The 57,034-nt window shown below is 41.4% G+C and carries 58 protein-coding genes and 2 tRNA genes; 57 read left to right on the top strand and 3 right to left on the bottom strand.

What is annotated here, in order from left to right; all coding sequences use genetic code 11:
- The first annotated feature begins 249 nt into the window (after positions 1-249).
- The 11 genes from ACFX4H_RS25835 to rsmI all read left to right on the top strand — a co-directional run bounded on the left by ACFX4H_RS25835 (position 250) and on the right by rsmI (position 8,007).
- Positions 250-468, top strand: coding sequence for a sigma factor G inhibitor Gin (locus ACFX4H_RS25835; protein ID WP_081088802.1), 219 nt, complete (start codon positions 250-252; stop codon positions 466-468).
- A 239-nt stretch (positions 469-707) separates the two neighbouring features.
- A complete protein-coding gene (locus ACFX4H_RS25830; RefSeq protein ID WP_377436484.1) occupies positions 708-2,162 on the top strand; it encodes an aminotransferase class I/II-fold pyridoxal phosphate-dependent enzyme in 1,455 nt (484 codons plus the stop codon).
- 39 nt (positions 2,163-2,201) lie between these two features.
- Positions 2,202-2,843, top strand: coding sequence for a dTMP kinase (gene tmk, locus ACFX4H_RS25825; protein WP_034316371.1), 642 nt, complete (start codon positions 2,202-2,204; stop codon positions 2,841-2,843).
- 85 nt (positions 2,844-2,928) lie between these two features.
- Positions 2,929-3,258: a cyclic-di-AMP receptor gene (locus ACFX4H_RS25820; protein WP_034316369.1), complete on the top strand. Its 330-nt coding sequence runs from the start codon at positions 2,929-2,931 to the stop codon at positions 3,256-3,258.
- A 41-nt stretch (positions 3,259-3,299) separates the two neighbouring features.
- The gene (locus ACFX4H_RS25815) at positions 3,300-3,722 is read left to right on the top strand and encodes a YaaR family protein (protein WP_377436485.1); all 423 of its coding nucleotides are present in this window, start codon (positions 3,300-3,302) and stop codon (positions 3,720-3,722) included.
- 8 nt (positions 3,723-3,730) lie between these two features.
- Complete coding sequence (gene holB / locus ACFX4H_RS25810) at positions 3,731-4,735, top strand: DNA polymerase III subunit delta' (protein ID WP_152608007.1); 1,005 nt, start codon at positions 3,731-3,733, stop codon at positions 4,733-4,735.
- A gap of 1 nt (position 4,736) precedes the next feature.
- Complete coding sequence (locus tag ACFX4H_RS25805; RefSeq protein ID WP_034316366.1) at positions 4,737-5,567, top strand: PSP1 domain-containing protein; 831 nt, start codon at positions 4,737-4,739, stop codon at positions 5,565-5,567.
- A 14-nt stretch (positions 5,568-5,581) separates the two neighbouring features.
- A complete protein-coding gene (gene yabA, locus ACFX4H_RS25800; protein ID WP_034316364.1) occupies positions 5,582-5,956 on the top strand; it encodes a DNA replication initiation control protein YabA in 375 nt (124 codons plus the stop codon).
- Between the two features lie 177 nt (positions 5,957-6,133).
- Positions 6,134-6,877 (top strand): tRNA1(Val) (adenine(37)-N6)-methyltransferase, encoded by a 744-nt coding sequence (locus ACFX4H_RS25795; RefSeq protein ID WP_063589577.1) that lies wholly within the window; start codon positions 6,134-6,136, stop codon positions 6,875-6,877.
- Positions 6,864-7,124, top strand: coding sequence for a GIY-YIG nuclease family protein (locus ACFX4H_RS25790; RefSeq protein ID WP_034316360.1), 261 nt, complete (start codon positions 6,864-6,866; stop codon positions 7,122-7,124). The genes ACFX4H_RS25795 and ACFX4H_RS25790 overlap by 14 nt, the downstream gene beginning before the upstream one ends.
- 1 nt (position 7,125) lies before the next feature.
- Entirely contained in the window at positions 7,126-8,007 is an 882-nt protein-coding gene (gene rsmI, locus ACFX4H_RS25785; RefSeq protein WP_377436483.1) for a 16S rRNA (cytidine(1402)-2'-O)-methyltransferase, read from the top strand.
- Positions 8,008-8,053: 46 nt separating this feature from the next.
- Here rsmI and ACFX4H_RS25780 read toward each other — a convergent pair whose 3' ends face one another.
- Complete coding sequence (locus ACFX4H_RS25780) at positions 8,054-8,338, bottom strand: transition state genes transcriptional regulator AbrB (protein ID WP_034316356.1); 285 nt, start codon at positions 8,336-8,338, stop codon at positions 8,054-8,056.
- A gap of 617 nt (positions 8,339-8,955) precedes the next feature.
- Here ACFX4H_RS25780 and metG point away from each other — a divergent pair.
- The 30 genes from metG (at position 8,956) to ACFX4H_RS25630 (ending at position 38,771) form a co-directional block, all read left to right on the top strand.
- A complete protein-coding gene (gene metG / locus ACFX4H_RS25775; protein ID WP_095679967.1) occupies positions 8,956-10,917 on the top strand; it encodes a methionine--tRNA ligase in 1,962 nt (653 codons plus the stop codon).
- 209 nt (positions 10,918-11,126) lie between these two features.
- Positions 11,127-11,894, top strand: a complete 768-nt coding sequence (locus ACFX4H_RS25770) for a TatD family hydrolase (protein WP_034316352.1) — start codon at positions 11,127-11,129, stop codon at positions 11,892-11,894.
- Positions 11,895-12,172: 278 nt separating this feature from the next.
- Positions 12,173-13,327, top strand: coding sequence for a G5 and 3D domain-containing protein (locus ACFX4H_RS25765; RefSeq protein WP_241637883.1), 1,155 nt, complete (start codon positions 12,173-12,175; stop codon positions 13,325-13,327).
- Positions 13,328-13,572: 245 nt separating this feature from the next.
- Complete coding sequence (gene rnmV, locus ACFX4H_RS25760) at positions 13,573-14,136, top strand: ribonuclease M5 (RefSeq protein ID WP_034316348.1); 564 nt, start codon at positions 13,573-13,575, stop codon at positions 14,134-14,136.
- The gene (gene rsmA, locus ACFX4H_RS25755; protein ID WP_034316346.1) at positions 14,129-15,007 is read left to right on the top strand and encodes a 16S rRNA (adenine(1518)-N(6)/adenine(1519)-N(6))-dimethyltransferase RsmA; all 879 of its coding nucleotides are present in this window, start codon (positions 14,129-14,131) and stop codon (positions 15,005-15,007) included. The genes rnmV and rsmA overlap by 8 nt, the downstream gene beginning before the upstream one ends.
- Positions 15,008-15,208: 201 nt before the next feature.
- Complete coding sequence (gene yabG, locus ACFX4H_RS25750) at positions 15,209-16,087, top strand: sporulation peptidase YabG (RefSeq protein WP_034316344.1); 879 nt, start codon at positions 15,209-15,211, stop codon at positions 16,085-16,087.
- 314 nt (positions 16,088-16,401) lie between these two features.
- Positions 16,402-16,653, top strand: coding sequence for a biofilm formation stimulator Veg (gene veg / locus ACFX4H_RS25745; protein ID WP_034316343.1), 252 nt, complete (start codon positions 16,402-16,404; stop codon positions 16,651-16,653).
- A gap of 151 nt (positions 16,654-16,804) precedes the next feature.
- Positions 16,805-16,981, top strand: a complete 177-nt coding sequence (locus tag ACFX4H_RS25740; RefSeq protein WP_034316340.1) for a small, acid-soluble spore protein, alpha/beta type — start codon at positions 16,805-16,807, stop codon at positions 16,979-16,981.
- Between the two features lie 323 nt (positions 16,982-17,304).
- Positions 17,305-18,174 carry a 4-(cytidine 5'-diphospho)-2-C-methyl-D-erythritol kinase gene (gene ispE, locus ACFX4H_RS25735; RefSeq protein WP_034316338.1) on the top strand — a complete coding sequence of 290 codons (870 nt, stop codon included), beginning with the start codon at positions 17,305-17,307 and terminating at the stop codon, positions 18,172-18,174.
- Positions 18,175-18,235: 61 nt separating this feature from the next.
- The gene (purR, locus tag ACFX4H_RS25730) at positions 18,236-19,060 is read left to right on the top strand and encodes a pur operon repressor (RefSeq protein WP_048690004.1); all 825 of its coding nucleotides are present in this window, start codon (positions 18,236-18,238) and stop codon (positions 19,058-19,060) included.
- A gap of 13 nt (positions 19,061-19,073) precedes the next feature.
- A complete protein-coding gene (locus tag ACFX4H_RS25725; RefSeq protein WP_034316334.1) occupies positions 19,074-19,448 on the top strand; it encodes a RidA family protein in 375 nt (124 codons plus the stop codon).
- Positions 19,449-19,638: 190 nt separating this feature from the next.
- On the top strand, positions 19,639-19,935 hold the full coding sequence (gene spoVG, locus ACFX4H_RS25720) for a septation regulator SpoVG (RefSeq protein ID WP_034316332.1): 297 nt from the start codon (positions 19,639-19,641) through the stop codon (positions 19,933-19,935).
- Positions 19,936-20,514: 579 nt separating this feature from the next.
- The gene (gene glmU, locus ACFX4H_RS25715; RefSeq protein ID WP_034316331.1) at positions 20,515-21,888 is read left to right on the top strand and encodes a bifunctional UDP-N-acetylglucosamine diphosphorylase/glucosamine-1-phosphate N-acetyltransferase GlmU; all 1,374 of its coding nucleotides are present in this window, start codon (positions 20,515-20,517) and stop codon (positions 21,886-21,888) included.
- Positions 21,889-21,903: 15 nt separating this feature from the next.
- Positions 21,904-22,857: a ribose-phosphate diphosphokinase gene (locus ACFX4H_RS25710; RefSeq protein WP_034316329.1), complete on the top strand. Its 954-nt coding sequence runs from the start codon at positions 21,904-21,906 to the stop codon at positions 22,855-22,857.
- Positions 22,858-23,163: 306 nt separating this feature from the next.
- Entirely contained in the window at positions 23,164-24,144 is a 981-nt protein-coding gene (locus tag ACFX4H_RS25705) for a sulfonate ABC transporter substrate-binding protein (RefSeq protein ID WP_377436482.1), read from the top strand.
- A 12-nt stretch (positions 24,145-24,156) separates the two neighbouring features.
- Positions 24,157-25,323, top strand: a complete 1,167-nt coding sequence (gene ssuD, locus ACFX4H_RS25700) for an FMNH2-dependent alkanesulfonate monooxygenase (protein WP_377436481.1) — start codon at positions 24,157-24,159, stop codon at positions 25,321-25,323.
- Complete coding sequence (gene ssuC, locus ACFX4H_RS25695; protein WP_202808332.1) at positions 25,298-26,071, top strand: aliphatic sulfonate ABC transporter permease SsuC; 774 nt, start codon at positions 25,298-25,300, stop codon at positions 26,069-26,071. Before ssuD ends, ssuC begins: the two co-directional genes overlap by 26 nt.
- A 13-nt stretch (positions 26,072-26,084) precedes the next feature.
- The gene (locus ACFX4H_RS25690) at positions 26,085-26,837 is read left to right on the top strand and encodes an ATP-binding cassette domain-containing protein (RefSeq protein WP_377436480.1); all 753 of its coding nucleotides are present in this window, start codon (positions 26,085-26,087) and stop codon (positions 26,835-26,837) included.
- 173 nt (positions 26,838-27,010) lie between these two features.
- Entirely contained in the window at positions 27,011-27,649 is a 639-nt protein-coding gene (locus ACFX4H_RS25685; RefSeq protein WP_034316323.1) for a 50S ribosomal protein L25/general stress protein Ctc, read from the top strand.
- A gap of 262 nt (positions 27,650-27,911) precedes the next feature.
- Positions 27,912-28,472 carry an aminoacyl-tRNA hydrolase gene (gene pth, locus ACFX4H_RS25680; RefSeq protein WP_034316321.1) on the top strand — a complete coding sequence of 187 codons (561 nt, stop codon included), beginning with the start codon at positions 27,912-27,914 and terminating at the stop codon, positions 28,470-28,472.
- A 105-nt stretch (positions 28,473-28,577) separates the two neighbouring features.
- Positions 28,578-28,808, top strand: a complete 231-nt coding sequence (gene fin, locus ACFX4H_RS25675; protein ID WP_034316319.1) for an anti-sigma-F factor Fin — start codon at positions 28,578-28,580, stop codon at positions 28,806-28,808.
- Between the two features lie 154 nt (positions 28,809-28,962).
- Positions 28,963-32,499, top strand: a complete 3,537-nt coding sequence (gene mfd, locus ACFX4H_RS25670; protein ID WP_241637878.1) for a transcription-repair coupling factor — start codon at positions 28,963-28,965, stop codon at positions 32,497-32,499.
- Between the two features lie 187 nt (positions 32,500-32,686).
- Entirely contained in the window at positions 32,687-33,223 is a 537-nt protein-coding gene (gene spoVT, locus ACFX4H_RS25665) for a stage V sporulation protein T (RefSeq protein ID WP_034316314.1), read from the top strand.
- Positions 33,224-33,445: 222 nt separating this feature from the next.
- The gene (locus ACFX4H_RS25660; protein WP_377436477.1) at positions 33,446-35,068 is read left to right on the top strand and encodes a putative polysaccharide biosynthesis protein; all 1,623 of its coding nucleotides are present in this window, start codon (positions 33,446-33,448) and stop codon (positions 35,066-35,068) included.
- Positions 35,061-36,533 carry a bifunctional methyltransferase/pyrophosphohydrolase YabN gene (gene yabN, locus ACFX4H_RS25655; RefSeq protein ID WP_249599088.1) on the top strand — a complete coding sequence of 491 codons (1,473 nt, stop codon included), beginning with the start codon at positions 35,061-35,063 and terminating at the stop codon, positions 36,531-36,533. The genes ACFX4H_RS25660 and yabN overlap by 8 nt, the downstream gene beginning before the upstream one ends.
- Positions 36,534-36,556: 23 nt before the next feature.
- Positions 36,557-36,820: an RNA-binding S4 domain-containing protein gene (locus ACFX4H_RS25650; protein ID WP_034316386.1), complete on the top strand. Its 264-nt coding sequence runs from the start codon at positions 36,557-36,559 to the stop codon at positions 36,818-36,820.
- A gap of 76 nt (positions 36,821-36,896) precedes the next feature.
- Positions 36,897-37,205: a sporulation protein YabP gene (gene yabP / locus ACFX4H_RS25645; protein WP_034316308.1), complete on the top strand. Its 309-nt coding sequence runs from the start codon at positions 36,897-36,899 to the stop codon at positions 37,203-37,205.
- Entirely contained in the window at positions 37,202-37,834 is a 633-nt protein-coding gene (gene yabQ / locus ACFX4H_RS25640; RefSeq protein WP_034316307.1) for a spore cortex biosynthesis protein YabQ, read from the top strand. The genes yabP and yabQ overlap by 4 nt, the downstream gene beginning before the upstream one ends.
- Positions 37,835-37,847: 13 nt before the next feature.
- Complete coding sequence (locus ACFX4H_RS25635; protein ID WP_377436476.1) at positions 37,848-38,234, top strand: FtsB family cell division protein; 387 nt, start codon at positions 37,848-37,850, stop codon at positions 38,232-38,234.
- 81 nt (positions 38,235-38,315) lie between these two features.
- On the top strand, positions 38,316-38,771 hold the full coding sequence (locus ACFX4H_RS25630; protein ID WP_034316303.1) for a S1 domain-containing RNA-binding protein: 456 nt from the start codon (positions 38,316-38,318) through the stop codon (positions 38,769-38,771).
- A 166-nt stretch (positions 38,772-38,937) separates the two neighbouring features.
- On the opposite strand, the gene ACFX4H_RS25625 is transcribed toward ACFX4H_RS25630, so the two are convergent.
- Positions 38,938-39,009 (bottom strand) — tRNA-Glu (locus ACFX4H_RS25625).
- A gap of 20 nt (positions 39,010-39,029) precedes the next feature.
- Positions 39,030-39,103: transfer RNA gene (locus ACFX4H_RS25620), tRNA-Met, on the bottom strand.
- A gap of 327 nt (positions 39,104-39,430) precedes the next feature.
- On the opposite strand from ACFX4H_RS25620, the gene spoIIE reads away from it, so the two are divergent.
- The 16 genes from spoIIE to lysS all read left to right on the top strand — a co-directional run bounded on the left by spoIIE (position 39,431) and on the right by lysS (position 56,628).
- On the top strand, positions 39,431-41,905 hold the full coding sequence (gene spoIIE, locus ACFX4H_RS25615; RefSeq protein WP_377436475.1) for a stage II sporulation protein E: 2,475 nt from the start codon (positions 39,431-39,433) through the stop codon (positions 41,903-41,905).
- Between the two features lie 191 nt (positions 41,906-42,096).
- Positions 42,097-42,834, top strand: coding sequence for a VWA domain-containing protein (locus tag ACFX4H_RS25610; protein ID WP_034316300.1), 738 nt, complete (start codon positions 42,097-42,099; stop codon positions 42,832-42,834).
- On the top strand, positions 42,800-43,798 hold the full coding sequence (locus ACFX4H_RS25605; RefSeq protein WP_371748477.1) for a protein kinase domain-containing protein: 999 nt from the start codon (positions 42,800-42,802) through the stop codon (positions 43,796-43,798). Before ACFX4H_RS25610 ends, ACFX4H_RS25605 begins: the two co-directional genes overlap by 35 nt.
- A gap of 93 nt (positions 43,799-43,891) precedes the next feature.
- Positions 43,892-45,286 (top strand): tRNA lysidine(34) synthetase TilS, encoded by a 1,395-nt coding sequence (tilS, locus tag ACFX4H_RS25600; RefSeq protein WP_034316299.1) that lies wholly within the window; start codon positions 43,892-43,894, stop codon positions 45,284-45,286.
- Between the two features lie 32 nt (positions 45,287-45,318).
- The gene (hpt, locus tag ACFX4H_RS25595; protein ID WP_034316382.1) at positions 45,319-45,858 is read left to right on the top strand and encodes a hypoxanthine phosphoribosyltransferase; all 540 of its coding nucleotides are present in this window, start codon (positions 45,319-45,321) and stop codon (positions 45,856-45,858) included.
- A gap of 117 nt (positions 45,859-45,975) precedes the next feature.
- Positions 45,976-48,036, top strand: coding sequence for an ATP-dependent zinc metalloprotease FtsH (gene ftsH / locus ACFX4H_RS25590; protein WP_081088801.1), 2,061 nt, complete (start codon positions 45,976-45,978; stop codon positions 48,034-48,036).
- A 166-nt stretch (positions 48,037-48,202) separates the two neighbouring features.
- The gene (locus ACFX4H_RS25585) at positions 48,203-48,982 is read left to right on the top strand and encodes a type III pantothenate kinase (RefSeq protein ID WP_034316297.1); all 780 of its coding nucleotides are present in this window, start codon (positions 48,203-48,205) and stop codon (positions 48,980-48,982) included.
- 26 nt (positions 48,983-49,008) lie between these two features.
- Positions 49,009-49,890, top strand: a complete 882-nt coding sequence (gene hslO / locus ACFX4H_RS25580; protein ID WP_377436474.1) for an Hsp33 family molecular chaperone HslO — start codon at positions 49,009-49,011, stop codon at positions 49,888-49,890.
- Positions 49,891-49,908: 18 nt separating this feature from the next.
- Complete coding sequence (locus ACFX4H_RS25575) at positions 49,909-50,805, top strand: peptidyl-prolyl cis-trans isomerase (RefSeq protein WP_377436473.1); 897 nt, start codon at positions 49,909-49,911, stop codon at positions 50,803-50,805.
- 130 nt (positions 50,806-50,935) lie between these two features.
- Positions 50,936-51,862: a cysteine synthase A gene (gene cysK, locus ACFX4H_RS25570; protein WP_034316291.1), complete on the top strand. Its 927-nt coding sequence runs from the start codon at positions 50,936-50,938 to the stop codon at positions 51,860-51,862.
- 163 nt (positions 51,863-52,025) lie between these two features.
- The gene (gene folP, locus ACFX4H_RS25565; protein WP_034316288.1) at positions 52,026-52,862 is read left to right on the top strand and encodes a dihydropteroate synthase; all 837 of its coding nucleotides are present in this window, start codon (positions 52,026-52,028) and stop codon (positions 52,860-52,862) included.
- A gap of 1 nt (position 52,863) precedes the next feature.
- A complete protein-coding gene (gene folB / locus ACFX4H_RS25560; protein WP_034316287.1) occupies positions 52,864-53,223 on the top strand; it encodes a dihydroneopterin aldolase in 360 nt (119 codons plus the stop codon).
- A 2-nt stretch (positions 53,224-53,225) separates the two neighbouring features.
- The gene (folK, locus tag ACFX4H_RS25555; RefSeq protein WP_034316285.1) at positions 53,226-53,753 is read left to right on the top strand and encodes a 2-amino-4-hydroxy-6-hydroxymethyldihydropteridine diphosphokinase; all 528 of its coding nucleotides are present in this window, start codon (positions 53,226-53,228) and stop codon (positions 53,751-53,753) included.
- Positions 53,705-53,917, top strand: a complete 213-nt coding sequence (locus ACFX4H_RS25550; protein ID WP_034316283.1) for a helix-turn-helix domain-containing protein — start codon at positions 53,705-53,707, stop codon at positions 53,915-53,917. The genes folK and ACFX4H_RS25550 overlap by 49 nt, the downstream gene beginning before the upstream one ends.
- A 24-nt stretch (positions 53,918-53,941) precedes the next feature.
- Positions 53,942-54,940 carry a tRNA dihydrouridine synthase DusB gene (gene dusB, locus ACFX4H_RS25545; protein ID WP_034316281.1) on the top strand — a complete coding sequence of 333 codons (999 nt, stop codon included), beginning with the start codon at positions 53,942-53,944 and terminating at the stop codon, positions 54,938-54,940.
- 188 nt (positions 54,941-55,128) lie between these two features.
- A complete protein-coding gene (gene lysS, locus ACFX4H_RS25540; protein ID WP_377436471.1) occupies positions 55,129-56,628 on the top strand; it encodes a lysine--tRNA ligase in 1,500 nt (499 codons plus the stop codon).
- The last annotated feature ends 406 nt before the right edge of the window (positions 56,629-57,034 follow it).

The raw sequence follows: 57,034 nt of genomic DNA, 5'->3' as shown, positions 1-57,034 counted from the left end.
TTGGGGGTTTCCCCCTGTGAGAGTAGGACGCCGCCAAGCCATTTAAAAAGATCAGCCATCCGGCTGGTCTTTTTTTGCTTAATGCAAAGAAAAATCATTGGATATAAAGGGATTATCAATTATGGAAACTTTTATGAAGACATACACGTATTGAAATTCTTCATCATACATTGTTAAAAGCATCCCCGGGTTCTCTTAAACTATTTAAATCAATGTATGCGAACAATGGTTTTTGGGGAGAATGCAGGTATGGAGGTGGAGATGTTGGGGACAACAACAACCAAAACAACGGCAGGGGAAACGTGCGCGGTTTGTGAACAAGTAAAAGGGATGGGTATACATCTATATACGACATTTATTTGTGAGGAATGCGAAAGGGATATGATCGGGACGGATACGAACGATCCCAAGTACCAATATTACTTAAAGAAATTAAGAAAAATCACTAATCCTGAAATATTATCATGAAAAAATAGTTTGTGGAAAGTTAAAGAATCAGAGATAAAAGAAATGTGTGTTTCTTTAGTCTCTGATTCTTTTTTTGGTACTTTAGAAGAATGCTTGGCAACATGCTCCCATGTTTCTGTATGTTCCCTCCAAACAGGCTGTTCAGAGACGCATAATTGCCATTCTGTCGGCGCAATATGAGATAAAATTGTACTTATTTGATAAAATGAAAAAATACTATGATATGAGGGAAGAGAAAAATGAATCAATCACAGACACCATTGTTCGATGCAATGAGTGCTTTTCATAAAAAAAGCTCCATATCCCTGCATGTCCCAGGGCATAAAAATGGATGGGTGTTTAATAAAAAGGGCCAAGCCTTATACAACCCCCTGCTTGGTATTGATGTCACGGAAATAAGCGGCTTAGATGACCTGCATGCTCCAGAGGGGGCCATTCTAATGTCCGAGCAACTACTCGCTGATCTATATGGGGTAAAGCGGAGTTATTTTCTCGTTAATGGGTCAACAGTAGGCAACATTGCAATGATTCTTGCTGCCTGCCGGGAAGGTGATAAAGTCCTTGTCCAAAGAAACTGCCATAAATCAATTTTACATGGATTGATGTTAGCGAATGTACAACCGATTTTTTTGCAACCGGATTATTATGAGAAATGGGGCATTGCCGGCGGTGTGGGATCAAATTTAATTAAAGAAGCCTTGAGTGTACATCCAGATGCAAAAGCCATCATTGTTACCTATCCTAATTATTATGGAATTGGTGAAGACTTGACGGAAATGGTAAGGCTCGCACATCAAAAGGGGATCCCTGTGCTGGTGGACGAGGCACATGGCGCTCATTTTCAGTTAGGAAGCCCGTTTCCCAAGTCGGCTATTTTGGCAGGGGCAGACGCCGTTGTCCATTCAGCGCATAAAACACTGCCGGCCATGACGATGGGGTCATTTCTTCATGTGAATTCATCCTTAATTGATGTCGATCAAGCATCATTCTATTTACAAATGCTTCAGTCCAGCAGTCCATCTTACCCAATTATGGGTTCGCTCGACTTGGCAAGGGCCTACTTAGCCGCTTTTACATCAGAAGATAAAAAATTCCTTATTGAAAAGATATCGGATTTCAGAGGAGAATTAGGTGCCCTGCAAACAGTAAGGGGGCTGGAGTCGCCGCCAGGCACCTTGGCAGACCCGCTAAAAGTAGTCATTCAATCAACAAATGGTTTAAGCGGATTTGAGTTACAGCAGCTATGTGAAGCCGAAGGCATATTTACGGAGTTGGCTGATCCTGATAATTTATTAATGATTTTACCCTTATTAAAAATGGGTACCGATTTTCCTTTTCATGAAATCATACAAACTATAAAAAGTGCCACTCAAGACAGAACTGGAAACAAGGAAGCAGATCTTCGGGTCCTCTCGCCTGATGGAAGGTCAATGACAGGGCTTGAAATGCCCTACTCTGTCATGAAGCATAGCAAAGCAAGACCTGTCGCATTACGGAAAGCAGTCGGAGAGGTATCCGCCGAGATGGTCATTCCTTATCCGCCGGGCATCCCTTTAATTATGTCCGGGGAAATGATTACTCCTGAACATATATTCAATTTGCGGAGACTGCTGGAAATGGGATCAAGGTTCCATGGTGGTTCCTCCCTTTCAAATGGAGAATTAATCGTTTATGAAAGCGGCCGGACTGGTTAAAATGATATACTACATACAAAGAACCTTGGAGGTACATCGATGAAACGTGGTATTTTTATAACAATGGAAGGGCCAGAGGGTGCCGGGAAAACAACCATTACCCAAATGCTTGGCAAGGCTCTGCAACAAGAAGGCTATCAAGTTCTATTAACCCGTGAGCCAGGGGGAGTTCCCATTTCGGAGCAAATTAGGGAAGTGATCCTTAATAAAGATAATACAGCCATGGACTCGAGGACAGAGGCTTTATTATACGCAGCAGCAAGGCGTCAGCATTTAGTGGAAGTGGTCATGCCTGAGCTGGAACGAGGGGGAATTGTCCTCTGTGACCGATTTATAGATAGTTCGTTAGCCTATCAGGGTCATGCAAGGGGTTTGGATATAGAAGAAGTTTACAATATCAATAAATTTGCAATTGGAGATATGATGCCAGATGCCACGCTCTTTTTTGATATCGACCCAGAAGAGGGATTGAGACGCATCCAGTCCAATGGGGAACGGGAAGTGAACCGGCTGGATCTTGAAGCCCTCGACTTTCATAAAAAAGTTTGTGAAGGGTATCAGTTCATTATAAATAGATGGAAAGAACGTTTCATTATCGTGGATGCAGGCCGGTCAATAGATGAAGTCTTTGAGGAAACGAAAGCCGGCCTATTGGATTTTTTAGCGAAAGCGGGAAACTGATTATATAGGTTTCCATATTATTCAACCAATACTATTTGATATAATGTAGTTAGTAAAAATTCAGAGTAACCGGAGGATGATGAGAATGAAAATGATCATTGCTGTCGTTCAAGACAAGGATAGTCATCGCCTGCTGAATCAATTAGTGGAAAATAATTTCGGAACGACCAAGCTTGCCAGCACTGGCGGGTTTTTAAAATCAGGTAATACTACTTTTATGATTGGAACAGAGGATGAACGTGTTGACCAAGCCATCCAGATCATCAAACAGAATTGTCAGTCACGATCCCAATTAGTTTCACCGGTTTCACCGATGGGCGGGAATGCCGAGTCATATGTACCATACCCAGTGGAGATTCAAGTGGGCGGTGCGACCATTTTTGTTCTGCCGGTTGAAAACTTTTTACAATTTTAACGGTTAGTTTCAGGGAGGTTCATTATGAAAACAACCATGAAATCCCTATTAAGCCGGATAAATCGCGTCAGGATGCCAAACAATTTCAAACCGGAAATGGAAGGTTTCAACAAATGGTCCAGACACAGGATCAAAAGATGCAAATCCAAACATTAAACCGTTTGATAGGCGATATTGAAGGGGCGGGTCAGCGTTTAGTAAGGTCACGTACTTTTAGGGAATTGGCAAAATATAAAGCATTGGTGAAACGATTTGTTAAAGAAGCGGTTGAATATGGACTGGAACTGAAGCAATCAACGAGCTGGAATGAATATGGACAGAGCCGGCCATTGAAAACCGTGGAAACGATAGATGCAAAATTAGTTGAGTTAAGCGAGGAAATTCTTAATAAAGAGAAAAGTTCCCTTGAAATATTGGAAATGATTGGCGAGATTAAAGGTCTTCTGATTAATTTATATACTTAAGTGAGTTGATGGTTTTGGATAAAACATGGCAGGACATGAGTGAAATTCAGCCGCAGGTAATGACGATGCTGCAAAATAGCATAACGAAGAAAAGGGTGGCTCATGCATATTTATTTGAAGGGGAAAAAGGGACAGGCAAGCAAGAGATAAGCTATGCCTTTGCCAAAAGCTTACTATGTGAAGCCCCGACAGCAGGTTATGAGCCATGCGAACTTTGTCGGAATTGCAAACGGATTTCAAGTGGGAATCATCCAGATGTCCATTTGATAGAAAAAGACGGTCTCTCAATAAAGAAAGAGCAAATCAAGGGGCTTCAGGAAGAATTTTCGAAAAAGAGCGTAGAGGCAGATCGGAAGGTTTATATGATTGCCGATGCTGACAAAATGTCGGTGGGGGCAGCCAACAGTCTATTGAAATTTTTAGAAGAACCTTCGGCTGATACTGTAGCAATATTGATGACCGAACAGCTTCAGAGGATTCTACCGACTATATTATCAAGGTGCCAAGTGATTTCGTTCAAGCCATTATCTCCGGAGAATGTGAAACGGAAGCTGATAGAACAGGAGTTAGAACCACAGCTGGCCTCAGTTATTGCCCACATCACACAGAATGTGGAAGCTGGAATCGAGCTTAGCCATGATGAATGGTTTGTACAAGCTCAAAAAATAGTGGTAAAATTATATGAAGTGTTAAAACTTAATTCCTTGAAGGCAATGCTGTACCTTCAGACGGATTGGTTCACACACTTTAAAGAAAGAGAACAGGTTGACAGAGGTCTTGATTTGTTACTTCTTATATATAAGGATTTATTATACATTCAGTTGGACAAAAAGGACTTCGTTGTGTTCCAAAATAAACTGAAGGAATTTGAAACTCACGCTCTTCATCTTTCCCCAAGACGCCTTGCTGAACATATGGGTTGCATTTTGGAAGCAAAAAGGAAGCTGATGTCCAACACGAATCCACAGCTGTTGATGGAACAGCTTGTGCTGAATTTGCAGGAGGGATCATGATTTGTATGATGTTGTAGGTGTCCGTTTTAAAAAGGCGGGCAAAATATACTACTTCGATCCGGGTGAATTCGCAATTCCTAAGGACGATTTTGTAATAGTGGAGACTGTCCGCGGTGTTGAATTCGGTAAAGTCGTTACAGCCCGTAAACAAGTAGATGAAAACGATGTTGTCCTGCCATTGAAAAAAGTACTTCGGGTCGCTGATGCAAAAGATAAGCTGATTGTAGACGAGAATAAGGCGGCTGCAGAAGAGGCTTACACTATATGTTGTCAAAAGGTTGTGGAACATAAGCTGGATATGAAGCTGGTTGATGTGTCATATACTTTCGACAGAAATAAAGTCGTGTTTTATTTTACAGCGGATGGTCGCGTGGATTTCCGTGATTTAGTCAAAGATTTAGCTGCCATATTCAGAACTCGCATAGAACTGCGCCAAATCGGGGTAAGGGATGAGGCAAAGATGCTTGGTGGCATTGGACCTTGTGGCAGAATGCTTTGTTGCTCCACATTTCTTGGAGATTTTGAACCGGTTTCCATCAAAATGGCGAAGGATCAGAATTTATCATTAAACCCTACAAAAATCTCAGGTTTATGCGGTCGATTGATGTGCTGTCTGAAATATGAAAATGATGAGTATGAAAGTGCGAAGGAAATGCTTCCTGATTTAGGTGAAATGATTAATACGCCTGGTGGCAAAGGCAAGGTAGTGGGGCTTAATATTCTAGAACGCGTACTTCAGATTGAACTAATCGAGCAAGAAAGAGTATTAGAGTATACTCTAGATGAGATTCTAAAAGAGGGAGCCGTTTCTATTCAAGCCACAGATTATTAAGGTGGTGGGAGAGCGTGGATAAGAAAAATATTTTTGATTCGGTGACCAATATGGAAACCCAGATAGGCCAATTATATAAGCAGCTTGGAGAATTGAAGCAGAACTTAGCTGAAATCCTTGAGGAAAATCAGTCGGTCAAGCTGGAAAACGAGCATTTGCGCCATCGGTTGGGCCTTGTGGAAGTCGAAAGTGCGCCTGCTGCAGTTAAGGTCAAACAAAAAGTGAAAAATCGTACTCCAAGTGCGGAAAAGGTTATGGATATCGGGGAAGGCTATGATAACTTAGCCCGTATCTATCAAGAAGGCTTTCATATTTGCAATCTGCATTTTGGCAGTTTACGAAAAGAAGGGGATTGCCTGTTCTGTTTATCTTTTTTAAACAAGAAGTGATAATGGATAATATAAAAGATGCTCCATCTCTTTTACGTGATAGATAGACCGTTTACAATATATAGTGATTCGGGGTCTGACGCATACTATGAGTCAGGCCCCTTTTTGTACGACAGTAACTTAGAAGCATGGTCCCTAAACATGCTTTTTCCATACATGATTAGGAGGGTAACAGCAATGGTAGAACTTAATGGAGATGAGCGCCTGGATTATCTTTTGGCTGAGAATTTAAGGATCATCCAGAGCCCATCGGTGTTCTCTTTTTCATTAGATGCCGTTTTATTATCAAGGTTCGTGAATGTACCGATCCAAAAAGGGAAAATCGTCGATCTTTGCTCAGGCAATGGGGTCATACCTTTGCTGCTGAGTACAAGAACAAAAGGGACAATTACCGGTGTAGAAATTCAAGAGCGGTTATATGACATGGCCCAGAGGAGCATGGACTATAATGGCGTGACCTCCCAAATCGAGATGATTCATGGAGATATAAAAGAAATTCCAAAGCAGATAGGGTATAGCAAATATGATGTCGTTACTTGCAATCCACCCTATTTCCCGACGCCATCCATCGAGGAAATTAACAAAAATGAGCACTTTGCAATTGCCCGACATGAAATCATGTGTAATCTTGAGGATGTCATGCGTGTTTCAAGCCAATTGCTGCGTCAAGGTGGGAAAGCCGCATTCGTTCATAGACCGGGCCGTCTGATGGATATCCTGCATTTCATGAGGATGTACAGAATTGAACCGAAGCGACTGCAATTCGTGTATCCTAAGAGTTCAAAAGAAGCGAATACGATTCTTATAGAAGGGATAAAGGACGGCAACCCTGATTTGAAGATTCTTCCCCCGCTTGTTGTATATAATGATCAAAATGAGTATAATCCCGAAATCAGAAAGATTCTATATGGAGAGGAATAAGCATTATTTTTATGTTTTAAAGTGCAGGGACGGCAGTTATTATGCTGGGTATACCAATGATTTGCACCGCAGGATTGATGTTCATAATCAAGGCAGGGGCGCTAAGTATACACGTGGCCGGACACCGGTTGAACTGATTTATCATGAAATATTCGAAACACGGACATTGGCCATGCAGGCTGAATATAAATTTAAGCAATTAACAAGAAAACAAAAGGAAAAGTGGATGGCAAAGGAGGATACATGATATGTGGCAGCAAAAGAGTTTTGAAAAAGAAGGATTGGAGCCGGCTCTATATCTGGTTCCTACACCGATAGGAAACCTTGAGGATATGAGTTTCCGGGCTTTAAGGATCTTAAAGGAAGCGGATGTCATTGCTGCTGAGGACACGCGAAATACGAAGAAATTATGCAACTACTTTGAAATTTCGACACCTATCGTCAGCTACCATGAACATAATAAGGAATATAGCGGGAAGCAAATGCTTGAGAGGCTTCGATCTGGAGAGGTCATCGCATTGGTAAGTGATGCTGGCTTGCCGACGATATCCGACCCGGGATATGAACTGGTCAAAGATGCCATTGCCGAACAGTTTAAAGTCATTCCGTTGCCGGGGGCAAATGCTGCATTAACTGCATTGATCGCTTCTGGACTGGTTCCCCAGCCTTTTTACTTCTATGGTTTTTTACAAAGGGGAGCAAAAGAAAAAAAGCAGGAACTGGAAAAATTAAAAAAAATGGAATCAACTTGGATCATTTATGAATCGCCACATCGATTGAAAGAAACATTGAAACATATGCATGAAATTTTAGGTGACCGTCGTATAGTATTATGCCGGGAATTAACCAAGAAATTTGAAGAGTTCATTCGAGGGACTGTGAGTGAGGCCTTGACATGGGCGGTGGAATCCGAAATTCGCGGCGAGTTCTGTCTAATAATGGAAGGCGGGCAATGGTCGGAGGATGAATCGGAAGAAGCTTGGTGGATGGCCCTAGATATCGTCGGTCATGTTAATCATTATATAGAATCCAAGCAGTTCACTTCAAAGGACGCAATCAAGCAGGTCGCAAAAGATCGCAATATGCAAAAACGCGATGTATATCAAGCGTTTCACATTGATATACAATAATAATAAGCATAAAAAAACTTCCGAAGAACGGAAGTTTTTTTATCATTTATTTAGAAGCAGTGAAGCTTTGTTGAATTTCTTGAATAAGTAATTCTGCACCTTCACGACTAAGAATCAATTTACCATTGGCAAGTGTAAGGTTGTTATCGGAAACTTCACCTGTAACTTGGCAAGTCATGTTTGGTTTGTATTTTTTCAAGATGATGCGCTCATCATCCACATAGATTTCAAGAGCGTCTTTCTCAGCGATACCCAATGTACGACGAAGTTCGATTGGAATAACCACCCGGCCTAACTCATCAACTTTACGAACAATACCTGTAGATTTCATTTAAAAAATTCTCCTCTCAGTTACAATCTAGTACCCTATTTCTATTTTTTTCGTCATTATTCGACAAATTTTTTTATAAATTTATAATACCAGCCATTCCCAAATTCGTCAATGATTTATTTTCATTTTTTTGTAAGAAATAGCAGGGGCCATTTCGTGTGACAAAATGGCTTTTAAAGAGAAAAAATCGGTTATGCCTTTAAAGTAAAGAAATGCAGGATACAAAGAACTGCTCACTTCACCACATTTCGACAAAGTATGCATATGAAAACATACTTCCCTATTATATGACTAAATATATTTTAGTTTCAAAACAAAAGTTCTGAATTAAGGATAATTTTCTGAAAAAGTTTGCGAATATGTGAGTTGTTGCACAAAAAAAGAAATTTAGGTATATTTTGTTGAGGTAAGAGGTAATGCTGACAGAAGGGAAGTACCCTTATTTTTAAGTTGAGTCTATTTATTATTTTTTTATTCTATTAACATGATGATTAGATTAGTGATTATTGTCGCACAGAATTGTATATAGCGTTAAAATAGAGATAATAGCTTAAATATATTCTTATGGCTTGGGCCAGTCCCATAGCCGGTTTTTCAAATGATGAGGAGGGAACGAAGTGCAAGATAAATTAAAAACATTCTATATCACGACACCCATATATTATCCGAGTGGCAATTTACATATAGGGCACGCGTATACGACAGTGGCAGGGGATGCCATGGCTCGTTATAAAAGGATGCGTGGCTTCGATGTCATGTATTTAACAGGAACTGATGAACATGGTCAAAAAATCCAGCGTAAAGCGGCTGAGGAAGGAATCACTCCACAGCAATATGTAGATAATATCGTATCAGGGATCAAAGAACTCTGGGAAAAGCTTGATATTTCATATGATGATTTCATCAGGACGACGGAAGATCGCCATAAAGAGGTCGTAGCCAAGATTTTCAAAAGGTTATTGGACCAGGGTGATATATATTTAGACCAATATGAAGGATTATATTGTACACCTTGCGAATCTTTCTTCACGGAACGTCAAGTCGAAGAGAGCAATGGAAACTGTCCTGATTGCGGCAGGCCTGTTGAAAAGGTGAAAGAGGAATCTTATTTCTTTAAGATGAGTAAATATGCGGATCGGTTACTTAAGTTTTATGAGGAAAACCCGGATTTCATTCAGCCGGAATCCCGCAAAAACGAAATGATCAATAACTTCATCAAGCCTGGATTGGAAGATCTGGCCGTTTCACGTACTACTTTCGATTGGGGCATCAAGGTGCCGGGAGATCCAAAGCATGTCATTTATGTATGGATTGATGCTTTGACCAATTATATAACGGCATTAGGGTATGGAACGGACAATGATTCTAAATACTTGAATTATTGGCCGGCCGATGTACATCTGGTCGGAAAGGAAATCGTTCGTTTCCATACAATTTATTGGCCGATCATGTTAATGGCTCTTGACGTGCCGCTTCCAAAGAAAGTCTTCGCACACGGATGGCTTCTCATGAAAGATGGTAAAATGTCCAAATCAAAAGGAAATGTAGTGGATCCCGTTACATTGATCGATCGTTACGGTTTGGATTCTTTACGCTACTATTTATTGCGTGAAGTACCATTTGGTTCCGATGGGGTATTTACACCGGAAGGGTTTGTGGAACGGATCAATTTTGACCTGGCCAATGATTTAGGGAATTTATTAAATCGAACAGTTGCAATGGTCAATAAATATTTTGATGGTGTGATTCCAAATTACGAAGGATCCAATGGCGAATTCGAAAAAGCTTTGCTTGAAATGAACCAAGAAACGGTTGGCAAGTATGAGGAAGCAATGGAAAACATGGAATTTTCAGTTGCACTGACATCCATTTGGCAACTCGTGAGCAGAACTAATAAATTCATTGATGAGACCCAGCCATGGACTCTTGCTAAAGATGAATCAAAGAAACAAGACCTTGCCAGTGTCATGGTTCATTTGGCGGAATCATTACGCAGGACGGCAATCCTTTTGAAACCGTTCTTGACGCAAACACCGGAAAAGATCTTTGCTCAGCTTAGCATTAAAGATGATGTGTTGAAATCCTGGGACAGTTTAGCGGAGTTCGGTCAAATTCCTGCTGAAACAAAAGTCTTGAAGGGAGACCCGATTTTCCCTCGTTTGGATATGGAAGAGGAAGTTTTATATATTAAAGAACAAATGCAGGGGGATGCCCCTAAGGCCGAGGAAAAAGTGGAAGAGACGATTCCCGAGGTTGATGAAATCACTATTGATGACTTTACAAAAGTGGAGCTGCGTGTTGCTGAGGTAATGGCAGTTGAGCCTGTAAAGAAGGCGGATAAGCTTCTTAAACTTCAGCTTGATTTGGGTTATGAGAAACGGCAAGTCGTATCAGGCATTGCACAGCATTATAAACCAGAAGATTTAGTAGGCAAAAAAGTGATATGTGTCACGAATTTGAAACCTGTTAAACTTCGTGGCGAGCTCTCTCAAGGAATGATTTTGGCGGGAAGCCAGGATGATGTGCTCTCAGTCGCTACAATAGATTCATCGATTCCAAATGGTTCAAAGGTGAAATAAACGGATGAAAACATAAAGGTGTTTCATATGAAACATTTTTATGTTTTTTTCTTTATGCTTTTGGAAAAAGTAACGTAATATAGGTTTAGTTTTTGGTTCTACATTTATTAATTGGGCATACAGCCTCTTTTGTAATCTGTTTGTTACCTAAATGTGAAACATAAAACTTTCATTTTTTTATAAAATAGTGCTAGAAAGGAAGAAAAATAATGCTATTTGACACACATGTACATGTTAATGCGGAACAATTCAACGAGGATCTCGAAGACGTAATAGAAAGAGCTAAGGAAGCAGGGGTCGATAATATGGTAGTCGTTGGTTTTGACCGGCCTACCATTATAAGGGCAATGGAATTAATAGAAACTTATGATTTCATGTATGCCGCAGTCGGATGGCATCCTGTGGATGCTATAGATATGACAGAAGACGACTTACAATGGATCGAGGAATTATCCAATCATCCAAAGGTTGTGGCCATTGGGGAGATGGGCCTGGATTATCATTGGGATAAATCTCCGAAAGATGTTCAAATGGAGGTGTTCAGGAAGCAGATTCGATTGGCCAAAAAGGTGGGGCTGCCCATTATCATCCATAATCGGGAGGCGACCGCGGATATCGTGAACATACTGAAGGAAGAAGAGGCATCAAGGGTTGGAGGCATCATGCATTGCTTTAGCGGAAGTGCGGAAACGGCTTTGGAGTGCATCAATATGAATTTTTATATTTCATTGGGAGGCCCTGTGACCTTCAAGAATGCAAAAAAACCTAAGGAAGTGGCAGCAGCCGTACCTTTAGACCGTTTACTGATTGAGACCGATTGTCCATACTTGGCTCCACATCCATATAGAGGGAAGCGTAATGAACCTTCATATGTGAAACTTGTCGCTGAACAAATTGCAGAAATCAAACAACTTACAATAGAGGAAGTTTCCCAGGCAACAACGGAAAATGCCAAGAAATTATTCGGCATTAACTGACATTTTTTTTTACAATATCTCCCGGGGTTTGCTAGCTAAAATCGATTTTTTTGAGGTTTCTACAAATTTCACTCCAACTATAGGCTTATTATGTCGAGAAGTCGCCCTTTCCTTTTCAATATGGAATATGCATAATAGGTAGTAATTTCCTGAATGAGAAGTGAATGGGTTGACAGCTTGATAACTAAGTCTATATAATCACCGGGAGGAAGGAGGAGTTTTTCATTCTATTAAAAACTATGAAAAACCTTATTCCCAAACCTTTTGGGAAGAAGAGAATGGCAATGGCCATTTGCAGTGCTATTCTTGTTTCTACAGCATTGGGAATACTTATATATCAAGGAACAAAGGATACAGTAACAATCATGCTAGATGGAAAAAAAGAGGTAGTGCGTACACACGCGGCTACTGTAAATGATATGTTGGAAGATTTAGAGATTAAGGTTCAAGCCGCAGACTATGTCCACCCATCAAGAGCCACAAAGGTTGATGATGATTTGGAGGTGGTTTGGAAGCCTGCACAAAAAATCGTCATGGTACAGGATGGTAAGAAGAAGGAAGTCTGGTCCACCGCAGATACGGTAGATGAACTTTTAAAAGACCAAAATCTAAGTGTGAAGGAACAGGATAAGATCACCCCTTCAAAAAGTACGAAGCTGAAAGCGAATATGGAAGTTGCCATAGACAAAGCCTTTTCACTGAAATTAGTGGTGGGTGGAGACGAAAAGCAGGTATGGTCAACTTCGACTACTGTCGCTGACTTTTTAAAGCAACAAGGAGTAAAACTCAATGATTTGGATCGAGTTGAGCCAGAATTAACGGAAAAAGTTAAAGCTGAGAATACGGTAAACGTAGTTCGAATTGAAAAAGTCACCGATGTAGTGGAAGAACCAGTTGACTTTGCTGTCATAACTAAAAAAGATGACTCCTTATCAAAAGGGAAAGAGAAAATTGTCAAAGAAGGAAAAGATGGACTCGTTTCCAAGAAATATGAAGTTGTTAAAGAAAATGGCAAAGAGGTCAAAAGAGAATTACTTTCAGAAAAAGTAGTTAATAAAAAGCAGGATAAAGTTGTAACGGTCGGAACTCGAACGACGGTTGCGCAGGCATCACGGGGAGTAACTAACGTTAGTTCTTCAAGTGGAAAGGAAATATACGTATCTTCAACAGCTTATACTGCCAGTTGTAAGGGCTGTTCCGGAGTCACGTCCACAGGAGTAGATCTAAAGAGTAATCCGGGTGCGAAAATCATTGCTGTCGATCCAAGCGTAATTCCCATGGGGTCGAAAGTATATGTAGAGGGATATGGCTATGCTGTAGCAGCTGATAAAGGCGGAGCAATAAAGGGAAATAGGATTGACGTCTTCTTTTCTTCAAAAAATGATGCCTATCGCTGGGGTGTAAAGAGAGTAAAGATTCGCGTATTGGACTAATAAGGTTTCTCTCGCAGGAGATGAATTCGTCTCCTGTTTTTTGCGTTTTATTTTCCATTTGTTGAAAAACCCCATGTAAAACTGTTTTAATAAGATAGACGTCTCACCATTTCATAAGATTTCAATTTATGCGTGTAAACTTTCATAAATGATCTTCTCTACCTAAAAAAGTTTTTTACGGGGGACCGGTTACGTTTATCCAAGAGCTAATCAAAGCGCTTGCGCTTTTCTGTATGGAGGAAACCATGAAAAAGATTAAAGAAATTATTATTGTAGAAGGAAAAGACGATACGGTGGCGATAAAAAGGGCTGTTAATGCTGATACAATAGAAACCAACGGATCAGCGGTGAATGAGTCCTGTATTGAACAGGTGAGGCTTGCACAAAAGACACGTGGAGCCATCATTTTCACTGACCCTGATTTTCCTGGTCAAAAAATCAGGAATATCATTTCAGAACAAGTAAAAGGGTGTAAACACGCCTTTTTAACGAAGAAGGAAGCCCTTCCTAAGTCAGGTAGAGGAATTGGTGTGGAACATGCTTCTCCTGAGGCAATTCGTAATGCTTTAAAGGATGCCCAAATAATGGATGAAGAGGCTTCAGAAGAGATTTCACAGCAGGATTTAATAGATGCAGGTTTAATCGGGGGATCCGGTGCCAAGGAACGAAGGGAAAAACTTGGATCTATATTAAAAATCGGGTTTACTAATGGTAAACAGTTATATAAGAGACTAAAAATGTTCCAAATATCAACTGAGGCTTTTGAAAAAGCGATGGTACAGATAATTCAGGAGGAAAAAAATGAATAAGGATATTGCAACCCCTGTCAGAACGAAAGAAATATTAAAGAAGTACGGATTCTCCTTTAAAAAAAGCTTAGGCCAAAACTTTTTAATCGATACGAATATCTTGAAACGTATTGTCGAACATGCCAATTTGACAGAGGAAAGCGGCGCCATCGAAATTGGGCCGGGAATCGGGGCATTGACGGAACAACTGGCGAAAAGCAGCAAAAAGGTTGCGGCCTTTGAGATTGATCAGCGTCTACTGCCCATTTTATCGGATACACTGTCTCCCTATAACAATGTAAATATCATTCACGGGGATGTTCTTAAGGCTGATGTCAAGAAGGTCATCGAGGATGAATTTGCCGGATTCTCGGACTTGATGGTTGTTGCAAACCTGCCATACTATGTCACGACACCGATCATTTTAAAGCTATTGTCCGAGGACTTGCCCATTAGAGGCATCGTGTGCATGCTGCAAAAAGAAGTGGCTGACCGAATTGCCGCAAAACCTGGGACAAAGGAATATGGTTCTTTATCCATTGCCATTCAATATTATACAGAAGCCGAAACAGTGATGATCGTACCAAAAACGGTATTCATGCCTCAGCCTAATGTTGATTCAGCTGTAATCCGCCTTACTAGGCGTGTGAAGCCAATCGTCGAGGTCCTGGATGAGGATTTCTTATTCACTGTGACCCGGGCATGCTTTGCACAGCGTCGGAAAACGATTTTAAATAACTTAACCAGTCAGATGCCAGATGGTAAATCAAAAAAGGAACACATACTTGCCGCTCTCGAAGCCGCGGAAGTGGATCCTTCCAGACGCGGCGAAACATTGAGCATCAAAGAATTTGGCCGCTTAAGTGATGCGTTATTGCCGAACTTCAAATAAAGAAAATGTGAAAGATTCAAGTCGGAATGGGGTTACGCCCAGCTTCCGGCTTTTTTTGTTTTGAAATTGGTCCATCATGATGGAACATACCCGAAAATGTAACCAATCTCCACCTTTCACCATTCAAGATTGATTCGCATAACTTAAGAATGAAAATAAACTAGGGCGGGCTGAAAATAAGTCTTCTCATGGGGTGGGGCCATGAATATTCAAATAAACGATATTGTTGGTCGGGTATCTTATAAATGCGACGTGTTGTTCCGGGTAATTGATATTCGTGATATTGACGGAAGGCGTGAAGCTATTCTTTATGGGGAAGATATCCGACTGATTGCAGATGCACCTTTTCAAGATTTAATGCTTATTAATGATAATGAAAGAAATGATCGACAAAGGTCGAATGAGGTACTACAAGAACAATCTGACCGCTTATTAACGCAAGATCTAGAGCTGCAACAACAAAAAAACGGCTATCAATCCAGTAATGGCTATCGGTATAGCGGTGAATATTTCCAAATACCAGGGAGGGTGCTCCATGTTGATGGGGATGCATCTTACTTAAGGAAATGCATGGATCTATATCAGAAATTCGGTATTCCGGTCAATGGCATCTATTGCAATGAAAAGGAAATGCCCCAAAGGATCGGGGGGTTGCTGGATCATTATCGGCCGGACATTCTTGTTGTCACCGGTCATGATGCCTATTCAAAATCAAAAGGACCGATGTCCGATATTAATGCCTACCGTCACTCAAAGGATTTTGTACAGACAGTAAGAGAAGCGAGAAGGAGGGTTTCTCATTTAGACCAACTGATTATATTTGCCGGGGCTTGTCAGTCGCATTTTGAATCGCTGATCCAAGCGGGTGCAAATTTCGCAAGTTCTCCTTCCCGTGTTAATATACATGCTCTTGATCCGGTATATATCGTCGGAAAGATAAGCTTTACGCCTTTTTCCGATCATATTCATGTATGGGATGTCCTTCGGAATACATTAACGGGAGAGAAGGGGCTTGGGGGAATTGAGACAAAAGGGGTGTTGCGGACCGGGTTGCCTTTCAAGCCATTTCAGGAAGAATGAACGAGCTGCATTTTGAAAGAATGCAGCTTGCTTTTAGTAGGGGGAGAATTCGGATATCCTCACAAAAAAATGGGTTATTTGTGGAGCAATGTTCGTAGGCAATGATTTAATTACGAAAATTCGGCTTAATAAATAATGGAATAGTTCGTTTACATAATTTTTCATTTCCCAGGATATAATAAAATTGTTCGCGATTTTGCCGAATTTCAGATAAAAATATATTGACTACATTTTTAAGTGCTGATATAATTTATTATTTTGTTTGCGTATATTTCTAAATTGTGATATACTTAACTTAGTGAGGTGGACCGAAAATGCCAAAAACTCTAGCTGATATTAAAACTGCACTTGATTCAAACCTGGGTAAAAGATTGCTCTTAAAAGCAAACGGTGGAAGAAGAAAGACTGTAGAACGATTTGGAACTTTGGCGGAAACTTATCCGGCTGTTTTTGTAATTGAGCTCGACCAAGATGAAAATGCGTTTGAAAGAGTATCTTACAGCTATGCGGATGTTTTAACGGAAACCGTGGAACTAACATTTTTAAACAAACAACAAGAGATGTAACTTAAACGAGGCAGCTAACAATTTTGTTTGCTGCTTTTTGTTTTGTATAAAATATCCTGTGAGTCCCAATAAAGGCTTAAAAAGGATGTAATGAAATAGCGTATGTTGCAAACACTAGGCATGTGACGGCATGTGAAAGGGGTTGCTTCGCTTGAGCAGGAAAAAAGGGATTATGTCAAATGATCTTAAAGAGGAATTGGCTAAGGAACTTGGATTTTACGATGTTGTCCAGAAAGAAGGCTGGGGAGGAATCCGGGCCAGGGATGCAGGGAACATGGTAAAACTTGCTATCGAAAAAGCACAACGTCAATTGGTGAACAAAGAGTAAGATAAAACACTTAATTGTATCATGCCGTCATGTTGATGGAAGCCGGACTCTTTATACAATGTATAGCTCTATTCATTTTTGCTTACATTGTAGTTAAGGAGTCTGGTTTTTTTATGTATCGGTGAATGCTATTTGGATATGTAGCAAGTCTTTTGGGATGCAGGAAGTGGTTGCTCCCCAATGTGCCTACATGTGTCTATTCTCCTCTAAGGGCCAATCTTAGTTTCATTACATTGAAATTACGATGAAAAAACCTTTAGAATATAAACAAATATGATAGAATAGGACAAGAACTTTTAAGAACGTTAAAGTAGGTGGACATATTGAAGCTTATGGAAAAAGCCCCGGCTAAAATTAATTTGGCTTTGGATGTGCTTTTCAAACGGCCTGATGGGTATCATGAGGTGGAAATGATCATGACGACAGTCGACCTTGCCGATAGAATTGAACTAAAGGAAATAACGGGAAATCATATTCAAATTCTATCCCATAATCGATTTGTTCCGGATGATCATCGGAATTTGGCTTATCAAGCTGCATTTATTCTAAAGGAACGTTTTGGGATCAATAAAGGTGTTTCCATAACTATAGAGAAAAATATACCTGTAGCCGCAGGACTCGCTGGTGGCAGCAGTGATGCCGCAGCAACCTTAAGAGGCTTAAATAGACTGTGGAAGCTTGGTCTTTCCATGGATGAACTTGCGGAAATCGGAGCTGAAATTGGCTCTGATGTTTCATTTTGTGTATATGGAGGTACGGCATTGGCCAGAGGGCGCGGGGAAAAAATCACGCATCTTCCTGCACCGCCAAAGTGCTGGGTCATCTTGGCCAAACCGACGATCGGCGTTTCGACTGCCGATATATACAAAAGGCTCCAAACTTCAAAAATGGAGCATCCGGATGTACCTGGAATGATTTCGGCTATTATGGAAAACAATTATCACGATGTATGTGAAGGGTTGGGGAATGTTCTTGAACAAGTGACATTGCAGTTATACCCGGAGGTCGCGAACATTAAAGATCAAATGAAGACATTTGGAGCAGATTCGGTCTTGATGAGCGGAAGCGGTCCGACCGTTTTTGGTTTGGTGGAACATGATTCGCGCATGCAGAGGATTTACAATGGTCTTCGCGGATTTTGTGATCAAGTCTATGCGGTCCGTTTACTGGGTGATCGAAACAATCTTGAATAGAAACGTACATTAGTGGTATAGTTGCTATATAATATTCGGAATTCACAAAGGGGGTGTCTCAATGAAATTTCGTCGCAGCGAGAGGCTAGTCGATATGACCAATTATTTATTAGAACATCCAGGGGAACTTGTTTCGCTGACTTATTTTGCTGAAAGATATAGTTCGGCAAAGTCCTCGATCAGTGAAGATTTGACAATCATCAAAGATACCTTTGAACAACGCGGGATAGGTTCTTTGACAACCGTTCCAGGTGCGGCCGGTGGAGTGAAATATATTGTTTCCATCAAGGAAGAAGAAGTCAATGCCTTCATTGACGGCTTATGCGATACGATCGCTAGTCCCGAAAGGCTACTTCCTGGGGGTTATCTATATATGACAGACATCTTAGGGCATCCGCAAACCGTGAATAAGGTTGGAAGGATAATCGCCTCAATGTATGCCAAGAAAAATGTCTCTGTCATCATGACGATGGCAACCAAAGGGATATCATTAGCATACGCCGTGGCAAATTATTTGAATGTTCCAGTTGTCATTGTAAGTAGGAATAATAAAGTAACGGAAGGTTCTACAGTGAGCATCAATTATGTTTCAGGCTCTTCAAAGAGGATCCAGACTATGGTACTCTCTAAGAGAAGCTTGGTTGAGGGTTCGAATGTATTGATTGTAGACGATTTCATGAAGGCTGGAGGTACCATTAACGGTATGGTCAGTCTATTGGATGAATTCAAGGCAACAGTTGCCGGTATTGCGGTGCTGGTCGAATCTGAACATACGGAGGAGTGCCTTGTCGAGGACTATGTTTCTTTAATCAAGTTGACACAGGTGGTCGAAAGAGACAAGAAAATCAAGGTCAGCCGTGGGAATTATTTTACGAAAAAGGAATAGGGGGAATCATTTCATGAAAACGATACATACGGATGAAGCACCGGCAGCGATCGGGCCATATTCACAAGGCGTGATCGTGGATACGTTATTTTTCAGTTCAGGACAGATCCCGCTTACTGCTTCTGGTGAGATGGTGACAGGGGATGTCAAGGAACAAACACACCAGGTCTTTAAGAATCTCCAAGCTGTATTGAAAGAAGCTGGGGCTTCATTGGAAACTGTCATTAAGGCTACAGTATTCATTAAAAGTATGGACGATTTCGGTTCGATTAATGAAATATACGGAGAATACTTTTCTGCTCACAAACCTGCCCGCTCTTGTGTAGAGGTTGCTCGCCTTCCTAAAGATGCACTAGTGGAAATAGAAGTGGTAGCGCTCGTTAAATAAACGGGCGTTTTTTTATTTTTCAGGGCATTCGTAATGGGTAATTTTCCTGTAATATATGGGTGATTTTTAATATTTTTAAAAACTAGGCTGAATTTTCTAAAAAAATTACAGATAATAGAAGGAGTTCACGTTTTTTTGTTGAATATGTACTTTAAGTTTTAACAACAACAAAAAGGGATGGTGAGCTTAAATGGAAGTAACTGACGTAAGATTACGCCGTGTGAATACGGATGGTCGTATGAGAGCTATCGCATCAATTACACTGGATAATGAATTTGTGGTTCATGATATTCGTGTGATCGACGGAAACAATGGTTTATTTGTAGCAATGCCAAGTAAACGAACTCCAGATGGAGAATTCCGGGATATCGCTCATCCAATCAATTCCTCGACACGCGGGAAAATTCAAGAAGCTGTCTTGACAGAATATCATCGATTGGGAGAACTTGAAACTGAATTAGAGGAAGCTGGAGCAGGTGCTTCTTAAAATAACCTTACTTTTAAACTTTAAATTAATAATTCGTGCATCTAGAGCCTACTTCATAAGTAGTGCTCTTTTTTATTTATTCAAAAACAGATAAGTTTAGAACTTATCCGCTCATCATACAGACATTTGCTTAAATGAATTGTAAAACTTACGGTGTTATCTAAAGTTTAAGTACCCATCCTTTTTATTTTTAAAACCTTTTTGTTCAACCGGAAATTGAAATTACTGTAAGGGGATCTCTCTAATGACATGAATCGGTAACCTGATCTCGGAATGGGAGTTAACAACGGGTGCAGTGCTGCCAGGTGGCTTGTACATAGGGCATGGCGCGGTCGTGGCGGTGTTTTGGGATAAAGGGGAGGAAACATGTTACTGTACATTGACCGGGCATATATCATTCATTTCATGATGCCAAATAATGCTACAGGGTCCAATGCCGACATTTGTAAGCTCTCGGATAACGGAAATTTTTCACCCGATTGGTTGACAATTATATGTACTTTTAATTGTTACCTTGAAAAGAATCACTATTTGAGATAATATTTTTAGTGGATAAAAAGGTGAAAATGGAGGCCTGTTATGAGTAATCGCTATGCAATAATATTGGCCGCTGGGCAAGGTACTAGGATGAAATCTAAGCTTTATAAGGTTTTGCACCCTGTTTGCGGGAAACCAATGGTACAACATGTTATCGATCAAGTCAATCAACTTCAAATAGAAGATATTGTAACAGTCATCGGCCATGGTGCTGAAAAGGTTCAAGAGCAACTTGGTGATTCATGCAAGTATGCCTTACAAGAACAGCAATTAGGTACGGCACATGCTGTAATGCAAGCGGAAAGCGTTTTATCCGCAAAAAGTGGCACGACCCTTGTTATTTGCGGTGATACGCCTCTGATTAAAGCGGAAACAATGAAAGAGCTTATAGCTTTGCATGAGCAAAGTCAGGCGAAAGCAACAATCTTAACAGCATATGCAGATAACCCTGCTGGCTATGGAAGGGTCCTTCGCGGTGAAGGCGGACTTGTAGAAAAAATCGTCGAGCATAAGGATGCTTCGGAAGAAGAAAGATATGTTAAGGAAATAAATACCGGTACATATTGCTTCGACAACCAAGCATTATTCAGCGCGCTGAAAAAGGTTTCAAATGAAAATGTCCAGGGAGAATATTACTTACCGGATGTTATTGAAATCTTAAAAGAAGAAGGCGAAGTGGTGACGGCTTTCCAATCCAGTGAATTCGAGGAGACATTGGGTGTGAATGACCGCGTGGCTTTATCGCAGGCTGAGCAAATTTTACGGAAACGCATCAATGAAAAGCATATGAGGAACGGTGTAACGATCATCGACCCGCTTACAACTTTCATTGAAGCGGATGTGCAAATCGGACAGGATACAGTCATTAACCCTGGGTCATTCATTAAAGGAAAAAGTATCATCGGGCAGGACTGCTTGATTGGCCCGAATACGGAAATCAGTAATTGTGAAATTGGTGATGGAACGGAAGTCCTCCAATCGGTTGTGCACGAAAGCAGTATTGGAAGTTTTGTTAAAATCGGTCCATTCGCACATGTTAGACCTCAATCAGATATTAAGGATTCCGTTAAGATCGGTAATTTTGTCGAAATCAAAAAGACCGTTTTTGGCAAAGGAAGCAAGGCCTCACATTTGAGTTATATTGGTGATGCAGAGGTTGGGGAGAATGTTAATATAGGCTGTGGATCTATTACCGTGAATTACGACGGGAAAAATAAATATTTGACGAAGATTGAAGACAATGTCTTCATAGGCTGCAATTCTAATCTGGTTGCACCTGTGACAGTAGGAGAAGGGGCATATGTAGCTGCTGGTTCAACCATCACGCAAGATGTACCGCAGCAAGCCCTATCCGTTGCCCGGGCTCGTCAAGTTAACAAAGAAGATTATGTCAAGAATTTGAAATTTAATAAATAACCGACGGAGGTCATCATGTCAAATCAGTATTTAGATCCTAATTTAAAAGTATTCTCTTTAAATTCAAACTTCGATTTAGCTCAGGAAATTGCTGCAGCAATCGGTGTTGAACTTGGAAAATGTAGCGTAACAAGTTTCAGTGACGGTGAAGTTCAAATTAATATTGAAGAAAGTATCCGTGGCTGTGATGTATTCGTAATCCAATCAACAAGCCAACCAGTCAATGAAAATTTAATGGAACTTTTAATTATGATCGATGCTCTTAAACGTGCTTCAGCTAAAACGATCAATATTGTAATGCCATATTACGGTTATGCCCGCCAAGATCGCAAAGCGCGTGCGCGTGAACCAATTACAGCTAAACTTGTCGCAAATCTTTTAGAAACGGCTGGTGCCCACCGTGTAATCACGTTAGATCTTCACGCACCTCAAATTCAAGGTTTCTTCGATATTCTTATCGATCACCTTGTTGCCGTTCCGATTTTAGCTGATTTCTTCAAGGAAAAAGATTTAAGTGATATCGTCATCGTTTCCCCAGATCATGGTGGTGTAACACGTGCCCGTAAAATGGCCGATCGCCTAAAAGCACCGATCGCAATTATCGATAAGCGCCGCCCAAGACCGAACGTGGCTGAAGTCATGAACATCATTGGTAATATTGAAGGGAAGACAGCAATACTGATTGATGACATCATCGATACTGCAGGAACTATTACATTAGCGGCCAATGCCCTTGTGGAGAATGGTGCTAAAGCAGTGTACGCTTGTTGTACACACCCAGTCCTTTCAGGTCCTGCCATCGAAAGGATTCAAAATTCAACGATCAAGGAATTGGTCGTGACTAACTCGATTGCCCTATCTGAAGATAAGAAAATCGATAAAATTGTTGGTCTTTCTGTAGCACCTTTGATTGCAGAGGCAATCATTCGTGTGCATGAGGAACAATCAGTCAGTACATTATTCGATTGATAACCAAATAAAACGAAACACGGCGGGCCTTTCGGGCTCGCCGTGTTTTTGTTTAAAAGTTTCAGAAAATACTTAATTCTTAGTTGACAGATGAGAATAGTAATAATAAAATAACCATACAAAATACAATTCATGGAATGAAAAACTGTACTATGCAAGTTCATACTGGTTAACGCCGATCGGACTACCGAAGGCTCCTTTTCACTTACCATTGAACATTAGGCATCATTTTGCCCTATTGTCCAATTGGTGAAGAAAAGGAGCCTTTTATTTTTATATAAATAGTTTAAGAAGGGTGTGCAGAATATGAAGAAAAAACGAAAGATATGGCTGCTGTCCATCTTCAGCATCATCATGCTGATAGCAAGTGCATGCGGGCAGGAAAAGAACAGTTCCACAAGTGCTGACGCAAAGGAATCAGAGAAAACCATCCAAATCGGTTATCAAAAATTCGGGACATTAAATATTTTAAAATCAAAAGGGAATCTGGAAACACGTTTAAAAGAAGTGGGATATACCGTCGATTGGACTGAATTCCCTGCAGGACCTCAGCTGCTTGAAGCCTTGAATGTCGGCAGCATTGATTTTGGGCATACAGGGGAGGCGCCGCCGATATTTGCACAAGCAGCCAAGGCACCACTTGTCTATATTGCCAATCAACCGGCAAACCCATCAGGAGAGGCTATAGTCGTACAAAAGGATTCACCTATTAAAAATGTGAAAGAGCTAAAGGGAAAGAAGGTTGGCTTGAATAAAGGTTCAAATGTTCATTACCTATTGGTCAAAGCGTTAGAGGAAGCAGGTCTTACTCTTGATGACATTCAGCCCGTCTACTTGCCACCAGCTGATGCGAGAGCTGCTTTTGAAGGAAACCAAATCGATGCCTGGGTAATATGGGATCCATTTTTATCAGCGGCGGAATTGGAGCTTGAAACGAAAACGATCCGGGATGGAGAAGGACTGGTTGCGAATCGAGAATTCTTCTTGGCAACTGATTCATTTGCCGGGAATGAAGAGGCGTTGAAGATCATCAAAGAAGAACTGATAAAAGTTGATAAATGGATTGAAGAAAACCCAAGGGATGTCGCTGAGTTTTTATCTCCGGAAATTGGAATGAATGTGGAGGCATTGGAAAAAACATTAAATAGAAAAGAATACGGACTTGAGGAGATTTCCAGTACGGTTTTGGATGATCAACAAAATATTGCCGATACATTTTACAATCTTAAATTAATTCCAAACAAAATTAATGTTCTAGATGCATCTGCAGATGTTAATAAAAATTAAGGGGGAAATGAAATGAAAGTATTTTGGTTTTTGCCATCACATGGGGAAAGTCGCTATTTAGGATCGACAAAGGGAGGGAGAGCGATTACACTTCCTTATTTAAAACAAATTGCACAGGCGGTTGATCATTTGGGATTTGAAGGGGCTTTGCTTCCAACGGGACGATCCTGTGAAGATGCTTGGGTAGTTGGTTCTTCATTGATTTCTGCAACGGAAAGAATGAAATTTTTAGTTGCTATCCGTCCAGGTTTAATGTCGCCAACCTTGGCTGCGCGTATGGCTTCAAGCTTCGACAGGTTGTCGAATGGCCGTCTTTTGATCAATGTTGTAACTGGGGGGGACCCAGTCGAATTGGCAGGTGATGGCGTGTTTCTAAATCATAAGGAACGCTATGAGCAAACAAATGAATTTCTCGATATCTGGAGAAAGGAAATGTCTGGTGAGAGTGTGGACTATGAAGGGGAGCATCTAAAGGTTGAAGGTGGAAATATTCTGTTGTCACCTGTACAAAAACCGTACCCACCGCTCTATTTCGGAGGTTCATCCGACCCGGCCATCGATATATCGGGAAAGCATATTGATGTGTACTTGACTTGGGGTGAGCCCGTGGTGCAAGTGGCTGAGAAAATTGAAAAGGTGCGTAAAAAGGCAGCAGAATATGGACGTGAGGTCAGATTTGGCATACGAATGCATGTCATTGTAAGAGAAACGGAAGAAGAAGCTTGGCAGGCAGCGGACGAACTCATTAAATATGTGGATGATGAAATGATTGAAAATTCACAAAATATTTTTGAACGATTTGATTCAGTGGGTCAGAAGAGGATGTCGCAACTTCATAAAGGAAGCAGGGATTCACTCGAAATCAGTCCAAACTTATGGGCGGGTGTTGGTCTAGTGCGCGGGGGCGCCGGTACGGCACTAGTAGGGAGTGCAGAAAATGTTGCTGCCAGAATGAAGGAATATGAAGAAATCGGAATAGAATCCTTTGTTTTATCTGGATATCCTCATCTTGAAGAAGCGTATAGAGTTGCGGAATTATTATTCCCTTTACTCCCTGTTGAAAGGCTGCAAGGACCCGTTTCAAAAGCTACGAGCCCATTCGGGGAAATATTGGCTAATGACCACTACCCTACAAAAGGAAGTGAAATTGAAGATGAAGTTAAACAAAAAGTTCAATAAGTTCCACCTTATATCATGGCTTGTGCCCATTCTCCTTTTGGTAACTTGGCAGCTGCTGTCCTTGTGGGGGATTCTGTCGGAACGGATATTGCCTGCCCCGACTGAAGTGTTTCAAGCAGGTGTTGCATTACTGGGGACGGGTGAACTTATTGATTATATCGGTATCAGTGCTCAGCGTGCCTTCATCGGCTTTTTAATAGGCGGAATCATTGGTTTTGTACTTGGTTTATTAAATGGATTATCATCCATTGCTGAAACCTTATTCGATACCTCGCTTCAGATGTTGCGTAATATTCCGCATTTAGCTTTAATACCGCTGGTGATTCTATGGTTTGGTATAGATGAAGAAGCGAAAATCTTCCTTGTCGCTTTAGGGGTTCTATTTCCTATCTATTTAAATACATTTCATGGTGTTAAATCGGTGGATAAGGGATTAATCGAAGCGGCGAGGGTTTATGGGTTGAGTGGTTTTTCTTTATTCTGGAATGTGATTCTCCCTGCAGCCTTTCCATCCATTTTGGTGGGAATCCGCTTCTCCCTTGGAATCATGTGGGTCACATTAATTGTCGCAGAAACAATATCCGCTAATTCCGGAATTGGATATATGGCTATGAATGCCCGTGAATTCATGAGGATGGATATTGTTGTTCTTAGTATTCTCTTATATGCCTTATTAGGGAAAATATCGGACGTTGCGGCCAAAATAATTGAAAAAAGATGCTTAAAGTGGCATCCGTCATACCAATGAGGAGGTCATTAACATGAAAAATGGAAATTCGTTGGAGTTGCAGGGTGTAAGAAAGGATTTTGGGGAGTTTGAAGTATTAAAGGGGATGGACCTGACATTTAAAAAGGGAGAATTCGTAGCCATTGTCGGTAAGAGCGGATGTGGAAAGAGCACCTTGCTTCGTCTTGTGGCAGGACTGGAAAAGCCGACGGGCGGGCAGATACTGGTGAATGGAAAACCATTGAATGGATTAAATAAATCATCACGGACGATGTTTCAGGATGGCAGGCTTTTTCCTTGGAAAAAAATCCTTCAAAATATTGGCGTAGGCTTGAAAGGGGATTGGAAGTCAAACGCTATGGAATTACTGGAGCAAGTGGGCCTTGCAGATCGAGCAAATGATTGGCCGTCCGTTTTATCTGGGGGGCAAAAACAAAGGGTTGCATTAGCGAGGGCATTGGTGAACCAACCTGACATTCTCCTCTTGGATGAGCCGCTAGGGGCATTGGATGCTTTAACGAGGATTGGCATGCAAAGGCTGATTGAAGAACTATGGAGGAAAAGGGACTTTACTGCCTTACTCGTTACACATGACGTTGAAGAAGCCGTAATGCTTGCCGACCGTGTCATATTAATCGAAGAAGGCAAAGTCGTCATGAATAAGGAAATCAATCTGCCGAGACCACGGAAAAAGGATAGTATTCAATACTCATCACTAGCAGCCCAAATCCTTGACCGAGTGATGCAAGTTGAGGTAAAAATGGAAAAAAAAGCAATTCACGCGTGAATTTGAGAAAAAAGAATGAAAAAAAGATTTTGCAGGGAATTCCTATGTTTACCATATGTTTACCGCCTTCTTGCTCCCAGCGGATTTTACCTTTCATGTTTAATGATTCACCATTTAGGGAAATGTTAAATATAGAGAAACTTGTAATTCATATTTAGGAAGGCGGAGGATGTATGAGTAATATATTAGCTGCAAAAGAACGTACGGATTCAAAACACTCTAATTTAAGGAATTTGAGGGAAAGCGGCGAAATCCCTGCGATAGTATATGGCAATAAAAATGACAGTACGGCCATTTCCGTCAATAATATCGAGCTTCAAAAGACAATCAAGGAAATAGGCCGTAATGGGATCATTTCTTTGGACTTGGAAGGTAAGAGTTATAAAGTCATGCTCTCTGATTATCAAAAGGATCCACTAAAAAACTCCATTTATCATGCAGACTTTTTAATTGTGGATATGTCCGCTCAATTACAGGCACAAGTTCGCATCAACCTTGTCGGTGTTTGTAAAGGCGTGAAAGACGGTGGGGTCCTTCAGCAGTCTCTTCATGAAGTGACGGTCACGGCTAAACCTAATGACATTCCTGACTCCATCGATGTTGACGTTACCGAACTTCAGGTAGGGGATACAATCTACATATCCGATATCCAAACGAATAAGCAAGTTACAATCGGCCACGATGGTGAAGAAGTTGTTGCATCTGTTTTGGCTCCTCGCCAGGAAGAGGAAATAAGTACAGGTGAACAGCAGGATGGCGGTATCCCTGAAAATGAAGAAGGCAGGGAAACCAAGGCATCACCAGAGTCATGATGCCGGGATTAAACAAGTGAATCGTGATATAATAGGCGTAGCTCTTAACGAGTTACGTCTTTTCAATCTCTGGATGCATCCATTTAAATCGGACAGATTTTTTTCGTAATGGAATCCTTTAATTGGATTTTACCTAATTAGTTCTCCGGTCGCTTGCAGTCCAGCTTGAAATTAGGGTACTATTTTTCTAAGGTCAATGGATCTTGGAAAAACTTCGTCCCATTGTAACTCCCTAAATAACCGTAATGACGGAGTGTGAATCATGAAAATTATTGTAGGGTTAGGGAACCCCGGTAAACAATATGAAAAAACCCGGCATAACGTCGGATTTGAAGTAATAGATGAGTTATCCAGGAGATGGTCAATCCCTCTTGATCAAGCAAAACATAAGGGGATATATGGTTCAGGAATGGTAAAGGGAGAAAAAGTTTTATTGCTTAAACCTTTAACCTATATGAATTTGTCAGGAGAATCCATTTCGGCTGTCATGCATTTCTTTAAGGTGGATATCGCGGATGTGGTCATAATATATGATGACCTTGATTTGCCTCCAGGAAAGCTTCGCCTTCGTCAAAAAGGAAGTGCAGGCGGTCATAACGGGATAAAATCTTCAATTGCCCATTTGGGTACACAGGAATTCAATCGAATCAGAATAGGCATTGGCCGCCCGATTGGCCGCATTCCGGTATCTGACTATGTATTAGGGCGTTTTTCGCCTGAAGAATGGGATCATGTCGGAGCAACGATCGAAAAAAGCGCAGCTTCATGTGAAGCCTGGTTGGAAAAACCATTTATACAGGTCATGAACGAATATAACCAATAAGCAGAGAGTAGATATAAGTAAAGAATAATATCTTCCTGTTTCGCTGAATAAAAACCCTCTACTTTTGTACATACTAACACTATTACAAAAATAGGGGGTTACCAAATGGCTCTCCATTATCGATGCCGACATTGCGGAACTAAGCTGGGCTCAATCGAGGCACACTCACTGAGTACGGAGCAGTTAGGTTTTAATCAACTTACCGATGAAGAGCGACAAGAGATGATCGTTTATGATTCTGAAGGGGATATGCATGTAAGGGCGATATGTGAAGATTGCCATGAATCGCTGCAAAGAAACCCTGATTTATATGAAAACGATTATATTATTCATTAGCGGAGAGGGCTTTGGACAAAATCCAAAGCATTTTTCCGTTTGTCTGGAATACCAGGGCACATAAAAGTTGCCGTTAATAAAGAGGATCTTGGTGATGGCCAAGTTCAAATACAGCAAATGGTTTTTCGCACGTTAAAGAGAGGGGGGAAAGAAAATGAATGGATTGCAGAACTTGTTCTCCAAACAAGATGATGTTCATTCGTTAATAGCCGGCATCGATGAAGGGCTTAAGGAGCAAATCGTCTCAGGTCTCACAGGTTCCTCGAGATCGCTATTGCTGGCTTCTGTATATGAAAAGACGAATAGGCCTATTTTATTGGTTACCCATAATTTATTGCAAGCACAAAAATTCCATGAGGACTTATCAAGTTTTATTCCTGAGGAAGAATTATATATATATCCAGCCAATGAATTGATTGCGGCTGATTTGAGTGTTGCAAGCCCGGAATTAAGGGCCCAACGTGTTGAGGCATTGAATTTTTGGGCAGAGGGAAAGAAAGGGATTGTCATTGCGCCGATTCCTGGGGTGCGTCGTGTGCTTCCTCCAAAGGATATTTGGAAGAGGCATCAGCTAGCGTTTAATCTAGGGGAAGACATCGAGCTTGAACCTACACTTAATAAATTCATTGCCATGGGTTATAACCGGTCTGAAATGGTTGCTTCTCCAGGTGAATTCAGTATCAGGGGCGGTATCATCGATATTTACCCGATCACCGAACCTAATCCAATACGAATTGAATTATTCGATACCGAAATAGATTCAATAAGGACTTTTTCAAGTGAAGATCAGCGATCCATCGAAAAACTCAAGAAAGTGACGATCGGTCCCGTCAGTGAGGCTTTGCTAGAGACGGAGCATATCGAAAGAATCATAACTAGGCTCGAGAGCGGATTAAGTAAAAGCTTGAAGAAACTTAAGGACGAGAAAACCAAGGAACAGCTGGTCCAAACAATCAGTTATGAACTTGAACAGCTGAAAATGGGGGATATACCCGACAAAATCTTTAAATACTTAAGTTTAGCGTATGAAGATCCAGCTAGTTTAATAGATTATTTACCGGTAAATGGTTTGGTTTTCTTAGATGAAATCAGTAGAATCCAGGAAATCAATGATTCTTTGGAAAAGGAAGAGGCTGGTTGGTACACGGACCTTTTAAGTCAGGGACAAATTATCCATGACATTAAATTGGCTCATCCCATGCAGGAATTAATAATGAAATCCAGCAGGCCGTTTGTATACCTTTCATTGTTTTTACGGCATGTACCGCATACGAATCCTCAGAATATCCTGAATTTTGCCAGTAAACAAATGCAAAATTTCCATGGACAGATGAATGTGTTCAAAGCTGAACTGGAACGTTGGAAAAAAGGGAAATATACAGTCGTCATACTTGGACAGGATGAAGAACGGGTAAAAAAGCTGCATTCGGTTTTAGCCGACTATGATATAGAGGCAGCAGAACTGTTTAATGCTGACAGCATCCTTCCAGGTAAAGTACAGATTTTACGAGGCAGTCTGAATAGCGGCTTTGAATTGCCTATGCAAAAATTCAGTATCATCACGGAAACGGAATTGTTTAATAAGAAGTCAAAGAAATCGGTACGGAGACAGAAACTATCGAATGCAGAACGAATCAAGAGTTATTCCGAACTGAAGATCGGTGACTATGTCGTTCATGTTAACCACGGTATCGGTAAATACTTGGGTATTGAAACCCTTACAATAAATGGGGTCCATAAAGATTACCTGAATATTCGTTATCAAGCGGATGACAAATTGTATGTTCCTGTCGACCAAATTGATCTTGTCCAAAAATATGTCGGTTCTGAAGGAAAAGAGCCGAAGCTTTATAAGCTAGGCGGTACGGAATGGAAACGTGTCAAAAGCAAGGTTCAATCATCCGTTGAGAACATTGCCGATGATTTAATCAAGTTATACGCAGAAAGAGAAGCGGCAAAGGGCTATGCCTTTTCACCTGATGGTGATATGCAGAGGGAATTCGAAACATCATTCGCTTATAACGAAACGGAAGATCAATTACGTTCCATAGTCGAAATCAAAAAGGATATGGAACGGGAACGGCCGATGGATCGTTTATTATGCGGCGATGTTGGTTATGGGAAGACAGAGGTGGCGATCCGGTCCGCTTTTAAAGCCATAATGGATGGGAAGCAGGTTGCGTTTCTAGTTCCGACCACAATCCTTGCCCAGCAGCATTATGAAACATTAAGGGAGCGTTTTCAGGATTATCCGATTTCGATTGGCCATATGAGCCGCTTCCGGACTAAAAAGCAGCAAACGGAGACGATAAAAGGATTGAAGGCCGGCACGGTGGATATTGTGGTTGGCACGCATAGGATTTTATCCAAAGATATCGTGTACCGCGATTTGGGATTGCTTATCATTGATGAAGAACAGCGCTTTGGCGTTACACATAAGGAAAAGATCAAACGGTTAAAAACTAATGTGGATGTACTGACTTTGACTGCGACACCGATTCCGAGGACCCTTCATATGTCGATGTTGGGCGTGAGGGATCTGTCCGTCATCGAAACTCCGCCTGAGAACCGGTTTCCGATCCAAACTTATGTCATGGAGTATAATGGCTCATTGGTAACGGAAGCGATAGAACGGGAATTGGCCAGGGGCGGTCAGGTTTATTTCCTTTACAATCGGGTAGAGGATATAGCAAGAAAAGCAGAAGAAATTTCCATGCTTGTTCCCGATGCCCGCGTCACCTATGCTCATGGGCAAATGACAGAGCAAGAACTGGAAGCCGTCATGTTCGGCTTTTTGGAAGGCGAATATGATGTTTTGGTAAGTACAACCATTATAGAGACGGGTGTTGATATCCCGAATGTCAATACGCTTATCGTGAATGAAGCGGATAGAATGGGACTTTCACAGCTCTATCAGCTGCGTGGCCGTGTAGGTCGATCCAATCGGGTGGCATATGCATTCTTCACTTATAGGAAAGATAAAGTGTTGACGGAAGTGGCAGAAAAGCGTCTTCAATCCATTAAGGAATTTACAGAATTGGGTTCAGGATTCAAAATCGCGATGCGTGATTTATCCATCAGGGGAGCTGGAAACATTCTAGGGGCTCAACAACATGGCTTCATCGATTCTGTTGGTTTTGATCTGTATTCACAAATGCTGAAAGAAGCGGTGGATGCGAAACGCAATGACCAACAAGCCGAAGAGAAGAACACACTGGAAATTGACGTTGAAGTGGATGCTTATATCCCTGATGCCTACATAATGGATGGACATCAGAAAATAGAAATGTATAAAAGGTTCAGAGGTATCGCTTCACTTGAAGAAGTGGAAGAATTACAGGATGAAATGATCGATCGTTTCGGAGAGTATCCAGAAGAGGTTTCCTATTTATTCATGATTGCCGAAATGAAGGTATATGCTGAAAAGGCCGGAATTGAAAGCATTAAACAATTAAAGCAGGAAATCAGCATTCTCCTTAGGGAAAAGGTCAGCAGCGATGTGGATGGACAAAAAGTGTTCGAGCTGGGATCGAAGTATGGCCGTATGGTGGGCTTCGGCATGGATGGCAATCGAATGAAGCTGGTCCTGCACATAAAAGGCGTGGAACAAAGCAAATGGCTCAATATCTTATTTGAGATGGCCAAGGGTTTACAGTATGTAAAAAAAGAGACGCAAGCCACTAAAAACTAGAATTGATGATTGTCCTCTTGAAGAAATTTTTTTAGGTACCATGGTAAAAAAATGCAACAAAAAGAAAAATTTTTTCAAAGTGCATAGAACTTACCATTAGAAAAATACTAAGTACAATAGCTGGTGATGATTTTGCTACAAAATGAGGATTTATCAAATCAATTAGATGAAAGTGAGGCAACATTAGATGAAAGCAACTGGTATCGTTCGCCGAATTGATGATTTAGGAAGAGTCGTCATCCCGAAGGAAATTCGCAGGACACTCCGTATTCGTGAAGGAGATCCATTGGAAATATTTGTGGACAGAGATGGTGAAGTCATCCTAAAGAAATACTCTCCAATTAGTGAATTAGGCGATTTTGCAAGGGAATATGCAGAAGCACTATATGATAGCCTTGGAAACCCAGTTATGATTTGTGACAGGGATACTTACATTGCGGTGGCAGGCGGCTCCAAAAAAGAATACTTAAACAAAAGTGTTAGTGACCTAGTGGAAAAGATCATGGAAGAAAGAAATCCTGTTTTGGAGTCTCCGAACGGACAAGTCTCATTCGTTGATTCCAATGATGAAGAGGTCCAATCTTATACTGCAGCTCCGATCATTGCGAGTGGCGACCCGATTGGTGCCGTCTTGATTTTCTCTAAAGACAGCACCATTGGTGAAGTGGAACAGAAATCGGTTGAAACAGCAGCAAGCTTCCTAGCTAGACAAATGGAACAGTAACCTTGGACATGCATTCATATCTTAAAAGATGGAAAGGGCAGCATTCGCGCTGTCCTTTTTGCTCTTTCTAAAAGGTTAACCGGATCGGGGCGGAAATAAAGAGGGGGAGAATATTTTTTGAGGTGAATATGGAAAATGATTTACAGTATTGCTGGGATTGAAAAATAACCATTAGAATTATGCTATAATAACTACCACATATGAGTGAAAAGGGGAAAAAGAATGGCTGAAAAGCCTAATAAAACATCAAATGAACTTTTTCGAGGTGCGCTGATTTTGAGCGCTGCAGCGATTATCGTAAAAGTTTTGAGCGCGGCCTATCGCATACCTTATCAGAACATTGCGGGTGACATCGGGTTTTATATCTATCAACAGGTTTATCCCTTCTACGGTGTTGCTTTTACATTATCGACAATTGGCTTTCCAGTAGTCATATCCAAACTTATTGCAGAACGGGAGTCTTCCAAAAATAACTTTGCGGTCAAGGACATATTGGTGACATCATTCGTCGTCTTAAGTTCGATAAGTGTCATGATGTTTGCTGCACTATTCCTTGGCGCCGATTGGATTGCAGGATGGATGAAGGATCCGCATTTAGCCGGTCTGCTGAGGATCGTTGCCTATTCCTATTTATTAATGCCGATTTCTTCTGTATTAAGAGGCTATTTTCAAGGAATAAACGACATGTTACCGACGGCAAGTTCGCAGGTCGCTGAACAATGCATCAGGGTATTGACGATACTGGTCCTTTCCACAATATTCGTGCATCAGGGCTACTCTGAATATGTTGTCGGCAAGGGGGCGGTCCTCGGTTCGATAACAGGCGGCATAACTGGCTTGGTACTGCTTATTGCTTTCGTTATTTTAAGAGAAGAATGGAAGCTTTTTTTACGAATGAGAATCAAACCGGTGAATTTCATCAAAATTTCCAAAGCCCTGGTTTTCCAAGGGTTGGCCTTTTGCATTACTGGTTTGATCCTTATCTTGTTTCAGTTTGTCGATTCACTGCACCTGTATTCCCTACTAAGGGAAACGGGGATGGGGGAAAGGGAAGCCAAAGAATGGAAAGGGGTATATGATCGAGGACAGCCTTTGCTTCAGCTAGGTACAGTCGTGGCTAATTCTTTTGCATTGGCGCTAGTACCTGTCATATCCGGATTCGTTCAGAGTAAAAGTCAATTTGAATTATTGAATAAGATCAAATTGGCGCTTCGTGTTAGTGCGACGATCGGGGTCGCTGCTGCAATCGGTCTGGTGGTGACGATGAAGCCTGTCAATCATATGCTGTTCACTGATGTTAAAGGGACGATTACTTTAGCAATATTCTCTTTATCGATTTTATTCACATCCCTCATAATGGCGGAAGCGGCAGTGATTCAAAGTTTAGGCCATTCGTTCGTGCCGGTGATCATCACGATTGTGGGGGTGGGCAGCAAGTGGGCTTTGAACCTTGTCCTGGTGCCCCATTACAAAATCGCGGGAGCGGCCTCGGCAACAGTACTTGCGTATATGATCATGACGGTATTATTTTATGTGGTATTGAGAGTACATATCAAAAAGACATTAATTGAAAAGCGGCATGTGCTAATAATCTTGAAGAGTACGGTTTACATGGGTGCGGCGGTTGTTTTATTCAATTGTTTATTCGAATGGATGTCCTCAGGCGAAAGCCGGTTGTTGGCTACGGTCCAAGCTTTGATTGGTGTAGGGATCGGTGCGGCCGTGTTTGTGATGACCGCCATTCGTGCAGGCTTATTTGGTGAAGAAGAACTTTCACTTATACCTGCAGGTTCAAAGCTTAAACGATTTATTATAACGAATAGGAGTATACGAAATCATGAATGAGATTACGATAATAGGCCTTGGTGCTGGGGATTTAGAGCAGCTTCCACTAGGGATTTATAAAAAATTGGTTCAAACGGGACAATGCTACGTCAGAACGGCTGATCATCCGGTAATCGGGGATTTGAAAAGGGAAGGAATAAATTTCACGGCGTTTGACGGGATATATGAAAAGCATGACCAATTTGAAGACGTATATGAAGAAATTGCCGAAACATTATTACACGAGGCCTCGAACCGTTCCGTTTTATACGCAGTTCCGGGGCATCCGATGGTTGCGGAAAAAACGGTACAGCTTTTGCTTGAAAAGGGTCCGGCTCTTGGAATAGCCATTAAGCTCGAAGGCGGGCAAAGTTTCCTTGACCCATTGTTTCAGGCTGTTAGGATCGATCCAATTGAAGGGTTTCAGCTATTGGATGGAACTGATCTTTCACCGGATGATTTACACATTACCCAGCATATGATAATCGGACAGGTGTATGACGCATTCAGTGCATCCGATGTGAAGCTGACTTTGATGGAAAAGCTACCGGATGACTACGAGGTATATATCGTAACTGCGGCAGGCAGCAGTCAGGAAAAAGTGACAAAATGCGCCCTCTTCGAACTCGACCGTCAGATGGAGTTAAGTAACTTGACGAGTGTTTATGTTCCACCCGTTAAAGATGAAGCTTTACGATATAGGGAGTTTTCTAAGCTGCGGCGGGTCATCGCAGAACTTAGAGGTCCTGACGGATGTCCGTGGGATAAGAAACAAACTCATGAAAGCTTGAAGAAATATCTAATAGAAGAAGCATATGAGCTGATTGATTCCATCGATGAAGGTGACGATGAGGGTATGGTTGGTGAACTTGGGGATGTCCTGCTTCAGGTGATGCTTCATTCACAAATCGGCGAAGATGAGGGCATGTTCACGATAGATGATGTGATTGAAGGCATTACGGCAAAAATGATTCGGCGCCACCCTCATGTATTCGGAGATGTTGAAGTGAACGGTGAGGAAGATGTATTGGTGAACTGGCAAAAAATCAAAGAAGGTGAAAAGGGGGGCGAATCAAAAGCTCTGAAATCCATACTGGATGGTATTGAGAAATCGCTGCCAAACTTACTTCGGGCCGAAGAGTATCAAAAAAGGGCCGCGAAGGTTGGATTTGATTGGGATGAGGTTTCCGAAGCCTGGAAGAAGGTAAGGGAAGAAGTGCAGGAATTGGAAGAGGAAATATTAAGTCCGAACAGGGATGTCGAAAGAATAAAATCAGAGCTGGGCGACCTCTTTTTTGCGCTTGTCAACATTTCACGTTATTATGACATACAAGCGGAAGAAGCCGTCTACAAAGCAAACCAGAAATTCCATCAGCGTTTTACATATATAGAAGAGTGCATTCAAAGGGCAGACAAAAAATTTGAGGATTATACATTGGAAGAATTGGATTCATATTGGGATGAAGCAAAAGCTAAAGGACTTTAATTAAGGGAGAGATTTGAATGTCGATGAGATTGGATAAATTCCTAAAGGTTTCAAGGTTGATCAAGCGCCGCACACTTGCGAAAGAAGTTGCGGATAAAGGGAGAATCACGATTAACGGACAACAGGCCAAAGCAAGTTCGAATGTAAAAGATGGCGATGAGCTGACAGTAAGATTCGGTCAAAAGCTTGTTACGGTACGTGTCGATAAAATTCAAGAAACGACGAAAAAAGAAGCGGCTGCAGATATGTATACCATCGTAAAGGAAGAAAAGCTAGCGGAGGAGTAAGGACAGGCTTGGTTCTAATTCCACTCTTACGGACATACACTTGTACAAAATCAGTGGTACTGTGAGGGATGATAAAATGAGCCAATATATTGATCCGAATGCTGGTTACACAAAGGGAACGACCCAAGAGCATGATGTAACGATGAAAGGCCGCCGTTTACTTGATATTACCGGTGTCAAACAAGTCGAAAGCTTTGATAATGAAGAGTTTCTGCTCGAAACGTCAATGGGATTCTTATCTATCCGGGGCCAAAACTTGCAAATGAAGAATTTGGATGTTGATAAAGGCATCGTTTCCATTAAGGGAAAGATTTTCGACCTTGTTTATTTAGATGAGCAATCAGGGGAGAAAGCTAAAGGATTCTTTGGCAAGTTGTTCAAATGACCTTAACGATCCAATTTTATACGTTGCTTGCGATGATAGGCATGGGCAGTGGCTTTGGAGCTGCCCTGGATACGTATAGCCGGTTCCTGAATCGTTCAGAAAGGAAAAGGTGGATTGTATTCATCCATGACCTCCTTTTCTGGATCATTCAGGGTCTCCTTATTTTTTATGTTTTGTTTTTAGTGAATGAGGGAGAGTTTCGCCTCTATTTATTTTTGGCCTTATTATGCGGTTTTTCAGCTTATCAAGCACTTTTCAAAGGATTCTATCAACGTTTTTTGGAGTTTTTGATAATACTTGTGATAAAGTTGGCGAGATTTATAGCGAATTCGGTTCACATGCTGATATTTCTACCGATAAAATGGGTAATAGTATCCATATTAGCCATCATCATCGGGATAGGTAAGTTCGTTTTGGCCTTATTAAAATGGGCGGGGAAAATACTTCTCTTTATTTTGAATGTATTCTGGAGACCATTAAAATGGATTCTGACTTATATATGGAATTTATTGCCGGTTTTTGTTACGAAAAACGTCGGGAAGTTTTATAATAAAGGAAAAGGGATTTTATTGAAAATAAAGAATTCTATATTTAGAACGCTAAATGGATGGAGAAATAAAAAGAAATGAGGAGCGATAAAAAATGAGTAGCCTGCGTAAACGGAAAGTGGCAAAAATAGAAAATCCCTACGTCGCTCAACAAGAGAAAAAAGTACAAACCGTAGAAAAAAAGAAGCGTGGTCTAATGCGTAGATTAACCCTTTACTCAGTTTTCGCCGCTGTCTTTTTGATTTTTGCCGTTTCCACCCTCATAACGCAAAATGTTGCACTGGATGAGAAAGTTCAGCATAAGCAAGAATTGAAGGGAAAGTTAGCTGAATTGAAAAAAGACGAGACCCTTCTTAAAGAAGAAATCGTAAAGCTTAATGATGACGACTATATAGCAAAAATAGCAAGGCGGGATTATTTCTTGTCTGAAAAAGGTGAAATCATTTTTACCCTTCCAAAAGGGAAGGAAGATAGTGACTAATATTGACACTGTTTTTTTACTTTCGTTATAATATAGGGTGAAGAGATTTTTTTAACATTTCTAAGGAGGAACATTTTTTTTATGTCAATCGAAGTAGGCAGCAAGTTACAAGGTAAAGTAACAGGCATAACTAATTTTGGTGCATTTGTAGAGCTACCTCAAGGTTCAACCGGTCTTGTCCATATCAGTGAAGTGGCTGATAACTATGTCAAGGATATCAATGATCATTTAAAAGTGGGCGATACAGTTGAGGTGAAAGTCATCAACGTTAAAGATGGCAAGATTGGCTTGTCCATAAAAAAAGCGATAGACCGTCCTGAAGTTGAGCAAAAACCTGCATACACACCACGTCCGCGCCAAGGTAGAGGGAATGACAGCCGTTCCAAAGACTTCCGCTCGAAAGGAAATGGTTTCCAACCGAAAGAAAACTTTGAGCAAAAAATGGCTAAATTCTTAAAAGATAGCGAAGACCGCTTAACGACCCTAAAACGTAGCACCGAAACGAAACGGGGAGGTCGAGGAGGAAGACGCGGATAAAACTGCTGCTGAAAAATAATAGTTTAGCAACTTTTCCTGTGAAATTATTCATAGTGTAGATAAAGGCAAGCTTGCCGGCTTGTCTTCTTTTATTATAGTACGACATGAAAAAAGCGCCTCTGTACACTTACTGATATAAGTGTGCAGAGGCGCTTTTGGTATTTGATGACCCGTACGGGATTCGAACCCGTGTTACCGCCGTGAAAGGGCGGTGTCTTAACCGCTTGACCAACGGGCCAAAAGTTTCATGATAAAAGATAGCGGCAGAGGGGATCGAACCCCCGACCTCACGGGTATGAACCGTACGCTCTAGCCAGCTGAGCTACGCCGCCATAATGATAAGTGCTACTGAAGCACAAGTTATATCTTACATTCGTGAAGAAAAAATGTCAACAAAAATATTAAAGTTTGTCGGTTTCCATTTCTTGATTATTTATTCGGGTTATTTTCCGCAAAAATAACCTAAAAACTTTGCTTTTCTTCAAAAAAAAAAGAACACCCGTTTCTGTATTGGAAAAAATGGCACAAAAACCTGTATACAAATGATTATTCAAGAAGAATTTCGTCGAACGTTTTTCTTATCCGCTTATAAAATTCTGACAAAAAAATAGACAAGCCCTCTTTATAATAAAAATCACTAATACGAATGGGGTGTTGAAATGGAAAAAGTGGAAAGACCTATGATGGAACCTCTTGGAGATGTTCAGTTAAAAGAAGCGAAGGCAGGGGCCATCAATTGGATCCAACAACTGCAAATGAAGAGTGAAGACATATTCATAAAAAAAGGTATCTCTTTAGCAATCATCGGTTTTTTATTAGGAAGGGCTTTAATTCTTTCGCAGCTGGCACCATTTGGACTTCCGTTTTTCGCAGCCGTTTTTCTCATGAGACGTGATAGGGCTCCACTGGCTTTATTCGGATTGATTGCAGGTGGGCTGACCGTTCACTATTCGAATAGTTTAGTCATCTTTGCATCGGCGTTCCTGCTCCTGTTATTTCATAAGATCAAGAAGCCCGCCGTGGAAGGACAATTCAAGACGATGTCTATGTACGTCTTCGCTTCACTATTCCTGGTCAACCTGGCCGAGCAATATCTGGTATTTCGAACGATTCAGCTGTACGACTTGATGATGATAGGAGTAGAGGCGGGACTCGCGATGATTTTAACTTTAATCTTCATACAGTCCATCCCGATGCTGACCGTTAGGACAAAGTCCCAGTCATTAAAGACGGAGGAAATTGTCAGCATCATCATCTTGCTGGCTTCGGTGATGACCGGAACCATCGGCTGGATGATATACGATTTATCACTCGACCATATATTCTCGCGATACCTGGTCCTCCTCTTCGGGCTGGCGGGAGGGGCCGCCATAGGCTCCACTGTAGGTGTAGTTACTGGATTGATATTCAGTTTGGCAAGTATTGCCAGTCTATATCAAATGAGCCTTCTCGCATTTTCAGGGCTTCTGGGCGGACTGTTGAAGGAGGGAAGGAAGATAGGGGTTGCTAGCGGCCTCTTGATTGCTACATTACTGATAGGTTTATATGGTGAGGGCACCAATAATATTATGGTGACCCTTTATGAATCACTTATAGCTGTGGCCCTATTTATATTGACTCCGTCATCCATCATCAACAAAATAGCGAAACATATACCGGGAACAGTCGAGAATTCTGATGAACAGCAGCAGTATGCCCGAAAAGTGAGGGATGTCACCGCTCAAAGGGTGGAGCAATTCTCACATGTATTTGAGGCGCTCTCTAATAGCTTTTCCCAAGTGGATGAAAGGGGAAGATTGGAGGAAGATGAGAAAGAATTCGACTACTTCTTAAGTAATGTAACGGAAAAGACGTGCCAGCTTTGTTTTAAAAAGGAACAATGCTGGTCCAAGAACTTTAATACAACCTATGACGGCATGCAGGAAATCATGCTTCAATTAAGTGAAAATAATGGTCAGCTCCCCCAAAAAACTTCGAAAGAATGGGGGAAATATTGCAGTCGCGGGCCTCAGGTGATTGGGGCGATATCACAGGAGCTTACTTATTTTGAAGCTAACCAAAAATTAAAAAGGCAGGTGAAGGAAAGTCGGAAGCTAGTGGCGGATCAACTGCGGGGCGTTTCGGCAGTAATGGATGATTTTGCAAAAGAAATTCAAAGGGAAAGGAAGAATCATCATGTACATGAAGAATCCATTTTGGAAGCCATCCAGGATTTTGGCCTGCACATAGGCCATGTGGAAATATACAGTCTAGAACAAGGAAATGTTGATATAGAGATGAGTGTCCCATACTGCCAGGGCAGAGGGGAATGTGAAAAATTGATTGCACCTATGCTTTCAGACATTTTAGGGGAAACGATAGTCGTTCATTCAGAAGAGTGTGCAACGTATCCAAGCGGGCAATGTGAGGTGATATTTAGGTCAGCAAAAAAATTCACGGTCGAAACGGGTGTGGCTCATGCTGCCAAGGGGGGAGGGCTTGTATCAGGAGATAGTTTTACGACCATGGAAATTGGCTGCGGCAAATTCGCAATAGCCATTAGTGATGGAATGGGAAATGGGGAAAGGGCCCATTTTGAAAGTACAGAAACATTGAAGCTGCTACAAAAATTTTTACAATCGGGAATAGAAGAAAAAATAGCCATTAAATCCGTAAACTCCGTATTATCTCTACGCACTACCGATGAAATATTTTCGACTCTTGATTTGGCAATGATTGATCTTCAGGACGCAAGGGCTAAGTTTTTAAAAATCTGTTCGATACCGAGTTTCATTAAAAGGGGGGATAGGATAATAAAAATTGAATCAAGTAACCTCCCTATGGGGATCATCCAGGATTTCGATGTTGATGTAGTATCAGAAGAGATGAAGGCAGGGGATATATTAATCATGATGAGCGATGGAGTGTTCGATGGCCCCTCACATGTCGAAAATATCGAGTTCTGGCTAAAACGAAAAATCAAGGAAATGGAAACTGACGATCCGCAGGAAATCTCTGATTTAATATTGGAAGAGGTCATCCGAACGAAAGGCATCATAGATGATGACATGACAGTGGTGACATCGAAAATTAAGCATAACACACCGAAATGGGCATCCATTCCCGTTTCCCCAAAACGTAAAAAGGCCCAGTAGGGGCCGTTTATATATAAAATAAATAAAACCCAAAATGAGGTGGTGTAAATGGAAGAAGGATAAAAGGTTAAGGGATGAACTCTTTTCAATCATTCCGCTCCATGATATGACTTGATGTAATGTCTTTTGCGTATAATTTCCCCTTTTTTAGTCAATTATGGTAACAAATTGATAGGAAGGGAGAGCAAAACATGAAAGCAGGAACATTAAGACAGATTTTGCTTATAACCGACGGATGTTCAAATCATGGTGAGGAGCCGTCTGCCATGGCTGAATTAGCAAGGGAGCAAGGCATAACCATCAATGTCATAGGTGTAATGGAAAATGATGTGATAGATGAAAAGGGACTTAAGGAAATCGAGAAGATTGCTGGTTCAGGAGGTGGCGTAAGTCAAGTAGTCTATTCGCAGCAGTTGTCCCAAACCGTCCAGATGGTGACACAAAAGGCGATGACTCAAACGATACAGGGAGTTATCAATCGCGAACTTCAACAAATACTAGGAGATTCAAAAACGATGGAGGATCTTCCGCCGGATAAACGGGGAGAAGTGATGGAGGTGGTCGATGAGCTTGGGGAAACAAGCAAGCTCGAAGTACTGATTCTTGTTGATACCAGTGCAAGCATGAAACATAAACTGCCTACAGTAAAAGATTCCTTATTAGATCTTTCCCTTAGTATGAATGCAAGGATGGGTGACAGCCGTTTTTCCGTATTCGTATTTCCTGGGAAAAGAAATGACGTCGAAAAGTTGCTGGATTGGACCCCGAACCTCGAAGCCTTGACGGCAACTTTTCCTAAGCTCAGTACAGGGGGACTCACTCCGACAGGTCCAGCCATTCGTGAAGCTTTAACTCATTTTAATAAAAAACGTTCATTGAGGGGATTGTTATCACATGATGATGAACAATACTTTGAGGAATCAATGTAAACTTCTGCCTGGCAGTTTGGTCACTGGAAAATGGAATAAAAACCAGTACAAAATAATTAAGGAATTGGGGTGTGGAGCGAACGGGATCGTTTATTTGGTTGAAAGCGGAAATCGTCATTATGCTTTAAAGCTCAGTGATAATGGGACGTCCATTATTTCGGAGATGAATATCCTAAAATCCTTTTCAAAGGTCCAGGGGTCTACCCTTGGACCTTCCTTTTTGGAAGCGGATGATTTCATGAAAACAGGAAAGCAGCTCCCTTTTTATGTCATGGAATATATCCATGGACACGATTTTTTGCGTTTCATTGATAAGAAAGGGTCGTCATGGATTGGGGTCTTGATGCTTCAGCTATTAACAAGCTTGTCTGCCTTGCATTCCAATGGCTGGGTGTTCGGTGATTTGAAACCCGAGAATTTAATCGTGACATCACCGGCCTATAAGGTACGGTGCGTGGATGTTGGCGGAACCACCTTGATCGGGCGGTCTGTTAAAGAATTCACCGAGTTTTTTGACAGGGGGTACTGGGGACTTGGATCAAGAAAGGCCGATCCGCAATATGACTTGTTCGCTGTAGCAATGATTATAATCAATTCTGCCTATCCCGGACGTTTCCAGAAGAAAGGGGAGGGGTATAAACAGCTTAACGACTTAATTAAGCAGAAAAAGGAATTGCATCCATACAGGAAGATGTTGGATAAGGCGCTCCGCGGACAGTATGACTCAGCCATCCAAATGCGGGAGGATCTGGTAACGGTGCTGAGTAAGCAAAATCATTCGAAGAAAAAGGGCCCGAACCAGACAGCGACGGGTCAGCAGCAAACCGTGCAGCCTTCAACAAGACAAGCAAGAAGGTCCCAAAACCAATCAAAAAAGAAAAGCGGCGGTTTTTTTGAAACGTTTTTGCTGGTTGCCATCATATCGATGCTCTATGTTCTTTACATATATGAACAGTTGTTATGATATAGTTATTAGGTGAATGCCATGAAATGGTTGAAACCATTTCATGATTCAATCGTATAAAACTAATGCCTGTCCATAAAGAAGGAAGATTGTATGTTAAAGGAAAAAGTTCTGAGCACCATTTATAGAAACGAATTGATTAAGGAAAACTCGAAGTTGCTAATAGGTGTTTCCGGAGGACCGGACTCGCTGGTGCTTCTCCATATCCTTAAGGAAATTCAACCTCTTTTTCATTACGAGATGATTGTAGCAAGTGTTGACCATATGTTTCGTGGTGAAGAATCCTATGGGGATTATAAATATGTCGAGCATATTTGTGAACGGTGGGGCATTACATTTGAGGGAAAAAGGATCGATGTTCCTGCCCGGATGGAACAGACGGGGGAAAGTTCACAAATAACGTCAAGAAAGCTGCGTTTTGCTTTCTATGAGGAAGTGATGGATAAGCATCAAGCCTCCACGCTTGTCCTGGGGCATCATGGAGATGATCAAATAGAAACGATGCTCATGCGATTAACAAGAGGGGCGACAGGCAAGGCAAGAGCGGGTATTCCTATAAAGAGACGTTTTCATACAGGGGATCTGATCAGGCCTTTTCTTGAAATCACGAAAAGCCAAATAATCGAATATGCGGGCCTTCATGATATTGAACCAAGGTTTGATCCGAGCAATGAAACGGGTGTCTATGCAAGAAATCGTTTTAGACATGAAGTTCTTCCGTTTTTAAAGAAGGAAAATAGAAAGGTTCATGAGCATTTTCAACGATTCAGTGAAGAGCTATATGAAGATGAAGAGTTTTTTTTGAACCTGGTTTCAAGCAAAATGTCCGAGGTTTGGATCCAGCAGGATAAAGATCAAGCGGTTATTCAGATTGATAAGGTTCTCGCGATGCCTAAACCTTTACAAAGAAGGGCGATTCAACTAATATTAAACTATCTTTATTTGGAGAGACCTTCATCGCTTTCGGCATTACATATTGACCAACTTTTAGTTTTGTTTTTGAATCCTCAACCATCTGCAGAATTGCATCTTCCGGAGGGCCTTATTGCGGAAAAATCATATCAAACTTGCACGTTTAGATTTTTTCGGCAAAAAAGCCGTGAATATTCCCTAAAATTACAAATTCCCGGTGAGACTATTCTTCCGAATGGATATAAGATTAAAGCGCACTATATAAAAGAAGAAATTCCGGTACTTAGGGGAAATCATTCTTTTATTCTTCCCGAATCAGCTGTTCAGTTTCCGCTTACAGTCCGAACCAGGAATGAAGGCGAACGGATGGCCGTCAAGGGATTAGGTGGAACTAAAAAGTTAAAGGATATTTTTATTAATGAAAAGATCCCGATGCTAGAAAGAAATGTGTGGCCGGTCATCATCGATCAAACGGGAACGGCGATTTGGCTGCCCGGTTTAAAGAAGTCGAATGTTGAGCCGGATATAATTTCTGATGAAAAATCTTTAATTTACTTAGAATATAAAAAAGCTTAATTCTTCATGGGGGGCAATTAATTACAATGACCATGCAAAACGACATTGAAAAAGTTTTAATATCAGAGGAAGAACTTCAATTGAAAATAAGGGAATTGGGTGCGCAGCTAGAAGCTGATTACCAAGGTAAGTTCCCGTTGGCCATCGGAGTGCTGAAAGGCGCCATGCCATTTATGTCAGATTTACTGAAACGTGTGGATACACATCTTGAAATGGACTTTATGGATGTTTCGAGCTATGGTAACTCCACTGTATCGTCCGGTGAAGTGAAAATCATCAAGGACCTTGATACATCGGTTGAAGGCCGGGATATTTTAATCATCGAAGATATTATCGACAGCGGTTTGACTCTTAGCTACCTTGCGGAACTTTTCCGTTATCGAAAAGCAAAATCAATTAAAATCGTTACCTTATTGGATAAACCAACAGGCAGGAAAGTGGATATCACTCCGGACTATGCCGGGTTCATCGTTCCGGATGCATTTGTTGTCGGATATGGTCTTGATTTTGCGGAAAAGTATCGTAATCTCCCGTATATTGGCATATTGAAGCCTGAAATTTACTCGAATTAATCGTACCTGTTTGAAAGGGAAGACCAGATAAAAACAGCGGTGTTAAATTATTGTAATTCATTAATTTTATATGATAGTATTTACTATAGTTTGTTTACCCGTGGGAGGAGGTAAGGGATGAATCGGATCTTCCGTAATACCATATTTTATTTACTGATCTTTTTGGTCATCATTGGGATTGTAAGCATTTTTAATAATAACAATGAACCAACGGAGAAAATGACCCAAGATGAATTCTATAAGCATTTGGAGAATGGGGACGTTACTGCACTGACGATGCAGCCCGAAAGCAGTGTATTTGAAATCACAGGAAAGCTCAAAGGTTATGAGGAAAACAAATTCTTTGTGACGTACGTGCCTTTCAGTGAATATTCGCAAAGTCGGATAAATGATGCCGTAACCAAGTTGGATAAGGACATCATCACTGTGGAACCTCCAGAAAAAACAAGTGGCTGGGTGACATTTTTCACTTCCATCATTCCATTTGTAATCATTTTTATCCTCTTCTTCTTTTTACTTAACCAAGCTCAGGGCGGCGGTGGTGGCCGCGTCATGAACTTCGGGAAAAGTAAGGCGAAATTGTATAATGATGATAAGAAAAAAGTTCGCTTCAATGATGTTGCCGGGGCGGACGAAGAAAAGCAGGAACTTGTCGAGGTCGTTGAATTCTTGAAAGATCCTCGCAAATATGCCGAGCTTGGAGCCCGTATTCCTAAAGGGGTACTTTTAGTTGGGCCTCCTGGTACAGGTAAAACTTTACTTGCACGAGCAGTAGCTGGTGAAGCCGGAACTCCTTTCTTCTCAATCAGTGGTTCTGATTTTGTTGAAATGTTTGTTGGTGTCGGTGCATCCCGTGTTCGTGATTTGTTTGAAAATGCTAAGAAGAATGCACCATGTATCATCTTCATCGATGAAATTGATGCAGTCGGTCGTCAACGTGGCGCAGGTCTTGGTGGCGGTCACGATGAACGTGAACAGACATTGAACCAATTACTGGTGGAAATGGATGGTTTCGGTGGTAATGAAGGAATCATCATCATCGCTGCGACTAACCGTGCTGATGTATTGGATCCGGCATTATTGCGTCCGGGACGTTTTGACCGTCAAATAACGGTAGGCCGCCCTGATGTTAAGGGCCGTGAAGAAGTGCTGAAAGTGCATGCACGCAATAAACCATTAGCGGAAACAGTCGATTTGAAAGCGATCGCTCAGCGTACTCCAGGATTTTCTGGTGCAGATCTTGAAAACTTACTGAATGAAGCGGCGCTTGTTGCTGCCCGTCAAGATAAGAAGAAGATCGACATGTCCGATTTGGATGAAGCTTCGGATCGCGTTATCGCCGGACCTGCCAAGAAAAACCGTGTCATTTCCAAAAAGGAAAGAAATATCGTAGCGTGGCATGAAGCAGGCCATACCATTATTGGGCTGGTTCTGGATGATGCCGAAGTCGTTCATAAAGTTACGATTGTCCCTCGTGGTCAAGCCGGCGGTTATGCAGTCATGCTGCCTAAAGAAGATCGTTTCTTCATGACGGAACCTGAGCTAAAAGATAAAATCGTAGGACTATTGGGTGGCCGTGTAGCCGAAGAAGTTACATTCGGAGAAGTGAGTACCGGTGCGCATAACGACTTCCAGCGTGCAACGGGCATAGCTCGTAGCATGGTTATGGAATATGGAATGAGTAAGCTCGGACCGCTTCAATTCGGTAATTCTCAAGGTCAGGTCTTCCTAGGCCGCGATTTCAACAATGATCAAAACTATTCAGATGCAATAGCATATGAAATCGATCTTGAAATTCAACGTATCATCAAGGAAGCTTACGAAAGATGTAAGAAGATCCTTACTGAAAATCGTGAAAAACTTGATTTGGTTGCAAAAACCCTGCTTGAAGTGGAAACACTTGATGCGGAACAAATCAAAGGTTTATTCCATAATGGTAAATTGCCAGATCGGGATTATACGGCCCTGAATGGGAATTTAACCACTGATGAGAATGTAAAGGTGAACATCAATAAGAAGAAGGAAGAAAAAGAGGCCCTATTAGATCCATTGGATAAAAGAGGACCTGAGGACCTTGAAATAACGGAGGAAGGATTGAATACTCCTCCAATCAAAGAAGGTGCACCTCAAGATCAGCCGCTTTCCTTCCCGAACGAAGACGACAATAAAAAGTCTTAATCGACTAAATTCAAAAGGGTATTTCCGCCTCGGAAATACCCTTTTCTTAACTTTTAAATTAATTATGATAAAGTTCCTGGGATACCTTCCGAAAAGTGCGACTAATAGCGTGGGAAATAACAGTGTGGTATGATGTTGGAGAATAATTTACCGGAGTGATGAAACGATGATTTTTGTATTGGATGTTGGGAATACGAATACCGTATTAGGCGTATACGATGAAGATATTTTAAAATATCATTGGCGAATTGAGACTAACCGTCACAAGACAGAAGATGAGTATGGAATGATCATAAAGTCTTTGCTGCAGCATGAAAGTCTTGCGTTTGATCAATTTGATGGAATCATTATTTCTTCGGTAGTTCCGCCAATTATGTTTGCGCTTGAACGCATGTGCAAAAAATACTTTGGAATTAAACCGCTTATAGTTGGACCTGGAATAAAAACTGGATTGAATATTAAATACGAAAATCCCCGTGAGGTGGGAGCGGACCGAATCGTTAATGCTGTTGCTGGCATTCAGGAATATGGAAGCCCTCTCATTATCGTGGATTTTGGTACGGCAACTACATATTGCTACATAAATGAGGATAAACAATACATGGGAGGAGCCATTGCCCCGGGTATAAATATTTCTACTGAGGCACTTTATTCAAAGGCAGCCAAACTTCCGAGAATAGAAATCAGCCGTCCGGAAGGGATTATTGGGAAAAATACGGTGTCCGCCATGCAGGCTGGCATTTTGTATGGGTATGTTGGGCAGGTAGAAGGAATCGTTAATCGAATTAAAGCGCAAAGTAATCTAGAACCAACGGTAATAGCGACAGGCGGACTGGCTACCTTAATTGCTAACGAGTCTACTGTTATTGACGTTGTGGAGCCATTTTTGACCTTGAAGGGTTTGCAGCTGATTTATAAACGTAATCGTGAGCAAGTGAAGAAGTAACACAAAGCATGAAAGGAGCAATATAAATGAAGGATTATCTAATAAAGGCGTTAGGTTATGAAGGACAGGTTCGTGCATATGCTGTTTCAACAACAGACACCGTAGGAGAAGCTCAGCGACGCCATTATACATGGCCTACTGCTTCGGCTGCCCTTGGACGGGCTATGACGGCAGGCGTTATGATGGGTGGAATGTTAAAAGGTGAAGAAAAGCTGACGATTAAAATCGAGGGCGGTGGTCCGATTGGATCCATCCTGGTCGACAGCAATGCAAAGGGGGAAGTCCGCGGATATGTCACTCATCCGCAAACCCATTTTGATTTGAATGAGCAAGGTAAGCTGGATGTCAGGAAAGCAGTGGGTACCGATGGATTGTTGACTGTTGTGAAAGATATTGGTCTTCGTGATTACTTTTCAGGGCAAGTACCGCTTGTATCGGGAGAACTGGGTGAAGATTTCACTTATTACTTTGTTACTTCCGAACAGGTGCCTTCATCAGTGGGGGTTGGGGTCCTGGTGAATCCGGATAATTCAATTCTTGCAGCGGGCGGATTTATCATTCAGTTGATGCCGGGTACATCCGATGATACGATTTCCAAAATCGAAAAAAGACTAAGCACGATTACTCCAGTTTCCAAGATGATTCAAAACGGCATGACTCCTGAAGAAATCCTAACCGAAATTTTAGGTGAGGGCAATGTGAATATATTAGAAAAAGTGAATGTCCAGTTCTCCTGTCAATGTTCAAGGGAAAGAATTGCGAATGCATTGATCAGCCTGGGGCAGGCTGAGATTCGGGATATTATAGAGACAGACGGACAAGCGGAGGCGCATTGTCATTTTTGTAATCAGACCTACCAATTCTCTAAGGAACAACTTGAGGAACTGGAAGCGGAAACCAAAAAATAATGTACGGGGGATAAGGGTTTGCCAAAACACAAGCTTCGGGCGATTATTGCTGGCCTTGCCTTGTTGAACCTATTGACTATCATTATCTTTGTCATAAAACCACTAATCATTTCAAAAACCGTCATTGGGGAAGAAACGGCCGCGAAGGTCGGGTCGGAGGATATTTCCCGGGACGCATGGATGAATGAGCTCGAAAAAAGATATGGGGAAGATGTACTTGAGGAAATGGTCGATAAAGAGGTAGTGAAACAGGCAGCTGAAAAATACAAAGTGAAAATATCGGATGAAGAGCTTGATCGTGAACTTAAAATGATGAAAACGATGTATGGGACTGCCGGTCAGAACCTTAATAAAAGTAACGATCAATTGAGGCAGGAAATTCAGTCGAGTCTCCTCCTCGAGAAGCTCCTCACCAAGGACGTTTCGGTTTCCAAAACGGCAATGCGGAATTATTATGATAATAATAAGGATATCTATAGAATCCCTACTGCTTTCCATATTTCCCATATTACCACGTCTACAAAAAAGCAGGCAGACCAAGTCATACGTGAACTGATGAAAGGTGTCTCCTTTGAAGTCTTGGCGATGGAAAAGTCCCTTGATGAATTTACTGCCAATCAAGGGGGCGACATGGGTTATATATCACAGGATAACGAGCAAGTATCCAAGGTATACATTACCGCTGCCGAGAAATTGAAGGTTAAAAAGTGGAGTGATGCAATCCAAACGGAGGATGGCTGGGCCGTTCTCTACCTGCATGAAAGAATAGAGGGCAAGCAATATGAATATGAAGAAGTTAAAGACAAGATTCACCGCCAAATAGCTCTTGAACAGATTCAGGCACCGGTCTCAGGGAAAATTTTCTGGGACGAATTTGATGTAGAATGGTTTTATGGATTGAAGGAAGAAAAGTAGGTCAATGGTTGTGTGAGAAAATTTAGAATATAGTATATAATCATTGACAATGAACTATTAAAACTGGTAACTTTAAAATTATAAAACCAATAAACATACTCGGTATTGAAATGATAAGGGAGTGGAGAAAATGGCACGTATAGCTAATTCTGTAATCGATTTAATTGGACAAACACCTATTGTTAAGTTAAACAAGCTTCAAAATGAAAACAGTGCAGATATTTATTTGAAACTTGAGTATTTTAACCCAGGCAGCAGTGTAAAAGACCGTATCGCCCTTGCGATGATCGAAGCGGCAGAAAAAAATGGTACCCTTAAACCAGGTGATACGATCATTGAACCTACAAGCGGAAATACTGGAATAGGTCTGGCGATGGTAGCTGCGGCAAAGGGATATAAATCAATTCTGGTTATGCCGGAGACGATGAGCTTGGAACGCCGTAACTTGCTTCGCGCTTATGGAGCAGAATTAGTTCTTACTCCTGGGCCTGAAGGAATGAAGGGTGCAATCGCAAAGGCGACTGAGCTTTCCAAAGAAAAAGGTTACTTCATTCCACAGCAATTCGAAAACGAAGCCAACCCTGAAGTACATCGGAACACTACAGGCCCTGAAATCGTTGAAGCCTTTGGAGATGAAGGCCTGGATGCATTCGTTGCCGGAATCGGTACTGGCGGAACCATTACAGGTGCCGGTGAAGTCCTGCGTGAGAAATTCCCTGACATTAAAATTTACGCTGTTGAACCTGCGGATTCCCCAGTATTATCGGGAGGGACTCCAGGACCTCATAAAATCCAAGGAATCGGGGCAGGCTTCATTCCAACTATATTGAATACAGATCTCTATGACGAAATCATTCAAGTCAATACAGAGGAATCCTTTGATTATGCACGCCGCGCAGCAAAAGAAGAAGGAATCCTTGGCGGAATTTCTTCTGGAGGTGCAATCGCAGCTGCCATTAAAGTGGCTGACAAACTTGGAAAAGGCAAAAAGGTACTTGCCATCATACCAAGTAATGGTGAACGCTACTTAAGTACGCCATTATATAACTTTGAGTAAGACAAGACGCTAAAAATGAGAAGCGAAGTTCCTTAGGGGCTTTGCTTTTCTTTTTGCAGTAATGTTGGCAGAAGTGTTCCGAATCTTCATGGAGCTTGCACTATGCCTGTGTAAATGGGTAAACTCGTATATATAGATTTCTTTAAGTGAAGGAGAACGTTGGATGTCATTAGCTGGAGCGTCAAAAATAAAATGCGGTTCATTTGATTTGGATTACAGCAATAAAACCTTAATTATGGGGATTTTGAATGTTACGCCGGACTCCTTTTCGGATGGCGGGAAATATAATCGGATAGATGCTGCTTTGAAGCATGCCGAACGGATGGTCAACGATGGAGCGGATATATTGGATGTGGGCGGAGAGTCCACCCGACCTAATTATGAGAGGATATCGGAGGAAGAGGAAATAGAGAGAGTCGCCCCGATTATAGAGGCCATATCCCGTAATATTGAGGTTCCAATATCGGTCGATACGTATAAATCAAGAGTGGCGGAAGCGGCGGTAAAAGCGGGAGCCCATATATTAAATGACATTTGGGGAGGTAAAGCCGATTCCTTAATGTCGAAGGTTGCTGCAGAATATAAGGTGCCGATCATCTTGATGCATAACAGGGGTAATATGGAATATGGACATTTTGTTCGGGATGTACTTCAAGATTTATTCGAAAGCATCATGTTGGTGAAGGATGCAGGTGTCAAGGATGAAAACATCATACTCGATCCAGGAATTGGCTTTGCGAAAGATTTAAAGTTAAATTTAGAAATGATGAGGAATCTTGATAAGCTGGTATCGTTAGGTTATCCAGTTCTGTTAGCCACATCAAGAAAGTCCATGATTGGCCATGTTCTGGACCTGCCGCCTAGTGAGCGAATGGAAGGAACGGCCGCCACAATCTGTCATGGCATTCAACAAGGCTGTCAAATGGTTCGCGTACATGATGTGAAGGAAATGGCACGGACTGCAAAGATGATGGATGCTCTATTAGGAAAAGGTGAATGATATGGATAAGATATATGTGAATAAAATGGAGTTTTACGGTTATCATGGAGTTTTTCCGGAAGAAACGAAGCTTGGTCAGCGATTTAAAGTGGATTTAATCGTCCAGACTGATTTAGCCAAGGCAGGAAAGAGTGACAACCTTGAAGACTCAATCAACTATGGCGAGTTATATGAAGTGTGTAAAAATGTTGTTGAGGGGGAACCTTTTAAGTTAGTGGAAGCTGTCGCTGAAAAAATAGCCTCTGAACTGCTTAATAAATATTCTTCCATCGAGACATGCACCGTCAAGGTTTATAAACCAGATCCTCCAATAGCAGGTCACTATGATTCGGTTGCTATAGAGATTGTAAGGGGACGCTGATTGTGAGAAATATTGCTTACCTTTCTATAGGGTCGAATTTAGGTGATCGCCTTGAAACATTCCGAAAGGCTTTCCAATTATTGTCTGAAAGCCCGCATATCAAATTGGTGTCATGCTCCTCTTTATATGAAACGGACCCGATAGGATATGAAGACCAGGACTGTTTTTTAAATGCTGTCCTTAAAGTGAAAACCGATTTAGAACCCGAACAATTACTTCACGCTTGTATGAAAATTGAACAGGATTTAGGGAGAAAAAGGGAAATCAGGTGGGGTCCTCGTACTTTAGACCTTGACATTTTGTTATATAATCATGAAAATATTGAGACAGAGATTCTTTCAGTCCCGCACCCTCGTATGCGCGAGAGGGCTTTTGTTATCGTGCCTTTAATGGAAGTGGACCCAGATATATCACTTCCGCAAATGCGTGCACCTTTGAGCGACCTGCTTGAACAGATTTCGGATAAAGAAGGAGTTCGATTATGGAAGGTGAAAAATGGGGAAGGCGTATTCGCGCTTTTCGAAAGTTAAAGGGTTATACCCAGGAAGGGTTTGCGAGGGAGATAGGTGTTTCCGTTTCCTTGCTGGGAGAAGTTGAACGAGGGAACCGTAACCCTTCAGAAGCATTTTTACTGGAAGTGGCGGAAATTCTTCATATTTCCATTGAGGAGCTTCAGCCACCTGAGGATAAATGAAAGAATGTTATAGGGGGTCACAACGTGTTAAGAATAGGCGATATAGAAATGAAGAACCAGGTAGTGCTGGCCCCGATGGCGGGAGTCTGTAACTCGGCATTCCGCTTGACTGTCAAGGAATTTGGAGCTGGTCTTGTTTGTGCGGAGATGGTCAGTGACAAAGGAATCGTTCTTAAAAATGCTAGAACGATGAATATGCTTTATATAGATGAAAGAGAAAAGCCGTTAAGTTTGCAAATCTTTGGCGGTGAAAAGAAATCTTTGGTCGAAGCTGCGCAATTTGTAGATAAAAATACAACTGCTGACATCATTGATATCAACATGGGCTGCCCTGTCCCTAAAATCACTAAATGTGATGCGGGTGCGAAGTGGCTTCTCGATCCAAACAAAATTTATGAGATGGTTTCAGCGGTGGTTGATGCTGTTGAAAAGCCGGTAACGGTAAAAATGCGCATAGGCTGGGATGATGAACACGTTTTTGCGATTCAAAATGCCCAGGCTGTTGAACGCGCAGGTGGTAAAGCTGTTTCCATGCATGGCAGAACACGTGTTCAAATGTATGAAGGAAAAGCTAACTGGGACATCATCCGTGAAGTGAAGAAATCAATTAATATTCCCCTTATCGGTAACGGTGATGTGGAAACTCCACAGGATGCGGAAAGAATGCTGAAGGAAACGGGTGTTGATGGAGTCATGATCGGCCGTGCAGCTCTAGGTAACCCGTGGATGATTTACCGGACTGTAAAATATCTTGAAACCGGTCAACTGATGGATGAGCCTTCAGTTCGTGAAAAGATGGATGTTTGCGTGCTTCATATGGATCGTCTGATTGCGTTGAAAAATGAAAATGTCGCCGTTCGTGAAATGCGTAAGCATGCTTCTTGGTATTTAAAGGGTGTTAAAGGGAATGCAACGGCACGCAAAGGAATTAATGATTGTGAAACAAGGGAAGATGTTGTGAAGCTTCTCTATGGACTTGTTGATGATATTGAAGCGAAGCAACAAAATATCCAAATGGTCTGATGTTTGACATTACCTTCCTATTTTCCTATAATACGCTTATCTTAAACTGCCAGTAATCCTGGCAGTTTTTATATGTACATAAACAATGTTTTATGATAAAAAGCTGTTGAATTCCTTTACTTTATGTAAGAATAAATATGTATGCAAAAGAATTTCTGATTAATTATATAAGGCATTTATTAATAAAGATGGAGATGATTTTCGTGAGTCATGAAGAATTGAATGACCAACTGCAGGTAAGACGCGATAAAATGCAAGCGATGATGGATAATGGACTAGACCCTTTCGGGAGCAGATTCGAGCGCACACATAACACTCAAGAGTTAATCAGTGCTTATGGTGAATTAGAAAAGGAAGATCTTGAAGAAAAAGAAATTGAAGTTACGATCGCTGGCCGTGTCATGACGAAGCGCGGAAAAGGAAAAGCGGGATTTGCCCATATCCAGGATATTAGCGGCCAAATCCAAATCTACGTCCGTTTGGATAACATAGGGGAAGATTCTTACCAAATTTTCAACCAAACGGATCTTGGTGATCTTGTAGGGGTAACTGGCGTTATCTTCAAAACGAAAGTCGGGGAACTTTCCATAAAAGCTAAAGAATATGTGTTCCTTGCTAAAGCACTTCGCCCGTTGCCTGATAAATTTCATGGCTTGAAGGATGTTGAAGAGCGTTACAGGAAACGCTATGTCGATTTAATTACAAATGAAGAAAGCAAAAATACGTTGATCATGCGCAGTCGCATTGTACAAGCCATGAGAAGGTATTTGGATGATCATGGATACCTTGAAGTGGAGACGCCGCTATTGCACTCTGTTGCTGGTGGAGCAGCTGCGCGACCTTTCCTTACTCACCATAATGCTTTGGATATGCCTTTGAATTTAAGGATTGCCATTGAACTTCATCTAAAACGCTTGATCGTTGGCGGATTGGAGAAAGTTTATGAAATTGGCCGGGTTTTCAGAAATGAAGGGGTGTCCACAAGGCACAATCCTGAATTCACATTGATCGAATTGTACGAAGCTTATGCGGATTACCAAGATATCATGAGCTTAACGGAAAACTTGATTGCCCATATAGCTCAAGAAGTTCTTGGGACGACTACCATCCAGTATGGGGAGTATGAGATAGAGTTAAAACCGGAATGGAAACGACTTCACATGGTTGACGCTGTAAAAGAATATACCGGTGTGGACTTCTGGACTGAAATGAGTAAAGAAGAAGCCCAGCAGCTTGCTAAAGAAAATGGGATTGAAGTTAAGGAATCCATGGAGTTCGGCCATATCGTAAATGAACTCTTTGAACAAAAGGTCGAAGATAAGTTAATTCAACCTACATTCATCTATGGGCATCCAGTGGAAATCTCTCCTTTAGCAAAGAAAAATCCGGAAGATTCCCGTTTCACAGATCGTTTTGAGTTATTCATAGTAGGTAGGGAGCACGCAAATGCCTTCACTGAACTTAATGATCCTATTGATCAACGTCAACGCTTTGAAGCTCAATTGAAAGAACGAGAGCAAGGTAATGATGAAGCTCATGAAATGGATGAAGATTTCTTGGAGGCGTTAGAATACGGAATGCCGCCGACTGGCGGACTGGGAATTGGTGTTGACCGTTTGGTTATGCTATTGACCAATTCTCCTTCCATACGTGACGTCCTGTTATTCCCTTTAATGAGACATCGCTAAATATAAGCAAAATGAGTTTTGATTGCAGGGCCGAATTCGGATGGCTGGGATCATGGGCGTAGCTCCTGATCCTGGTAAGTCCAATTCGGTTTTTGTTTTTTAATTATAATTTCATGCCTTTCAATAGAGTGGATTCTAGGGTTTAAAAGAAAAACAACATTATCTCAAAAAAACTTTATAAAAGGTATTGCACAGTTAACGTAATGGTGTTATATTTATATCTGTCGTTACGAACGAGTTGCAAACAGATTACAAACTTTAAAAAGTTTTTAAAAAAGTTGTTGACTTGAAGTAATGAAAATGTTATTATAAATAAGCTGTTCCGAAAGATATTGCTCTTTGAAAACTGAACAAAACAAAGCGCCAACGTTAAATTTTAAGTGAGCACACACTATCAAAAAAGCAA

The sequence above is a fragment of the Peribacillus sp. YIM B13477 genome (assembly GCF_042787955.1).
Taxonomy (GTDB): Bacteria; Bacillota; Bacilli; order Bacillales; family DSM-1321; genus Peribacillus; species Peribacillus frigoritolerans.
The sequence above is the reverse complement of the archived record's forward strand: the minus strand, read 5'-3'. Positions and strand labels throughout refer to the sequence as shown.

Excerpts from the sequence above, each read along its gene's own strand:
- ACFX4H_RS25835 (WP_081088802.1), top strand. The coding sequence starts at position 250 with ATGGAGGTGGAGATGTTGGGGACAACAACAACCAAAACAACGGCAGGG.
- ACFX4H_RS25830 (WP_377436484.1), top strand. The coding sequence starts at position 708 with ATGAATCAATCACAGACACCATTGTTCGATGCAATGAGTGCTTTTCAT.
- tmk (WP_034316371.1), top strand. The coding sequence starts at position 2,202 with ATGAAACGTGGTATTTTTATAACAATGGAAGGGCCAGAGGGTGCCGGG.
- ACFX4H_RS25820 (WP_034316369.1), top strand. The coding sequence starts at position 2,929 with ATGAAAATGATCATTGCTGTCGTTCAAGACAAGGATAGTCATCGCCTG.
- holB (WP_152608007.1), top strand. The coding sequence starts at position 3,731 with ATGGTTTTGGATAAAACATGGCAGGACATGAGTGAAATTCAGCCGCAG.
- ACFX4H_RS25795 (WP_063589577.1), top strand. The coding sequence starts at position 6,134 with ATGGTAGAACTTAATGGAGATGAGCGCCTGGATTATCTTTTGGCTGAG.
- ACFX4H_RS25790 (WP_034316360.1), top strand. The coding sequence starts at position 6,864 with ATGGAGAGGAATAAGCATTATTTTTATGTTTTAAAGTGCAGGGACGGC.
- rsmI (WP_377436483.1), top strand. The coding sequence starts at position 7,126 with ATGTGGCAGCAAAAGAGTTTTGAAAAAGAAGGATTGGAGCCGGCTCTA.
- ACFX4H_RS25780 (WP_034316356.1), bottom strand. The coding sequence starts at position 8,338 with ATGAAATCTACAGGTATTGTTCGTAAAGTTGATGAGTTAGGCCGGGTG.
- ACFX4H_RS25770 (WP_034316352.1), top strand. The coding sequence starts at position 11,127 with ATGCTATTTGACACACATGTACATGTTAATGCGGAACAATTCAACGAG.
- ACFX4H_RS25765 (WP_241637883.1), top strand. The coding sequence starts at position 12,173 with ATGGCAATGGCCATTTGCAGTGCTATTCTTGTTTCTACAGCATTGGGA.
- rnmV (WP_034316348.1), top strand. The coding sequence starts at position 13,573 with ATGAAAAAGATTAAAGAAATTATTATTGTAGAAGGAAAAGACGATACG.
- rsmA (WP_034316346.1), top strand. The coding sequence starts at position 14,129 with ATGAATAAGGATATTGCAACCCCTGTCAGAACGAAAGAAATATTAAAG.
- yabG (WP_034316344.1), top strand. The coding sequence starts at position 15,209 with ATGAATATTCAAATAAACGATATTGTTGGTCGGGTATCTTATAAATGC.
- veg (WP_034316343.1), top strand. The coding sequence starts at position 16,402 with ATGCCAAAAACTCTAGCTGATATTAAAACTGCACTTGATTCAAACCTG.
- purR (WP_048690004.1), top strand. The coding sequence starts at position 18,236 with ATGAAATTTCGTCGCAGCGAGAGGCTAGTCGATATGACCAATTATTTA.
- ACFX4H_RS25725 (WP_034316334.1), top strand. The coding sequence starts at position 19,074 with ATGAAAACGATACATACGGATGAAGCACCGGCAGCGATCGGGCCATAT.
- spoVG (WP_034316332.1), top strand. The coding sequence starts at position 19,639 with ATGGAAGTAACTGACGTAAGATTACGCCGTGTGAATACGGATGGTCGT.
- glmU (WP_034316331.1), top strand. The coding sequence starts at position 20,515 with ATGAGTAATCGCTATGCAATAATATTGGCCGCTGGGCAAGGTACTAGG.
- ACFX4H_RS25710 (WP_034316329.1), top strand. The coding sequence starts at position 21,904 with ATGTCAAATCAGTATTTAGATCCTAATTTAAAAGTATTCTCTTTAAAT.
- ACFX4H_RS25705 (WP_377436482.1), top strand. The coding sequence starts at position 23,164 with ATGAAGAAAAAACGAAAGATATGGCTGCTGTCCATCTTCAGCATCATC.
- ssuD (WP_377436481.1), top strand. The coding sequence starts at position 24,157 with ATGAAAGTATTTTGGTTTTTGCCATCACATGGGGAAAGTCGCTATTTA.
- ssuC (WP_202808332.1), top strand. The coding sequence starts at position 25,298 with ATGAAGTTAAACAAAAAGTTCAATAAGTTCCACCTTATATCATGGCTT.
- ACFX4H_RS25690 (WP_377436480.1), top strand. The coding sequence starts at position 26,085 with ATGAAAAATGGAAATTCGTTGGAGTTGCAGGGTGTAAGAAAGGATTTT.
- ACFX4H_RS25685 (WP_034316323.1), top strand. The coding sequence starts at position 27,011 with ATGAGTAATATATTAGCTGCAAAAGAACGTACGGATTCAAAACACTCT.
- pth (WP_034316321.1), top strand. The coding sequence starts at position 27,912 with ATGAAAATTATTGTAGGGTTAGGGAACCCCGGTAAACAATATGAAAAA.
- fin (WP_034316319.1), top strand. The coding sequence starts at position 28,578 with ATGGCTCTCCATTATCGATGCCGACATTGCGGAACTAAGCTGGGCTCA.
- mfd (WP_241637878.1), top strand. The coding sequence starts at position 28,963 with ATGAATGGATTGCAGAACTTGTTCTCCAAACAAGATGATGTTCATTCG.
- spoVT (WP_034316314.1), top strand. The coding sequence starts at position 32,687 with ATGAAAGCAACTGGTATCGTTCGCCGAATTGATGATTTAGGAAGAGTC.
- ACFX4H_RS25660 (WP_377436477.1), top strand. The coding sequence starts at position 33,446 with ATGGCTGAAAAGCCTAATAAAACATCAAATGAACTTTTTCGAGGTGCG.
- yabN (WP_249599088.1), top strand. The coding sequence starts at position 35,061 with ATGAATGAGATTACGATAATAGGCCTTGGTGCTGGGGATTTAGAGCAG.
- ACFX4H_RS25650 (WP_034316386.1), top strand. The coding sequence starts at position 36,557 with ATGAGATTGGATAAATTCCTAAAGGTTTCAAGGTTGATCAAGCGCCGC.
- yabP (WP_034316308.1), top strand. The coding sequence starts at position 36,897 with ATGAGCCAATATATTGATCCGAATGCTGGTTACACAAAGGGAACGACC.
- yabQ (WP_034316307.1), top strand. The coding sequence starts at position 37,202 with ATGACCTTAACGATCCAATTTTATACGTTGCTTGCGATGATAGGCATG.
- ACFX4H_RS25635 (WP_377436476.1), top strand. The coding sequence starts at position 37,848 with ATGAGTAGCCTGCGTAAACGGAAAGTGGCAAAAATAGAAAATCCCTAC.
- ACFX4H_RS25630 (WP_034316303.1), top strand. The coding sequence starts at position 38,316 with ATGTCAATCGAAGTAGGCAGCAAGTTACAAGGTAAAGTAACAGGCATA.
- spoIIE (WP_377436475.1), top strand. The coding sequence starts at position 39,431 with ATGGAAAAAGTGGAAAGACCTATGATGGAACCTCTTGGAGATGTTCAG.
- ACFX4H_RS25610 (WP_034316300.1), top strand. The coding sequence starts at position 42,097 with ATGAAAGCAGGAACATTAAGACAGATTTTGCTTATAACCGACGGATGT.
- ACFX4H_RS25605 (WP_371748477.1), top strand. The coding sequence starts at position 42,800 with ATGATGATGAACAATACTTTGAGGAATCAATGTAAACTTCTGCCTGGC.
- tilS (WP_034316299.1), top strand. The coding sequence starts at position 43,892 with ATGTTAAAGGAAAAAGTTCTGAGCACCATTTATAGAAACGAATTGATT.
- hpt (WP_034316382.1), top strand. The coding sequence starts at position 45,319 with ATGCAAAACGACATTGAAAAAGTTTTAATATCAGAGGAAGAACTTCAA.
- ftsH (WP_081088801.1), top strand. The coding sequence starts at position 45,976 with ATGAATCGGATCTTCCGTAATACCATATTTTATTTACTGATCTTTTTG.
- ACFX4H_RS25585 (WP_034316297.1), top strand. The coding sequence starts at position 48,203 with ATGATTTTTGTATTGGATGTTGGGAATACGAATACCGTATTAGGCGTA.
- hslO (WP_377436474.1), top strand. The coding sequence starts at position 49,009 with ATGAAGGATTATCTAATAAAGGCGTTAGGTTATGAAGGACAGGTTCGT.
- cysK (WP_034316291.1), top strand. The coding sequence starts at position 50,936 with ATGGCACGTATAGCTAATTCTGTAATCGATTTAATTGGACAAACACCT.
- folP (WP_034316288.1), top strand. The coding sequence starts at position 52,026 with ATGTCATTAGCTGGAGCGTCAAAAATAAAATGCGGTTCATTTGATTTG.
- folB (WP_034316287.1), top strand. The coding sequence starts at position 52,864 with ATGGATAAGATATATGTGAATAAAATGGAGTTTTACGGTTATCATGGA.
- ACFX4H_RS25550 (WP_034316283.1), top strand. The coding sequence starts at position 53,705 with ATGGAAGGTGAAAAATGGGGAAGGCGTATTCGCGCTTTTCGAAAGTTA.
- lysS (WP_377436471.1), top strand. The coding sequence starts at position 55,129 with ATGGAGATGATTTTCGTGAGTCATGAAGAATTGAATGACCAACTGCAG.